Origin of the sequence: Nannocystis bainbridge (genome assembly GCF_028368995.1) — a bacterium.
GTDB classification, from domain to species: Bacteria; Myxococcota_A; Polyangia; order Nannocystales; family Nannocystaceae; genus Nannocystis; species Nannocystis bainbridge.
In genome coordinates this window covers 3,161,810-3,219,480 of the sequence record NZ_JAQNDL010000001.1, presented here as the reverse complement: position 1 = coordinate 3,219,480, position 57,671 = coordinate 3,161,810, and the positions used below count along the sequence as shown (strand labels likewise).

Sequence of the window (57,671 nt, the reverse complement as noted above, 5' to 3'; positions counted from 1 at the left end):
TCATGGGCGGCGGCTCGACGATCGCGGCCGCGGTCGCGGTCGGCTACGAGAGCGTCGGGGTCGAGCTCGATCCGGAGTTCTTCGCCGCTGCGGCCGCCGGGATCCCGCGCCTGGCCGCGCTCCCGGCCGCGAGGACGCGCCGCGGACGGGCCCGCGAGGGCGATCCGCAGGACGCTTGAAGAGAGGATGTCCTGAGGGACAGGTTCGGCAGGAAGGAGATGTGTCGAGAGACATCCATCGCCGAGCGACGTCGGCCGGTTCTCTCGAAGCATGTCCCGAAGGACACGCGCCGAGGCAGGCTCGGCGGCCTCACGGCACCGCGCTGGCGCCGCCGTCGAAGTTGATCGCCGTGCCGGTGATGAACGCCGCGCGGGCTGACGCCAGGAACGTGATGAGGTCGGCGGCTTCTTCGGCCTCGGCGACGCGGCCGAGGGGGACCTGGCCCTGGCGGGCCATGTCGGCGTAGAAGCGGTCACGGTCGAGGCTGGGGTTGCGCTTGCGGTCGTGCTGACCGCTCTTGACCAGGCCGATGAGCACCGCGTTGACGCGGATCTGGTCGGGCGCGAGCTCTTTGGACAGCGCCTTGGAGAGGGCCAGACCGGCGGCGCGGCTGACCGACGACGGCATCGAGCGGGCCGCAGGCTGACGGGCGCCGATGTTGAGCAGGTTGACGATGCTGCCGCCGCCGGCCTTGCGCATGTGCGGGATGACCAGGCGGACCAGGCGCAGCGCGGCGAACAGCTTGAGGTCGAGGTCGTCCTGCCAGGCGTCGTCGGTGATCGACTCGAACGGGCCCGCGGCCGCGGTGCCGGCGTTGTTGACGAGGACATCGATGCGGCCGAGGCGGGCGACCACCCCGTCGACGAGGCGCATGACGTCGGCCGGCTCGCGCACGTCGACCGGCATGGCGAGCACCTCGGAGCCGGTCTCGGCGGACAGCTCGTGCATCGCCGCGGTGAGCACCTCGGGCCGGCGGGCGCAGATGACCACGCGGGCCCCGGCCAGCGCGAGCGCGCGGGCGGTGGCGCGCCCGATGCCCTCGCTGCCGCCGGTGACGATCGCGACTTTGTGCTGGAGACCGAGGTCCATGGCGCGAGGACGTAGCACGATTCGCGCGCGCGCGGCAGCGTGGTCACAGCGGGGCCTCCGGGTGCAGCGGGGCCTCGGGGAGCAGCCCGAGGGCCAGCATGGACGTGCAGCCGCCGTCGGTGACGATGAGGTGGTCGACCACGGGGATGCCCATCAGCCAGCCGCACTCGACCAGGCGATGGGTGAGGCCGACGTCGCTCTCGCTGGGGTTCGGCTCGCCGCTGGGGTGGTTGTGGACGAGGATCACCGAGTGAGCACCGGCCTGGGTCAGCGGGCGGAACACCTCGCGCGGGTGGACGTGGACATGGGCGACGCTGCCGAGGCCGACCTCCTTGATCAGGCGGATCCGCCGCCGGCTGTCGAGGCCCAGGATCATGAACACCTCCTGCGAGCGGCCGCGCAGGTGGGCGTGGACGAACCGGCGCACGTCGTCGGAGCCGCGCACCGCCGCCTCGACCGGGAGCTGGAGCTGACCGATGCGCCGCGCCAGCTCGACCGCCGCGCACACCGCGGTCGCCGAGGCCTCGCCGATCCCCGGCGACTCGGCCAGCTCCTGCGGCAGCCCGCGCATCAACCCCGACAGCCCGCCGAGCCGCTGCAGCAGCCCCAGCGCCCGCTGCTCGGCCCGTCCGCCGCCGAGCAGCAGCGCGACCAGCTCGACGTTGCTCAGCACCGCCGGCCCGAACGTGTACATGCGCTCGCGGGGCCGCTCGATCGCCCGCGCGCGGGCCTCCGGTTCGTCTTCGCCGCAGTCTTGACCACTCCCTTGGGACATGTCCCGAAGGACTTCAAGCCGCGTGCCAGCGAAAAAGCCGGCGCCGACGCGGCGCCGCGGTCACGCGGTGTCCCGCCGGCTGGCCACCCGGCCCGCCCGCTGGCCGGATGAGGGAAAGCTGTCCCTCGGGCCAGGTCATCACGATGCCCGGCGAGCGCCGTCGCGGACCGGCATCGCCGACGAAAAATCTGTGGCGCGGACATGCTCGCGCGGACATAACCTCGGAGTCATGTCCCGAAGCACTGTAGATCGGTGGGGCAGAGCCTCAGTCGAGCTGTCGCTCGGGACATGCCCTCACGGACATGTCCCGAAGAGCATCTCAGCTCGGCTCGCGGGCCAGCTCGCGGCCGCGGGCCACGAGGTCGTCGGTGAGGCGGAACATCGCGTCGATCAGGCGCTCGACCCGGCTGACGCGCTCGCTCTCGCTGGCTTGTATGGCGACGCCTTCGAGCTCGCGGGCGAGGGCGAGCAATTCGCCGGCGCTGAACAGCGCGGCGGTGCCGGCGGTGCGGTGGGCAGCCTGGCGCATCACCTCGGGGTCCTTCACGGCCGACGCGCGCAGCACCTCGGCCACCTTGGGCGCCTCGTCGCGGGCCATGTCGATCATCTTCAGCAGGGTCTTGTGCGACCCGGCGACGCGCTTCATGACCGCGTCCCAGTCCTCGACCGCGCCGTTGGGGCGCTCGCCGATGGTGGCGAGCACGGCCTGCAGGTCGGAGATCTGGACCGGCTTGGTGAGGAAGCCGTCCATGCCGCGCTCGAGGCTGTGGAGGCGGTCGGCCTCGGTCGCGCGGGCCGTCATCGCCACGATCGGCACCGAGCGCACGCGCGGGTCGGGGTGCTTGCGGATCTCCGCGGCGGCCTCCCAGCCGTCCATCCCGGGCATCTGCACGTCCATCAAAACCAGGTCGAAGCGGGTCGACGAGGCGGCGGCCAGCGCCGCGTGGCCGTCGTGGACCACCGCGACCTCGTGGCCGGCGCCGCGCAGCATCTCGGCCGCGACCAGCTGGTTGATCGGGTGGTCCTCGGCCAGCAGCACGCGCATCCGCCGGGTCGCGCGCGACGGCTTGGCCGGCGGCGGGCGGGTCTCGGCCCGCTGGGGTTCGGTCGCGCAGGCCAGCTCGACCGCGAACGAGAACGTGCTGCCGGTGCCGACCTTGCTGTCGACCGCGATCGCGCCGCCCATCAGGCGCACCAGGCGGTCGGCGATCGTCAGGCCGAGGCCGGTGCCGCCGAAGCGGCGCGTGGTCGAGGCGTCGCCCTGCTCGAACGGGACGAAGATCGCCGTCAGCCGCTCGGGGGCGATGCCGATGCCGGTGTCGCGGACGGCGAAGCGCAGGCGGGCTCGCTCGGCCTCGACCTCGGCGCTGACCTCGACCTGGACCTCGCCGTGCGCGGTGAACTTGATCGCGTTGCCGATCAGGTTGACCAGCACCTGGCGCAGGCGGTCGGGGTCGCCGACCAGCCAGCGCGGGACCGCCGGCGCGAGCGCGGCGGCGAACCGCAGGCCCTGCTCCTGGGCGCGCGGGCGCAGGGCGTCGACGGTGCGCTGCATGGTCGCGTGGAGGTCGAACGGCACCGGCGCGAGCGCCAGCTTGCCGGCCTCGATCTTGGTCACGTCGAGCAGGTCGTTGATGACGGACAGCAGCGAGCGCGCCGAGTCCTGGATCACGCGCAGGCGCGCGGGGGCGGGCGGGGGCGGGTCGTCGAGCAGCGCCAGCTCGACCATGCCGAGGATGCCATTCATCGGCGTGCGGATCTCGTGGCTGACGTGGGCCAGGAACTCGCTCTTGGCCCGGCTCGCCGCCTCGGCCGCGCGCACCGCCTGGCGCAGCGTGTCCTCCTGCCGGCGCCGGGCGCTGATGTCGGTCTGCGTGCCCATCAGCCGCAGCGGCCGGCCGACCGCGTCGTGCGCGACCAGCCGCCCGCGCCCGAGCACCCACCGCGGCTTGCCCTTGGCGTTCAGCGCCCGGTACTCGCACTGGAAGAGAGGTGTCTCTCCGGACATGTGCTTGCGGACAGCCTCGTGGAAAGCCTCGCGGTCGTCGGGGTGGACCGCGTGGGCCAGCTCGGACTCCGAGTAGGTGCGGCTCACGTCGCCGCGGGTGAAGAACACGGTGCCGGCGGCCAGGTCCCAGTCCCACAGCTCGTCGCCGGCGGCCTCGAGGGCCATGCTCAGGCGCTGCTCGCTGTTGCGCAGCTGGACCTCGCTGCGCTTGCGCTTGGTGATGTCGCGGGCGGTGATGGCGACGCCGTCGCCGACGCGGACGGCCTGGTGGCGCAGCCACTCGACCCCGGGCATCAGGTCGGTGTCGAGGCGGATGTCTTCGTCGAGCGTCTCGCCGGTGGCGAACACCCGCTCGTACTTGGACAGGAACGTCGACATGCGCCGCCGGCCGCCGAACTCCGACAGCCGCAGGCCGATCAGCTTCTCGCGCGGGCGGGCCATCAAGCGCGTGGTGCCGGGGTTGACCTCGACGATCACGAGGTCGAAGTCGCCGTCTTCGTCGAGGACTCGCTCGGTGACGACGATCGAGTCGGTGCTGGCCAGCAGCGCCCCGCGCAGCCGGTTGGCCAGCCGCTCGTGCTCGGCCTGGGCCAGCCGCGTCGCCGTCACGTCGCGCAAGATCCCGACGTAGCCGATCACCTCGCCCGTCGCCTCGCGCAGCGGCGACGTCACCACCTCGACGAAGGCGCGGGTGCCGTCGACGCGCGGGATCGTCGACGCGTGCTCGTCCGAGCCGTACTCGCGGGCGCGCAGCGTGTACGTGTCGAGCTTGGTCGCCGGGCGCCCGAACTCCTGCGTCAGCTCGCGGATCCGCTCGGCCACCTCGTCGGGATCGCTCGGCAGGACGTCGAAGTGGCGGCCCAGCACGTCCTCGGCGGCGAGGCCGTAGAGCCGCTCGGCGCCGCGGTTGAAGCGGACGATCCGGCCGGCGATGTCGACCGCGAGCAGGCCGACCCCGGTCGCCGTGGCCAGGATACCGCCGATCTGCCCGTGCACGCGCGCCAGCTCGCACTGCGCCCCGACCCACGCGCTCTCGCCGTCGGGGGCCCGGTGCATGCGGAGGTAGAGCTCGAGCTCGCGGCCGTCCCGCGCGGTCATCACGGTGTGGCCGCGGATGTCGGGCTCGCCGGCGAACACCCGGGCCAGGAGGTCGCGCACTTTGTCGCGGTACTCCGGCGCCGCGGCCGCCACCAGGCTGGCCGTTGCGACCTGGTCTTCGGACCAGCCGAGCGCCTCGCGCAGCGTGCGGCTGCAGACGAGGACGCGCCCGTCAGGGTCGACCGCCGCGAACTTTTCGTCGCTGTCCTCGAGCAGGTCGCGGAGCGAGGGCGGCATCCTGGAGGAAGGATGACAACACGGCGGCGCGGTGGCGGCAACCATCTCATGAGGGGGCGCACGCGGGCTCGGGTGCCGCCGCGTCGACGCGCGCGCGCCCGTGGCTGCTTCGCCGCGGGATCTCGCAGATCGCGCGTGGTATGGTTGCAGGCCGTGACCTCGACCCGCCTGGTCCTCGCGCTCGCCCTCGCACCTGCCGTCGCGGCAGGCGGCGCGGTCCTCCTCTCCGGCTGCGGCGGCGAGCCATCGACCGCCGCCGAGCATAGCTCGCCCGCTGTTGCGCCTGCGCCGGCCCCCGCCGCGAAGGCGCGCACCGCCACCGCCCCGGCCAACGGCTTCGGCGACGCCATCGCCTGGCGCGGCCTCGACGAGGGCTTCCGCGAAGCCGCGAGCGAGGGTCGGCCGATCATGCTGGTCGTGCACGCGTCGTGGTGCTCGCAGTGCAAGGCGCTGCGGCCGGCCTTCTCCGACCCGGCGCTGGTCGCTTTGACCGACCGCTTCGTGATGATCAACGTCGACCAGGACCTCGAGCCGACGAGCCAGCAGTACGGCCCCGACGGCCGCTACGTCCCGCGCGTGCTGTTCTTCGACTCCGCCGGCGAGCTCGACCGCGAGCTGCTGAACGCCTCGCGTCGCCGTTACAAGTACTACTATTCGCCGCACGACGACCTCGTCGGCGCAATGCGTCAAGCCCTCGAACGCCATGCCAAGTCCTGAGCCCCGGAACGTGCGTCGCATCGTTCGCCGCTGCGCCGCCGGGTTCGCCGTGCTCGGCGCCCTGGCGCTGCGCCCCGCCTCGGCCGCCCGGCCCGACATCATGCCCGTGGACGACGTGCGCCCCGGCATGAAGGGCTACGCGGTCACTGTGTTCTCCGGCACCGGCACCGACCGCTTCGAGATCGAGGTCGTCGACGTCATCCGCGATTATTTGCCGCGCCAGGACGCGATCCTGTTCCGCTCGTCGGATCCGCGGATGGTCCACTCCGGCATCGTCGGCGGCATGAGCGGCAGCCCGATCTACATCGACGGCAAGCTGGTCGGCGCGCTCGCCTACGGCTACCGCTTCAACAAGGACCCGATCGGCGGCATCACGCCGATGAGCAACATGTTCGCCGTCGGCGACCTGCCCTTTCGGCCAGACGTGCTGCCGCACAACAAGATCCGCGGGACCGCCCGGCCCGGCGCCGCCGGCTGGGCCGACGCGATGCTCGGGCTCGACACCACCCCGCTGCCGCCGCGCCGCCGTCCCGACGACCTGACCCCGCAGGGCGGCCTGGCGCCGCTCGGCGCGCCGATGTCGGTGAGCGGCCTCGGCTCGGCGGCGACTCGCTTCCTCGCCGACACGCTCGGCCTCGTGCCCGCGCGCGGGGGCAGCGGGGGCACGGCCGTCGGCGACGCCAAGACGGCGCCGGCCAAGACGTGGCAGGGCGGCGACTCGGTGTCGGTAGTGTTGATCCGCGGCGACAACGCGGTCGCGCCCAACGGCACGGTGACGTGGGTCGGCGGCAAGCAGGGCGAGAAGCTGCTGGCGTTCGGCCACGAGATGCTCGGCGCCGGTCCGAGCAACCTGCCGATCGCCGACGCGCGGGTCCACGTGATCATCCCCAGCGTCGAGCGCTCGGTGAAGCTGTCGAGCGCGCTGCACGTGCGCGGCTCGATGATCCAGGACCGCCAGGCGGCGATCTCTCTGCGCACCGACGTCGGCGCGCCGATGATCCCGGTGACCACCGAGCTGCGCGCGCCGGAGCCCGATATGCCTCCGCGCGTCTATCACAGCGAGGTCGCGCTCGGCGTCGACCTCACGCCGGCGCTGGCGGCCAGCCTGCTGGTCGACGCGCTCGGCGAGGGCGCGGGCGACGGCACCGAGGTAGTGGCCGAGATCGTGCACCAGATCGATGTCACGACCAGCAAGGGCCCGCGCACCGTCACGGTCAAGCACGAGGAGTTCTTCCCCGCCGGGGTCGACGCGCGCGCGCTCGGCCGCGGCCGTGGGGCGCTCATCATGGCGGCGCTGCTCAACAACGACTTCGAGGTCGCCAAGCTGCGAGGCGTGCGCCAGACGGCGACGCTGCGCTACGACAGCCCGGTCGACATCCTCGAGTCGGTGCGGCTGGCCGACGCCGATGTCCACGCCGGCGACCTGGTGACGCTCGAGCTGCGCCTCCGCGACTACCGCGGGGCCGCCCGCGAGGAGAGCCTGTCGCTGCGCGTGCCCGACGACGCCGCCGACCAGGACATCCAGATCGAGGTCACCGGCGGCGACAACGCCCGCCCGCCGCGGCCCATGCCCGACTCGCTCGACGACCTGATCGACACGCTGCAGGACACCTATCCGCCGCGCAGCCTGGTCGCCACGATCTACCGCGAGGCCGAGGGCCTCTCGACCCGCCACGGGCTCCTGCCCGAGCTGCCGGCCAGCGTGCTCGAGAGCCTCGCGCACACCGGCAGCACCACGTCGGCGGTCCGCTTCAAGCAGATGGCGCGGCGGGTGATCCCGCGCCCGTCGCTGATCGAGGGCGAGCACACGCTCAAGGTCAGCGTCAAGCCGAAGCGGAAGTTCGCCGCGCCGTCCTCCGATTGAACCGTCCAAGCTCGATCATGACTGTCCCTTCGCGCATGTCCTTTCGTACATATGTTTCGCTCGCGGCGCTGCTCGCCCTCACGCCCGCGAGCGCGGGGGCCGGCGGGACGCGCAGCTTCCACCTCGGCGACTTCGACGACTTCGACGCCGGCGAGGCCGAGGGCGCGGCGATCGAGGGCTCGGGCAAGGTCACGGTCGGCCTGGTGCCGGCGCGCGGCGAGGTGAAGGGCGCGGCGAGCGTGTTCTCGTGCGTCGCCGACCCGAAGGACAAGGGCGCGGTGTACCTCGGCACGGCCGACCGCGCGGGGGTGCAGCGGATCAAGCTGACGACCCCGAGCAAGGCCGGCGGGGCCGCGCCGGCGGCGAGCAAGCTGGCCGAGCTGCCCGGCGCGGTGGTGTCGGCGATCACGACGCTGCCCGGCGGCGACGTGCTGGCGGCGACGCTGCCCGGCGGCACGATCCACCGCGTCGACGCCAAGGGCAAGGTCAGCGAGTTCGCCAAGCTGCAGGTCGAGCAGATCTGGGCCCTGGTGCCGCACGAGGGCCGCCTGCTGGTCGGGACCGGCCCCAAGGGCGAGCTGTTCTCGCTCGACATGAGCGGCAAGGACCCGAAGGTCGTGCTCGACTCCGACGAGAAGGACATCCTCGCGGTGCTGCCGGTCGGCAAGGACGTGATCGTCGGGACCTCGCCGGGCGCCAAGGTGCTGCAGGTCGGGCCCGCGAGCGACGGCATCCTCGTCCACGACTTCTCCGGCGACGAGGTCCGCGCGCTCGCGTTGGTCGACGGCGGGCTGGTCGCGGCCGTCAACGACTTCACCGACCGCGGGCTGTCGTCGGTGCAGGCGCTGACGAAGAACCTCAACCGCACCAGCCTGGTCGGGCAGCCGGCCGAGGGCACGCTCGACGCGACGTCGGGCGGCGGCGGGGCGCAGTCGTCGGCCGACCTGTTCTTCGTCGCCCTCGGCCCCAAGCGCGACCTGGCCCGCGCGGCCGAGGCGACCTGGGAGTCGTGGCTGCACAAGGACAAGCAGTACTTCACGTCGCTGCTGGCCGGCGGCAAGGGCTCCGAGGTGCTGGTCGCCGCGTCGCAGCAGGGCAAGGTCTACCGGGTCCGCGGCCGCCGCGACGTCGCCACCGTCGCCGACCTCGACGAGCGCCAGGCGACCGCGCTGTGCCGCCTCGGCGACGGCGCGGCGCTGGCCACCACCGGCGACGGCGCGGGCGCGTATCGGCTCGCGGTCGCACCTGCCCAAAAGGCCAGGTACCGGACAAAGGTGCTCGACGCCAAGCAGCCGTCGACGTTCGGCGCGGTCTACCTGCGCGGCGGCGGCCTGACGCTGCGCGCCCGCAGCGGCCCGGGCGAGGAGCCGGACAAGCGCTGGAGCGAGTGGAAGCCGGTCAGCCTCAAGAAGGACGGCGACGCCCTGGCCGGCGCGCTGGCGCTGCCGACCCGCCGCTTCGTCGAGCTCGAGGTGACCCTGGCCGACGGCGGCGAGCTGCGCGACGTGCAGCTGTTCTACGCCCCCGAGAACCTGGCGCCGCTGGTGGCCGGGGTCGACGTGGCCCGGCCCGAGTTCGAGCTGACCGACGACGACGAGCCCGACGGCAAGCTGACGATCAAGTGGAAGGCCGAGGCGCGCGACGACGACGACCTGGTCTACGAGGTCCGCGTGCGCCCCGAGGGCACGACCGACAAGGAGTGGATCTCGCTCAGCGGCGCCGCCCCGGTGACCAAGAAAGAGTACAAGTGGGACCTCGGCAGCGTGCCCGACGGGGTCTACGAGGCGCAGGTGATCGCCAGCGACGAGCCGAGCAACGGCATCTCCCGCGCCGCCCGCGACGAGGTGGTCTCGGCCCCGTTCCTGGTCGACCACAAGCGCCCCGCGATCGACGGCGTCAAGGTCAGCGGCCTGGCGATCACCGGCACGGCGAGCGACGACGGCGGGCAGATCCACGATGTCGCGTTCAGCGTCGACGGCGGCCCGTTCCGCGCCGCCAGCCCCAGCGACGGCCTGTTCGACACCGGCCGCGAGGGCTTCCAGCTGACCCTCCCGGAGCCGCTGGCCCCGGGCCGCCACCGCGTGGTCCTGCGCGCGCGCGACAGCTTCGGCAACATCGGCTCGCTCGCGGTCATCGCCGACAAGTGAGGCCGCGGAGGTCTCGCCTGTCCCGAGGGACATGCGGTGACCTCCGGCGGGTTGGGATCCCGAAAGCGCGAAGGGCCGCGGCGTGTGCCGCGGCCCTCCCGAGGGCTGTCCTGAAGGACAGGTCCTCAGGCCTTCTTCTTGTCGGTCTTCTTCGCCTCGGCCTTCTTGGGGGCCTTGGCCTCGACCGGCTTCTCGGTCTTCTCGGCCTGCTTGCCCTTGCGGGTGAGGCTCTGGTGGAGGTCGACGAGGCTGGGCACGCTGAACTTGGCGAGCGCGGCCTTGAAGTCCTTGTCCTTGGCCTGGCCCTTGAGCTCGGCGATCTTGTCGACGAGGGCCTGGACGCCGCCGAGCTTCTTGGCCTTCTCACCGATCTCGATGAGGCGGAGCAGCTTGCTGTTGGCGACGTACTTCAGGCGCTTCTTGAAGTCCTCGGCCGACTCGCCCGAGAAGGCGCTGGGCAGGAGCTCGGCCACGCGGGCGACGAGCTGGTCCTTGGATCCGAAGAGCTTCTTGACGTTTTGCAGGGGTGTGGTCTTGGGCATTACGATCCGCCTCGATATTCGCCGCCATCAGCAGCTACGAAGGTGGTGGTTCCGGGCCTGACGATGCAGGCCCGAAAAGGAGCGACCCTCTCGACCGGGAAGGTTGAGAGGGTCGCGACTCTTTAGAGGATCCACGGCCGCGGCGCAAGCGCGCGGCGACGCGGCTCAGTGCGCGGGCGCGGCGGCCGGGTCGGCCGGGGGCGGCACCGCGGCCGGGTCGGCCGGCGCGGCATCCGGGGGCGGGAGGGCCGGCTCACCCGGGGGGGGGCCGCCAGCGCCACCGCCGACGAGGCCACCGAGGCCGCCGGCCTTCTCCTGCAGGGTCTTGAGGTCGCTGGCGCTCAGCGAGATCTCGAAGGTGAGGAGGGCGTCCTTGGCGTCGATCTTGACGGTGTCGGCGACCGTGGCGGGCAGGCCGACCATCGCCAGGCCCATCTTCGCCATCGGCAGCGCCTCGTCGGCCTTCTTCTTGAGGCCCGAGGCCTGCTCGGCCGAGCCGAGGCCGGCGGCGAGCTTGACGCCGAGGCCGTCGCTCAGGTCGATCGAGCCCGAGAAGTCCTTCACGTCGACCTGCGCCTGGCCCTTGGCCATGCCGGCGAGCTGCTCGGGGGCGACGCCCGCGAACCAAATGTGGCGGCTCTGGTCGGCGCGGGTGAACAGATCCTTGTGCGGACCATCGACGGCGGCCTTGCCCTTGCCATCGACGAGATCCTTGACCGCGGCGGCCCACGGCTTGCTGGCGATCACGACCGTGCCGGCGTCGACGATGTAGCCGGTGCCGTCGTCCATCTTCAGCGTCTTCTTGCCGCCCTCGTCGGCGATCGTGAACGGGACCTTGCCGCCGTTCTTCTCCTTGGCCTTGTCGGCGATACAGGTCAGGTTCTTCTCGTCGCCGATACCGGTGCCGGTGACCACGACCGCGACGCCGTCCTTCGCGTCGGTGCCGATCAGGACAGAGGTGATCGCCTTCTCGGGATCGAGGTTGCAGGCCTTCGCGGCCTCAACAACGTCCTTGTAGCCGGCCTGCGACTCGGCAACAGCCTTGTTGTCGGCGTACAGCCTGCTCTTGAGCAAGCCGCCGACGTCGATGCCGGCCATGATGGTGGCTTGCTCGGGGATGAGCTTGCCGCCGGCGGCGCTCGCTCCGCCCTTGCAGGCGGGGATCGCGAGGAGCGCAGTGGCAGCGAGGGTCGTGAGGATCGTCCGCTTCATAACGGGGCACTAATACGCCACGAAATTTAATCGATCAACCAAAATAACCCGGGCTCAGGCCGGGTGAGGATGTGTCTTTCCGCCGGTCGGCGGACAGTGATCCAACCTGCCCAATTCTGCAGCGCGGCCGTAGGCTGCAGCGCAACCAGCGGCCTCCCGGGGGGCCTGGTCGGAGCTCGTACATGGCGTGGAAACGCTTCGTTTTCAAGGATCAAACGGTGTTCGTCCGCGTCCTCGCGTCCGGCAAACCCATCGTTCATCGCGGCCGGATCGAGATGCGGTACCGCCTGGGTGCCAGCAAGTCGTATCGCGCGACGCCCGACAACCTCATCGAGATCCCGGATGACACCGAGATCCTCTCCGATGACGCGTTCTCGGGGACTCCGACCCCCGCCGCCACGGTTCAGGTGGTCCGCGAGGAGCCGACGCGCGCGCCGACGGACGATACCATCATCATCCATACCGACGGCGCCTGCAGCGGCAACCCCGGCCCGGCCGGCATCGGCGTGCTCATCGAGCGCGGCGAGGAGGCGGTCGAGCACAGTGAGTTCATCGGCGAGGGCACCAACAACGTCGCCGAGCTGACGGCCATCCTGCGCGCGCTCGAAATGCTGCGCCCCGAGGACAAGGACGCGCACGTCCTCCTCTTTACCGACAGCGGCTGGAGCCTCGGCGTGCTGGTCGGCGGCTGGAAGGCCAAGGCCAATCTCGAGCTCATCGAGAAGATCAAAGAGAAGCTCGCCGAGTTCACTGGCGTCGAGCTGCTCAAGGTCCGCGGCCACGCCGGCCAGCCGGGCAACGAAGAGGCCGACGCGCTGGCGACCATGGCCGTCCGCCGCGAGGACTCTAGGACCCGAACGCGGCGGCGATCGAAGTCGCCCCTCCCCGCTGTTTGATCAGCTCGCGCAGCCGCGCGAGCCGCTGTTCGAGCGGGGTCCGCAGCTCGGGCTGCCGCTTGCGCAGCGCGGGATCGATCGGGTCGTTGTCGGGGTCGGCGAGATCGAGCGCGTGCAGCTCGAGGTGCAGCGCGGGGATCCGCAGCGCCTCGCGGTAGAGCGGCCCGCCGCGCAGCACGAAGGTCCCGACCATCGGCAGGCGCAGCAGCGGGCTGACGCTGATCGGCACCTCCCACATCCCGACGTCCGCCCGGTAGTAGGGATGCGCCGGGCCGACGAAGCTCCGCAGCCCGCGGGCCCGCGACTGCGACCGCCGCCCGCGCACACGGATCCACGCCATGGCCGCCAGCTTGGCCGCGTAGTACGGCAGCGACGGCAGCAGCGAGCTGTCGTAGCGGTAGCCGAGCGCGCCGGCCTGCTGCAGGAGCAGCTCGTCGTGGCTGTAGCCCGGCGCACGGAAGCCCCGCGGCTCGGCGCCGAGCTTGCGCAGCAGGTCGTCGCAGCGCCGCAGGTCCTGATAGACCTGTCCCGAAGGCCAGTCGACGAGGTCGTAGGCGTGGCTGTAGCTGTGGTTGCCGAGCTCGTGCCCCGACTGCGCGGCGAGGCCGAGCAGCGCGGCGCCGTGGCCGGGGCCCTGCATGTCGCGCTCGAGGTCGCGGCCGACCACGAAGAAGGTGGCGCGCGCGCCGGTCTCGCCGAACAGCCGGAGGAAGCGCGGCAGGCAGCGCCCGAGCACCACGTCGGCCTGCTCGGGCGTCGGCGGCGGCAGGCCGTGGATCGCGTGGTAGCAGGCGAGGTCGTCGAGGTCGACGCTGAGGATCGTACCGCGCAGCTCGGTCGTCATCACCGCTCCTTGGCGCCGCGTCCGAGGTGGATCGCGGCCATCAGTCGCGCCAGGTTCTTCAGCACCCGCGGCACCCGCCGCGCCAGGTGGATCGACGGCGCGCGCTTCTCTTCCAGCTCGACGGGGATCTCGGTGATCGGCACGCCCTCGCGCTGGGCCCGGATCACCAGCTCCGAGGCGAACACGTCGTGGCCGACGATGCAGCGGGCGACCACCGGCAACAGCGCGGCGCGGCGAAACGCCTTGAGCCCGTGCGTGTCGGTGCCGCGGTAACCGAGCGTGACCCGCAAGAGCCCATTGTAGGCCCGCGTGGCGGCGCGGCGACCGAGCGGCCGGCGATCATGCGCGCCCGCCATCGCCTTCGAACCCACCACGAGGTCGGCCGTGCCGGCGCGCAGCAGCGCCAGCGCGCGCCGGTGGAAATCGAGGTCGCACAGATCGATCTCTTCGCAGATCACGAAGCGACCCGCCGCTTGCTCGATCGCCATGCGCAGCGCGGCCCCGTAATTCGGCGCCGGGCACGAGAACCACTTCACCCGCGGATCGAGCGCGGCGAGCTCGGCGGCGAGCTCGCGCGTGCGGTCGCGGCTGCCGTTCTCCGCCAGCCACAGCTCGAAGTCTCGCCCCTCGGCGTCGAGGCCTCGCACCAGCTCGAGGACGCTGTCGCGGAGGATCGCCTCTTCGTTGTAGACGGGGATGACGATGCTGACCTCGGGTGCAGCCGTGGCGTTCATCGCGGCTCCTGTCCGGCGAGCCGCGCGGCCGCCCACTCGCTCGCCGCGCGCCCGGCCAGCAGACAGTCTTCCATGCTGTTGTAGATCCACCCGCCGTAGCGGCCGCAGCTGAGGATGGCCTGGCCTTCGAGCCAGCCGAGGACGGTGGCCCGCGCGGCGGCGTAGGCGGCGTCGAAGACGACGTAGGCGTGCTCGACGACGCGGACCTCGACGAAGCGGACGTCCTCCGCGGCCCGCAGCGCGCCGACCTCGACGAGGCCGGCGTAGACGGCGGCGAGGTCGATCGGACCTGTCCGCTCGTTCAGCTCGACGTAGAGCCCGCTGCAGCCCGGAGGGGCCATGCGCGGGGCGGCGTTCGAGTAGACGCCGACGCGGAAGAACGGCAGGCGCGGCTCGGGCACGTAGACCCAGTGATAGTCGCTCGGCGGCGGGGCGCCGACGGCGATGTCGAGGTAGCGCCAGCGGACGTAGCGGAGGGCGCCGGCGGCGTCGCGGACGTCGTCCGGCGCGGCGGGGATCCGGCGCACGAGCTCGGGCAACGGGATGCTCGAGACGAGGGCGTCGTAGCTGCGCCAGTCGGCCTCGGCGGCGAGCTTGAGACGTCGACCGACGACGTCGACCTCGTCGATGTCGCTGCCGAGCCGCAGCTCGACCTCGGGCCGCTCGGCGAGGCCCGCGCGCATTCGCTCCGGCACCGCGTCGATGCCCCCGGCCGTCGGGACGAGGAAGCTGGCGTTGTAGCCGAGGCCCTCCTGCGCCAGGCCGATGGCGCCGCCGATCACCTGCGCGGTGTCGGGGACCGGGATGTAGCGCGAGACCCACTCGGCGGTCAGCCGTTCGAGGTGCTCACCCCACAACTTGCGGTTGTACGGGACGAAGAAGTGCTTGGCGATCCCCGCGCCGAAGCGAGCCTCGGCGTAGCCGACGAAGCTCTGCGGCTCCGGCGCGCCCGTCGCCGCCTGCTCGCGCGCCGCCACGTAGCCGACCAGACACTCCTGCACGACCTCGAGCGGCAGGCCGTGAAGGTTGGCCTGGAACGGGTACGGCAGCTGCACGCCGTGGCTGTGGATGCAGGTGCGGCGCGCCACGCTGGCGAGCTCGCCGGGCCCGAACAGACCCTCGACGAGCGCCCGCACCGACGGGTCGCGCAGGTGCAGCCAGTGCCCGGTGACGTCGAACGTGAAGCCGTCGCGGCGGTGGCTGCGGGCGTGGCCGCCGACGCGAGCCTCGCGCTCGACCACCAGCACCGGCCCGCGCGCGTGCCAGGCCGCCGAGAGCCCGGTCAGGCCGGCTCCCAGCACCACGAGCGGCGTTCGCGGGGGCGATGACATGGGCCGCTCTTGTAGCAGGTCCGGGCGGGCGGCGCCTCGCACTCGGCGATGGACACGCGGATCTGCGGGCGGCACACTCAGCTCGCCCATGGAGCTCCAGAGTCTCGGCAAGTTCCGTCTGGTCCGGCCGCTCGCGGTGCGCAGCTCGGTGTTCCACCTGTTCCTCGCGCGCCACGAGGACGACCCGCAGACAGCGCCGCCGTCCTACGTCGTCAAGCTGCTGCCGTCCGGCTCGGGCCCGGAGCACGCGATATTGGCCGCTCAATTCGAGCACGAGATCCGGCTCTATCAGTCGTTCAATCACCCGGGCATCCCGAGCGCGCACGGCGAGGGCGCGCAGAACGGCGTGCGCTATCTCGTCCTCGACGCGATCGACGGCTGCGACCTGAGCGTGCTGCTCGGCCACGACGTCGGCCATCCGCGCGGCGTCAGCAAAGAGATCGCGGTCTACATCATGGGCCAGCTGGCCGACGCGCTGCACCACGTGCACACCGCCGAGGCCGAGGACAAGGGCAAGCTGGTCGAGCTGGGCGTGGTCCACCGCGACATCTGCCCGGCCAACGTGCTGCTGTCGCGCACCGGCCAGGTCATGCTGGCCGATTACAACTCGGCGACCAGCATCTGGCTGGCCCGCGAGAGCGACATGTCGCAGGCCGGCTCGAAGGCGTACATGGCCCCGGAGCGGGTGGTCGGGACGGCGGCCGCGACTGTCTCTTCGGACATCTTCGGCCTGGCCGTGATGCTGTGGGAGATGCTGAAGGGCCAGCGCTGCTTCAAGGCCGACGACGACCTCAAGACGATGGACGCGATCGTCAAGTTCGACGCCGGTCACCCGAGCCGCCGCCTGCCCGGGCTGTCGGCCAAGCTGGCCGAGATCGTGCGCAAGAACCTCGATCGCGACCCGGCCCGCCGCTACGCCGGGGCCTACCAGGTGCTGCAGCGCCTGGCCCAGTGCCCCGAGGCGTCCGCCGCGGAGCGGGCCCAGCAAGAGCTCGGGGCGCTGGTGGTCGAGGCCAGCGCCCGGGCGCAGGCCTGAGAGACATGTCCGCAGGGCCAGGCTCCGGCGACCCGGGCCGCCCCGGGCAAGGCTCGGAGGGCCTGTCCGAAGGGGCAGGGGCGGGAGGCCCGGGGTGGAGTGTCGGAGATGTTCGAGAGGACATGTCCGAAGCGACATGTTCCGAAGGGCGCGGCCCGGACGTCGAAGCGCCAGCCTCCGGCGACGCAGGCAATGAGCGCGGCGACAGCCTGCGGGCCAGCGTGCGAGCGGAGGCGCCGGTGCTGGTGCCGCTCGCCGTGGCGGTGTTCGCCGCGACCTCGTACTTCTCGGGCCCGCCCGCGTGGAACCAGAACTCGCGCCTGGCCCTGACGCGCGCGCTGGTCGAGCAGGGCACGACGATCATCGACGACTACCACGCGACCACCGGCGACAAGAGCCAGCGGGACGGCCACTTCTACAGCGACAAGGCGCCCGGCACGTCGCTGCTGGCGGCGCCCGCCTACGCGCTCTACTACGGGGCCGGGCGGCTGGTCGGCGCCGACGCGCCCGAGGTCCGTCTGGTCCCGCTCGACCCGCGCGACCCCAACCGCGACCCGGCGGCCCGCCGTCCCGGCGACCGGCTGTTCTACAACCAGGCCTACCGGACCGCGCTGTACGTCAGCCGCGTGGGCTCGGTCGGGGTGTTCGCGGTGCTCGGCGCGCTGGCGCTGTACCTGCTGGCGCTGCGCCGCCTCGGCGACCGCGCCGGGGCGCTGCTGCTGGCGGCGACCTACGCGCTGGCGACCCCGGCGCTGATCTACGGCTCGGCGCTCTACGGCCACCAGCTGTGCGCCGACCTGCTGCTGCTCGGGTTCGCCGGCATCCTCTTGGGACATGGTCGAACAGCCATGGCCTTCGGGACGGGCATGTGCCTCGGGCTGGCGGTGCTGTGCGAGTACCCGGCGGCGGTCCCGGTCGCGCTGCTGTGGCTGTTCGCCTGGCTGCGCCGCGGGACCCGCTTCGCCGTGGTGGCGGCGCTCGGCGGGGCGCCGGCGGCGATCGCCCTGGCGATCTACCACTCGGTGGCGTTCGGCGGCCCGCTCAAGACCGGCTACGATTTCGTCTACCTGGCCGAGTTCGCCGAGGGCATGCGCGTCAACTACGGCATCCACGCGCCGGACCCCGGGGTGCTGCTGGAGCTGCTGTTCGGGGCGTTCCGCGGGCTGTTCTACCTGGCGCCGGTGCTGCTGCTGGCGCCGTGGGGGCTGGCGTGCGAGCTGCGCGGCTGGCCACCTGGCCCATGGAGCAGGTCCTCGGGGACATGGCCGGTGAGGCAGGTCGCTGCGGTGTGCCTGGGGGTGATCGGCTTCTACCTGGCGCTCAACGCCGGCTATTACATGTGGGACGGCGGGGCGGCGATCGGCCCGCGCCACTGCGTGCCGATGCTGCCGTTCCTGGCGCTGGCGCTGGCGCCGGCGATCCGCGCGGTGCCGCGGGCAGTGCTGGGCCTGGCGCTGCTGTCGGGTGCATTGACGCTGCTGCTGGCAGCGTCGGCCCCGGAGGCGCCGCAGTTCGGCGACCCGCTGTGGGGCCACGCGTGGCCGCGGATCTGGGCGACGGACACCGGCTACACCGGGCCGGCGAACCTCGGGCGAATGCTCGGGCTGCCAGGCCCGCTCAGCCTGGTGCCGCTGTTGCTGGTGCTGGCGTGGTGCTACGCGCAGGCGCGGCCGCATCTGGGCGCCCGAGCCTGAAGCGCTCGGTGGGCCGGCGCGGTCCAGGATTAGCGGTGTCACGATCCCGCTGACCATCGAATGATGCGACGGGGGTCAGGAAGCAGGCATTGGGCGTGGACCCGCGCACCGCTTGCGATACCCTCTGCGCGAACTCTTTTCCGCAGGAGGCAAAGATGCCCAACTTGCTCGTCAACATCGATGTGCCTGATGTCTCTGCTGCCGAGGCGTTTTACGTGCGCGCGTTCGGCTTCACCGCGGGGCGGCGGTTCGGCGGCGGGGGCGTCGAGCTGCTCGGCGCGGGCGTGCCGCTGTATCTGCTGCAGAAACCGGTCGATTCGCCGGCCTGGCCGGATGCGCCGGTCGGGCGCGACTATCGGCGCCACTGGACGCCGGTGCACCTCGATGTCGTGGTCGACGCGCTCGAGCCGGCGCTCGCGCGGGCGCAGGTCGAGGGCGCCACGGTCGAGGGGCCGATCCGCGACGCGGTGTGGGGCCGGATGGCGCTGCTCGCCGACCCGTGGGGCCACGGGGTGTGCATCCTGCAGTTCAAGGGCCGCGGCTACGACGAGCTGATCTCGCCGGCGTGAGCGGCTCGCTCGCTCCCGCGTCCGTCTGCGACGAGCGTGAGATGTCCGAAGGGACATGGCCATCATTTCGGGCCACGCAAGAAGCAGCATGTCCCGAAGGACAGGCTTCCAAGAAGCTCGACGCGAGAAAAGCCTGTCCCGAAGGACAGGCTCATCGTGACACGCGACACAAGAGCAGCCTGTATTTTTAAAATACAGGCTGCGCTCGGCGTTCGGGCGGCTCAGGCCGCCGAGGAGCGCTCGCCCCAGGCCAGCGGGTCGCGGGCGAGGCGGGGCGCCCAGGGCGTGTCGGCGACGGCGCGCAGGGCCGCCAGCATCTCCGCCGCGCTCGGGTAGCGCTCGGCGGGGTCGCTGGCGACGGACTTGAGGATGACCGCCTCGAAGGCGTCGGGGATCTCGACGGCCGGGGCGGCGCGGCGGAGGGCGATCGGGCCGCTCGTGGGGCGGCGCGGGACGAACAGGCTGCCGCCGGAGTACGGCATCTTGTCGGTGAGCAGGCGGAACATCAGCACGCCGAGGGCGAAGATGTCGACGCGGTGGTCGTACGGTCCGCCGCGCAGCTGCTCCTGCGGCATGTAGCCGGGCGTGCCGATCACCGGGCCCGAGGTGCGGCGGCCGTCGCTGCCGCGCGTCACGGCGACGCGACCGCCGAAGCTCGACACGCCGAAGTCGAGCACCTTGATGAAGTCGGCGGTGCCGCCGTGGGTGATGCGGAAGCAGTTGCCGGGCTTGATGTCACAATGCACCACGCCGCGGGCGTGGGCCGTCACCAGCGCCTCGCACACCTGGGTGCCGATCGACAGCACGCGCCGCCAGTCGAGCGGGCCGTCCTGGGCCAGCGTGACCGCGAGGTCCTCGCCTTCGAGGCACTCCATCACCATGAACACGAGCTCGCTGTCGTCATGCGCGAGCTCGATGATGTCGATGATGTGTTCGCTGCGCAGCGCCGCCGCGGCGTGCGCCTCGTGGGTGAAACGCGCGACGGTGTCGGCGTCGGAGAGGCCGGGGTCGAGGACCTTGACGGCGACGCGCCGCCGCAGCTCGACGTGCTCGGCCTCGTAGATGGTGGCGCCGCTGCCGCCGTGACCGAGACGACGGAGCAGCTCGTATCGGCCGCCTAAGACGCGGCCGGTGAGGTCGACGGACGGGCGGCGGCTACATGGGGCGCGCGGCGCGTCGGGTTCGCGACTTCGCTTGGGTTCATGCATTCGGGGGGTGAATGGAGAGTAACCACGCCGCACTCGAGGCGGCAATGTCTTCGGGACAGATCGATCGACGCGTGCATGCGCATGCGACGATCCCCAGGCGAGTTCGCAAAGATGCACAGCGACTGTGCCCAAGGGTGCGGTCAGGCGCGCGAACGTGAGCGCCAGCCCGCGGGCCGCTGTGCGGCGCGCCGACGCACATGTTCTTCAGGACATGTCCGAAAGTTATGGCGTGGCAGGCGCCCCGAGTCGGCCGCGCGGCGCCGACGGCGAGCGCGGCGAGCCGGGTCGCGCGCGCCAGTGCACATGTCCCCGGGGACATGTCGAGCGCGGTCACGGCTGCCAGCGGGCTCGGCTGCGCGCGCCAGTGCACATGTCCTTCGGGACATGTGATTGTCGCAGCTCGCGGTCGATCGGGCCATGCACGACGCCGTGATCGTGCGCGTCGCCTCACGCGAACTTCGGGACATGTCCGACGCTCGCGGCGAACACGCGAGCGCCCTCGCACCGCGCGGCGCGAGGGCGGGTTTGCAGCGAACGGGCTCAGCCGCCGAGCAGCTTCGGCATGTCCTGGCCGGCCAGCGGGAAGCGGGCCGTGACCTCGGCGGTGTCGATGCCGGCCAGCTTGCGCAGCGCGAGGTGGATGCTCTCGGGCGTGAGCTTCGAGCCCTTGCCGACGGCGAGGCTGGTCGGGTCGACGAGGGCGCCGAATTGCTCGGCGTCGGTGGCCCCGACCACGCGATTGCCGGCGATGCCGCGGCCCATCATCATCAGGCTGGTGACCGGCCAGTGGTCCTTGCCGGCGTACTCGTTGTCGCCGTTGTAGCCGGGGCCGCGGGCGAAGTCGGAGCCGATGACCACTGTCAGTTTGTCGGCGATGCCGGCCGCCTCGGCCTCTTTCATGAAGAAATCGACGCCGGCGAGCAGCTTGGCCAGCTGGCGCACCTGGTCGCGGTCGTGGTTGCCGTGGGTGTCGAAGCCGCCGATGTTGAGGTTGGCGGCCACGGCCATGCGCGCCTTGAAGGCCGCGACCGCGAACTGGCTCTGCTGCATGAAGCCCTGCAGGTCGCCGAGCTGATAGCCGGGCAGCGTCGCCGGCTCGGCCGGCAGCGCCAGGCCCTTCAGCAGCTTCTCGCCGCCGCGCGCCAGGAACAGCTCGTTCATCGCCGCCTTGCTGCGCGGCAGGCGAGCGGCGGCCATCTGCGCCTCGAGCCGCGCCGTCTGGGCCTTGCGGATCCGCTCCATCGTCTTGTCGGAGTGGAACTTGTCGGTCTCGGCGTTGTTCGGGTCGGTGAGGTTGGGGTTGGCGATCTTCTTGACCGCGTCGACGCTGCTGATGCGCGTCAGCGGCACGAGGCCCTCGGTGGCGTCGAAGCCCCCGGCGCTGACGTACGCGAAGGTGCTCTCGGGCGCCCGCGCGGCCGCCACGAGCGCGCCGAAGGCCGGGAAGCCCTCGGGCAGGCGGCCGCTCCAGGTCGCGCGCGCGCCGGCGTCGTGGTTGTTGGTCGCCATGTCGACGCCGTTGAGCACGAGCAGCTGGCTGCCGTACTTGGTGAAGAAGTCGGCGTTCGACATCAGGTACGCGACCTCGGCCTCCTCGAGGCCGAGCGCGACCGGGTCGAGGCCGATCGGCGCGTAGTGGATGTTGCCCTGCGAGGCGCTGGCGGCGTAGAGCCGGTTGAGCGGGCCCTGCTCCTTGGGGTCGCACAGGTAGACGGGGTCCCACCCGCCCGAGGCGCTGATGAGCACGAAGTACGGGCCCTCGTACGGCTCGGCGTCGGCGAGGGCGCGGCGCACCCCCACCGGCGCGGCGACGGCGAGCCCGGACATGGCGGCGATCTTCAAGAACTTGCGGCGATCCATGGTGGTAGCTCCTTCGTCGTCGGCGTCACTCGTAGAGGAACTGGTAGTCCGACAGCATGTACGTCATCACCGCCATCCACGCGCGGATGGTGTAGTTCTTGTCGGTCTCGATCTTCTCGGCGTCGGGCAGGTCGACGTTGGTGTTGGGGTCGACGCGGGCCTGGCACCACCAGCTCAGCCACTCGTTCTCGGTCCCGCCGGCGACGGCCGCGGTGCCGTCCTTCCATGTCCCGAGGAACAGGTCGTAGGCGCGCTGGATCTCCGGGTCGTCGGCCGCGAGCGTCTCGCCGAGCACGCGCTGATGGAGGTGGACGAGGTTGGCCTTGATGGCGGCGACGTTGTCGGGCACCTCGGCGCCGGTCTCGCTCAGCGGCACGGTGTCGAGCGTGACCTTCGGGAACAGCCGCCGCTTGTCGGTCGCGCGCGAGAAGTCGTAGGCCGTGACGGCGCAGGCGACCTCGTTGGCCATGCGCCCGGCGACCGCGCCCATGATGCCGTTCATGCGCGTGAGTCGCTGGGTGATGCTGTCGGAGTCGATGCCGCCGTAGAGGATCCGGTAGTCGGTGGTCAGCCAGTCATTGAGGTCCCAGCCGCGGATCCACCGGATGCCGGTGGTCGCCTGGAGCTTGTTCGCCAGCAGCTCGGGGGTCGACAGCCGGCCGTGGCCGACGACCGCGAGCTCCTCGCTGTCGGCCGCGGAAAGCTCGGTCGCGTCGAGGCTGAGGCCGCGGAAGTACGGGCTCATGACCACGCCGACGATCACGGTCTTGAGGTTGTATTCGTCGGCCACGAACTCGTCGCCGATCTGGCGGAACAGGGCGTCCTGGGCCTCCCAGGCGTCGAGCTTGGCGCTGTACAGCGGGTCCTCGGCGTCGGCCGGGAACAGCAGCGGCTCGGTCCCGGTCAGCGCGCGGAACACGGTGTGCACGGTGGCGATGACGAACCGCGGATCCTTGACGAGGCGCGCGGCCAACCACTCGAGCGACTTGGAGAACTCCGACTTCGGGATGTCCTCGCCGTCGAAGCCGGGCGCGAACATCTCCGGGAACCACTCGCGGGTGGTCAGGACCTCCATGTCGTAGTCGTCGTAGTTCTGGAACGCGCCGGCCACCGGGTCGAGCAGCTGGTGGCAGAAGTTGCACTGCTTGTCATCGCGCGTCGGGTTCGAGTACGCCTCCGACAGCGACGGGTCGATCGGCCGCTCGCCGATGCGCAGCACGTCGGTGGCGAGGAACAGCTTGTAGGTCATCCGCGCGCGGTGGCGGTTGCGGTTGGTCGGCGTGGTCGGGAAGCGGTTGAGGAACATCGGCGAGCTGAGCACGCCGGCGTGCGGCAGGGTCTTCTTGCCGCCGCGCACGCTGAACAGCTTGGCCTCCTTGAACTCGCGCGGGTCGGCCGGGTCGGCGAAGCCGAGGTCGAGGTCGTAGAGCTGGGCCGAGAACGGGTTGAGCACCGTGTAGTCGGCGGTGAGGATCTCGGTGAAGGGGCGGTCGTTGCGGACGACGTAGTTGATCAGGTCGATCGGCTCGCGCGCGGCGGCGCGGTTGACCTGGTAGCGCAGCGCGTCCTGGCCCTCGAGGCCCTCCCACCACGCGCCGGCGTTCGGGAAGTCCTCGCTGTTGAGGATGTTGACCGCGAAGCCGGTGTAGACGAGGTAGCGGTCGGTCAGCAGCAGGTCGTTGAAGATGTCGCCGAGGCGGTCGTAGAAGCCGTCCTCCTCGAGCACGCCGCGCACGGCCTCGGCCAGCGCGTCGTCGCCGGCGGCGGCCTCCTTGAGCTCCTCGGCGGTCGGCAGGCGGCCCGCGAGGTGCAGCGTGGCCTTGCGCAGGGTCTGCTCGGGGCTCATCAGTTCGACGGCGTCGAGGTCGGCGCCGTCGTTGCCGGGGCACTCGCGCGGGGCCTTGAGCTGGGCGAGCAGGCTCTCGAGGATCCGGTACTCCTCGCTGTCGGGCTTGATGACCTCGCCGCCGCCGTGCTTGGTCTTGGCGGTCGGCTTGGCCAGCAGCGCCGAGAGGTCGTCGTAGCTGACCGAGGCGTTCTCGGTGACGGCCGCGAGGTTGGCGTCGAGGAAGCCGGGGTAGGAGGCGGGCAGCAGGCGGAACTCGGCGCCCTGCTCCTCGGCGATGCCGGCCGGGCCGTGGCACGAGATGCAGGTCTTGCCGAGCACCTTGGGCCAGGCCTCGTTGGCGAAGAACTCGCGGGTCGAGACGCAGCTGTCGTCGTCGCCGCCGAAGCCGCCGTCCTTGCAAGCGCCGAGGGCCGCGGCAGCGAGGCCGGCGATGCCCAGGGCCATGAACGTCGGCGCAGATCGCCGTTTAACAGTCGAGGTCATGCAAAGCCTCCCGGGTGGGACGGCCCGCACGTTATCGCGGCGCCGGCGATCGCAGCAAGAGTCGCGAGCGGGGGCGAGGGGCCTCGCGGCGCGCGGGCCGGTCCTCACGTCGCTCGGCGGCTCGCAGTTCCGCGCACGCGCGAGCTGGCCGGGAGGACATGTGCGAGGTCGCGACGACCTCTCCACTCGATGCGCGATCAGGGCTTGAGGCGCGCACTCTCGTCCGCGCGCGGCGGGTGCCGCAGCGGGTGCCACGAGTTGCTGTCGCGCAGGCCGCGGTAGCTGACGGGGACGGTGACGGTGAAGGTGGAGCCGGCGCCGGGGCTCGAGGTCACGTCGATCTCGCCGCCCATGAGGCGACAGAAGCGACGGGTGATGGCGAGGCCGAGGCCCGTGCCGGTGGTCTTGCGCGCGCCCGGCTCGACGACCTGCGTGAACGGCTCGAACAGGGTAGCGAGCGCGCCCTGGGCGATGCCGCGGCCGGTGTCGCGGACGGTGAAGACGAGGCAGATGATGCCGGCGGCGCTGCGCTGACGCAGGCCGAGGACGATGGCGCCGCTCTCGGTGAACTTGGCGGCGTTGCCGAGCAAGTTGAGCAGGACCTGGCGCAGCTTGTGACGGTCGCTGTACATCGGCGCCGAGTCCTGCTCGAGCTCCAGCGTCAGCGTGTTGCGGTTGGCGGCGATCAGCGGGCGGATGGCGTCGGCGACCTCGCGCATCAGCCGGGCGGCGTCGAACTCCTCGAGCACCATGTCCATCTTGCCGGCCTCGATCTTCGAGAGGTCGAGGATCTCGTTGATGATCGTCAGCAGGTGCTGGGCGGCCTGGACGATGTTGTCGGCGTCGCGAGCGTAGCCGTCGTGGCCGTGGTCGCGGGCTTGCTCGTGCAGCATCTCGCCGTAGCCGATGATCGCCGACAGCGGCGTGCGCAGCTCGTGGCTCATGTGGGCGAGGAAGGTGCTCTTGGCCCGGCTGGCGGCCTGCGAGCGGTCGCTGACGGCGCTCAGCTCGCGGTTGAGGGCCTGCAGGCGCCGCTCCTGTTCGCTGCGCTCGCTGACCTCGGCCTGCAGGCGGTGGGTCTGCTGCTCCTGGGCGCGCAGGAGGGCGCGGACCTGGCCGGCCATGACATCGAAGCGGCGCGCGAGGGCGTCGATCTCGTCGCCGGTGCGGGAGGTCGGGCGCGGATCGTCGCCGGTGAAGCGGGCCATGGCGCTGGCGAGCCGCGCGATCGGGGCGGCGAGCCGCCGGCTGAGGGCGAAGGCGCCGAGGCTGGCGACGGCGGCGACGAGGAGGGTGATCCACTGGACGCGGCGCGCGTGCTCGGCGGTGACGGCGGTGAAGCTGGCCGAGGGGCGCACGAGGGCGAGGGTCCAGTCGGCGTCGGCGATGCGCGCGACGGCGGCGAGGCGGCCGTCGTCGAGGCGCGCGGCGACGGTGGGCTGGGCCAGGGTGCGCGGCAGCGGCGAGGTCCGGGCGGCTGGGGCGGCAGGCGGCACGGCGGCGTAGCCGGGCACCAGCGCGGCGAGCTCGGGCGGGCCGAACAGCGGGCGATCTTCGCGGTCGCGCAGGACCACGGCGACGCCGCCGGTGGCCGCGATGTCGGTGCTCCACTGGCGGACGAGGCCGGGCCGCAGGGCGAAGGCGAGGGTGCAGGCGGCGTCGTCACCGACCGGCGCGCTCAGGACCAGGACGTCGCGCGCGTGGCGATCGACGGCGAAGGCGACCGACTCGGGCGGCGGGGCGGCGAGCGGGAATTCGCCGACGACCAGCACGCGCTGGCCGACGGCGCCCCACAAGCCGGCGGCGTCGATCGCCGAGTCACGATCTTCGGTCCAGCGCCGCAGCCGCCGCGCCAGCGCCTCGCGGGCCGCCGCCGGGCCGCTGCAGGCCGCCAGGGCCCCGTCGCCGCCGGCGAGGGCCCGCAGCGAGGCGAGCGGGCCGGCGAGGAAGCCGTCCCACGCGCTCGCCGATTGAGATGCACTTTCGGACATGTCCGAAAGCGCAGCCTCGAGGTCGTCCGCGGCCAGGCGCAGGCGGGCGTCGATGCGGACCACGAACAGCGGGGCGAGGGCGACCGTGAGGGTGACGAGGGTGAGCTTGATCTTGAGCGAGTAGCGGGCGAAGTCGCGGACGGCCAGCACGCCGGCGACGATCAGGGCGGCGATGCAGGTGAGGTCGTAGAGCAGGGCGCTCGGGACGTCGATGGTGCGCGTCGGCAGCGGCGCCAGCTCGAGCGCGCCGAGAGTGAGGGCGGCGAACACGGCGACGACGGTCCACAGGTCGACCCGCGCCGGCGCGACCACCTGCGGGGCGGTGGCGAGGATCAAGAACGCGGTCGCGCAGGCGAGCACCAGCAGCGGCAGGGCGACAAACAGGCCGACGCCGGCGATGGTGACGAGGATGACGACGTAGCCGAGCTCGAGCGCGCGCCCGGGGTCGACGCGGGCGCGGCGGAGGCCCAAACCGCAGACGGCGACGAACACCGACGCGAGCCCGAGGCCGACCAGGTGATGCCAAGAGTGGCGGGTCAGCAGCGCGACGGCGTCGACGAGCGTCAACAGGCCGCCGGAGACGGTCAGCCAGGCGAGGACGCCGCGGGCGAGTCGGACCCGTCGCTCGTGTTCTGGATCGGTGCCCATCCGGCGCGTCGGCCACAGACTACACCTGGCGCGCGCCGCCGGGTGCGAAGCGCCGCGTGCGGGTCACGTGCGCTCTGCACGGGAGGACGCGCGGTCCTCCCGTGCAGGGCGAAGTGAGATGTCCCTGGAGACAGGTGACCGCTCAGCGGCCTGCGTAGGCGCGCAGGGCCTCGTAGGCCAGGCGCTCACCGCGGAGCTCGGCGTCGGCGACCCCATCCATGTTGGACTCGGCCCAGGCGCGACGGGCTGCGGGATCGGCTCCATCCAGCTCCCGGGCGACCATGCCAGAGATCGCCCGCATGCCCGTGGTGAGCAGCTTGCTCTTGCCGCCGTCGAGCTCGTCGAGGCGGGCCCGCAGGCGGGCGGGGTCGCGCGCCTGCAAGGCGTCGAGGGCGTCGAGGAAGGCGAGCACCTCGGCGGGGGCCTTGCGGTCGCGGGCGGTGGCGAGGACGTCCTTCCACCAGGCGACGTCACCGAGGCGCAGGTGCGGCACGAGGTTGATGTAGACGCCGTAGGTGGCCTCGATCCAGCCGTCCCAGTCGTCGATGCCGGCGGTGATCCGGCGCTGCTCGTCGATCCACTGGTTCATGGTGGTGAGGCTGATGTCCTCGGCGAAGCGCTGGGTCGGGTCGGCGTAGAAGCGCAGCAGCGCGACCGCGGTCTCGGCCTCCTCGAACACGTGCGGGTGGCGACGGTCGCCGATGCCCCCGGCCGGATAGGGCCGGCGCTCGATGCCGCCGAGGACCTCGAGCAGCGGCGCGGGGGTCCAGCGGATGCGGTGGAGGAAGCCGGCCGACTCCTTGAGGAAGCGGGCTTTCTCGGCGCCGGTGTCGAGCAGCGGCATGGCGTCGGAGTTGGCCGGGCGACCGGCGAGGAACGGGCGCAGCATGCGGCGGTTGGCGACCACGAGGTTGTCGACCTGGCCGATGTCGTGCACGCCGAGCAGCTGCAGCTCGGGCTTCATCTCGGCCCACGTGAACGGCTGCTCGCTGAGCCGCCCGAGCTCGCCGTCGGCGACCGAGAGGATGACCCAGTCGCTCGCGCCGACGCGGAGGATCTGGTAGTCGCTGAACTCCTGGTCGAGGGCGGCGAGCACGGTCAGCAGCAGCTCGTCGCTGAGCTCGTAGCCCTGCAGCCACTGGGCCAGGATCCCGCCCGGCTTCAGGTAGCGCTTGGCCTCGCGGTAGAACTCGACGGTGAACAGGCTCGAGACGCCGCTGACCCACGGGTTGGTCGGCTCGGACACGATGATGTCGAACTGCCGCGCGGCCCCGGCGAAGTAGGCCTTGGCATCGTCGAACCAGAAGTGATTGCGCGGGTCGTCGTAGGCGCGCGCGTTGGCCGGGTAGAAGTTGCGCGAGCCCGTCACCATCTCGCGCTCGATCTCGATGGTGTCGAGCCGCTGCAGCGTCGGCGACCCGAGCAGCACGTGCGCCGTCACCCCGGAGCCGAAGCCGATCAGCGCGACGTCGGTGGACTGGGGCCGGGCCATCAGCGGCAGCAGGCCGACCAGCACCTGGTTGGGCTCGTCGCCGGCGAAGTCGGGCCCGAGCTCGGGGTCGCGGTCGGCGGGGTAGCGGTTCAGCACCACCGAGGCGTCGGGCTTGCCGTTGGTGTAGATGACGCGATACTCGCGGGCGTCGGTGAGGCGGATGACCGACACCGAGGCGGTGCGGCCGTCGACGTAGGACAGCAGCTCGAAGCCCTCGGGCAGGCGCGTGCGGCCGTTGCGGAACACGGTGGCCGACAGGACCATCGGGTCGATCTTGACGACGAACAGGCCGAACGCGAGGGTGAGCAGCGAGCTGCCGGCGGCGATCCGGCCGAAGCTGCGGATCTTGGCCGGGTGCTTGGCCCGGCGGGCGTCGCCGAACACGAGCACGAGGCCGAGGGCGACGTCGACGGCGGCGCCGAGCACGATGACGCGCTGGAGGCCGATGAGCGGCATGAGCACGAGCCCGGCGAGCACGGCCCCGGCGATCGCGCCGAAGGTGTTGAAGCCGTAGACGCGGCCGATGACGCCCTCGGACTGGCCGCGGCGCAGCAGCACGTGGGTGATGAGCGGCAGGGTCATGCCGGCGCAGAAGGTCGCCGGGAACATGATGAGCAGGCACAGCGCGTAGCGGAGGACGTTGAACTGCTGCCACAGCGCCTCGGTGCGGTTGCCCTGCGAGTCGACCAGCAGCCAGCCGATCGCCTCGACCGCCCACTGGTAGGCCGGCAAGGTCGCGATCGCGGCCACGCCCATGATCAGCTGGACGATGCCGAGCACCAGCTCCGGCCGCTTGAACCGGTCCATCCGCTTGCGCACCCACAGGCCGCCGATCGCCAGGCCGAACACGAACGCCGAAAGCATGACCTCGAACGAGTGGGTGGCGCTGCCGATGATCATCGACAGCAGGCGGATCCACCCGATCTCGTACATGAACGAGGAGAGCCCGGTCCCGAAGGCCACGAGCAGCAGCAGCTTGACCAGGTTGTCGGTGCCGGCCGAGGCGGCGGTGTCCTCGACGATCGGCGCGTGCTCGCGGCGGTGAGCCAGGGCGATCACGGCGATGACGATGTTGAGGCCGGCGGCGCAGGCGAGGGTGCCCGGCAGGCCGAAGTTGGCGACCAGGACGAAGCCCGACAGCAAGGCGCCGAGCGCCGCGCCGATGCTGTTGGTGAAGTAGAGGAAGCTGAGGATCTCGCCGGAGCGCTCGGGGTCGCGGCGGAGGATGCCGGCGCTCATCAGCGGGAAGGTCATGCCCAGCAGCACGCACGGCGGGAGGATCAGCAGGCCGGCGACGCTCCACTTGACCGCCTCGACCGCGAAGCCGCCGCCGAGCCCGGGGAACACGTGGTCGTAACACACGCGCATCGCCAGCTCGCTGAGCCACGGGAACGCCAGCGCGTACAGGCCGATGCCGCCCTCGATCAGGCCGTACGCGCGCACCGGTCGGCGCACGCCCGCGAGCCGGCGCGAGGCCAGCAGCGAGCCGAGCGCCATGCCGCCCATGAACAGGCTGAGCACGAGGACCTGGGCGGTGGCGGCGCTGCCGACGAACTGCTTGATGTAGCGCGACCAGATCGACTCGTAGATGAGGCCGCTGATGCCTGACAGGAAGAAGAGGAGGAAGAGCGGGGCGTAGCGGGCCATGGGCCGGGCGAGAGTACCCCAGCGGCCGGGCGTCGGGGTCGCCCGCGCGCCCGCGAGTCCGCCGCGCCGGCCGCCGCTGCGAGAGGGCCGGAAGCTCGCGGGTCGAAGCGTCACTGTCGCGGAGGAGGGTCGCCGCGGGCCGGCCATCGCGTCGAGACCCCAGGCGAAAGTCTACGGGGCGCAGGCGAGGGCGAACGATATGTCTATTCGGACATGTCTATCAGGACATGTCCGAAGGTGCATCACGGCCCTTGCACGACCCACGTGAGGCCGTCGGTGGCGACCTCGCGCTTCCAGATCGGCACGTCCTGCTTGAGCTGCTCGATGGCCGCGCGGCAGGCCGCGAACGCCTCGGCGCGGTGCGGCGCCGAGGCGGCCACGATCACGGCGCTGTCGCCGATCTGCAGCACCCCGAGGCGGTGGTGGATCGCCACCCGCACGCCCGGCGTCTCGGCCTCGATCGCGGCGCCGATCTGCCGCATCACCCGCAGCGCCATCGGCTCGTAGGCCTCGTACTCGAGGCGGGCGATGTCGTGGCCGCGGCTGCGATCGCGGACGTTGCCGACGAAGATGTCGATGCCGCCGGCGCCGGCGTGGGCGACCGCGGCGACGACGTCGGCCAGGGCCAGCGGGCGGTCCTTGATCAATTGATAGGCGGCGGGTCCGTCGTGGCCGCCGCTGACGGGCGGGATGACGGCGACCTCGCTGCCCTCGGCGAGCGGGTGGTCGGCGGCCACGAACTCGTGGTCGACGGCGACGCGGCAGACCGCGAGGCCGGGCGCGAGGTCGGGCTGGTCGCGGGCGAGGGCGGCGAGCAGGTCGCGGACGCGCGCCCCGGCGGGCAGCTCGAGGTCGACGCTGTCGCGGCGGAGGCGCTCGCGGAGGCCCGCGAAGAGCAGGACGCGCAGGTGCATGCGTCCGCAGTGTACGCCGCGTGGCGGGGGGCCTTTCCAGATCGCGCAGGACAGATCAAATTTCGCACCGCGACCGGCGAGGCGGGCCCAAACCCCCACGAATTCGACGCCGGTGCGTAGGCGGATATCCTACATCGCGCTCGTTGATCCCATCGAGATCACCGCGAACTCGTAACCTCGATACCGATGCCTATGATGCCGCTCGCACCGAGAGACTCGACCGCATCCGACCTGCGTGGTCGCCAGGCGCCCGCAGGGCGCTCCGCCGCGATGAAGTCCGACCGCTCCGCCACCGCCCCCGCGCTCCGCCTCGTCGACGTCGAACCGCCGGCCGAGGCCGTGCTGCCCGCGCCGAGCTCGCGCGGCGACCGTGACGCCGAGGGCCACGAGGAAGAAGACTTCGAGGTCGATGTCGGCGGCGAGTTCGGCGACGACCTCGAGGAGGCCTTGACCGCCGCGGCCGAGCGAGCGGCGGCCGGCGAGCTCGACCCGGCCACCGAGGACGCGCTGCGCCAGTGGCTGCAGCGGCGGCTGTCGGCCTACCTGAAGGCGGGTCATCGCGCGCGCATCATCTTCACCGACAACGTGCACACCATGCTGTCGGTCAAGCGCGGCCAGGGCGTCTACACCTTGCGCATGCACCGGATGTTCGCGGCCGCTCCGCCCGCGGTGCTGCGAGCGGTCGCCCGCTACGCGCAGTCGCAGGACCGCGAGGCGGGGGTGCTGCTGCGCCGCTACATCGACGGCAACGAGCACCTCATCCGCGACGCCGAGCGGCCGCGGGCGCAGCAGCTCGACACCCAGGGCGCGCACTTCAACCTGCAAGATTTGTTCGACGACCTCAACGCGCGCTACTTCGGCGGCACCATCGAGGCCAAGATCACCTGGGGTCCGCGGGCCCGCCGCAAGCCCGGGCGCGAGTCGATCAAGCTCGGCTCCTACTCGATCGAGGAGCAGCTGATCCGCGTGCATCCGGTGCTCGATGCCGCCGACGTCCCGCGCTTCTTCGTCGAGTGGATCATCTACCATGAGATGCTTCACGAGGTGCACGACATGCCGATCGTCGACGGCCGCCGGGTCTATCACACGCCCGAGTTCCGCCGCGCAGAGGCGCTCTTCGACCGCTACGCCGAGGCGGTGCTGTGGGAGCGGACGCAGGTGCACAAGCTGCTCGACCGCTAGCGAGCGCCGCGCGTAGGGGCCTGCGCGCGCCCGCGAACCGGCGTGCGCGCCGGCGTACGCGCGTAGAACGTGACGACCCGGGGCGCTGCGAGTATCTTGCGGGCCCATGTCGAACCCCCGTTCCAACCGCGGCAAGGACGCCCTCGAGTTCCACGCGAAGGGCCGCCCCGGCAAGATCCAGGTCGTCCCGACCAAGCCGCTCACGACTCAGCGCGACCTCTCGCTCGCGTACTCGCCGGGGGTCGCCGAGCCGTGCATGGAGATCTTCAAGGACCCGGCCGAGGTCTACAAGTACACGGCGCGGGGCAACCTGGTGGCCGTGATCACGGACGGCACCGCGGTGCTCGGGCTCGGCGACATCGGCCCGCTGGCGAGCAAGCCGGTGATGGAGGGCAAGGGCGTGCTCTTCAAGAAGTTCGCCGACATCGACGTGTTCGACCTCGAGGTCAAGGCGACCAGCCCCGACCAGTTCATCGAGTGCGTCGCGGCGCTCGAGCCGACGTTCGGCGGCATCAACCTCGAGGACATCAAGGCGCCGGAGTGCTTCTACATCGAGGAGAAGCTCAAGCAGCGCATGAACATCCCGGTGTTCCACGACGACCAGCACGGCACCGCGATCATCAGCGGCGCGGCGCTGCTCAACGCGGTCGTGATCCAGAAGAAGTCGCTCGCCGAGCTCAAGGTGGTCGTCAGCGGGGCGGGGGCCTCGGCGATCGCCTGCGCCAAGTTCTACGTCAGCCTCGGGGTCAAGCTCGAGAACATCATCATGTGCGACTCGAAGGGCGTGCTGTCGCACAAGCGCAAGATCGAGGCCAGCGACCCGAAGCTCGAGTTCGTGCGCGAGACCGAGGCGGTGACCCTGGCTGACGCGCTGGTCGGCTCCGACCTGCTGCTCGGGCTGTCGCGCGCCGGCCTGGTGACGCCGGAGATGCTGCTGACGATGGCGCCGCGGCCGATCATCTTCGCCCTGGCCAACCCGGACCCGGAGATCGACTACCCGACGGCCAAGGCGACCCGGCCCGACGCGATCGTGGCGACCGGCCGCAGCGACTACAACAACCAGGTCAACAACGTCCTCGGCTTCCCGTTCATCTTCCGCGGCGCGCTCGACGTGCGGGCGACGCAGATCAACGAGACGATGAAGGTCGCCGCCGCCCACGCGCTGGCCGAGCTGGCGCGCAAGGACGTGCCGCAGGTGGTCAGCGCCGCCTACGGCGAGGAGTTCCACTTCGGGCCCGAGTACATCATCCCCAAGCCGTTCGACCCGCGCGTGCTCCACTGGGTGGCGCCGGCGGTGGCCAAGGCGGCGATGGACACCGGGGTGGCGCAGATCCAGCTCGAGCTCGACGCCTACATCGAGCGCCTGCAGGGCCTGCTCGGCGGGTCGACGGCGGTGATGCGCAAGTTCGTGCGGATGGCCGCCGGCGCGCCGAAGAAGATCGTGTTCCCCGAGGGCGACGACCCGCGGATCCTCAAGGCCTGCTCGATCATCACCGAGGAGAAGATCGCCCGCCCGATCCTGCTGGGCGACCCGCAGCGGATCCAGCAGATCATCCGCGAGCAGGACATCGACCTGCTCCCGGGTTCGTACGAGATCGTCGACCCGCGCGAGGACGCCGACGCGTCGGCCTACGCCGAGATGCTGCACCGCCGGCGCGAGCGCAAGGGCGTGACCGCCGAGCTGTCGCGCCTGCTGATGCGCGAGCGCAACCACTTCGGGATGATGATGGTGGCCGAGCGCCGGGTCGACGGCATCGTCACGGGCCTCAATTTCTCGTACTCCGACACCATCCGCCCGGCCCTGCAGATCATCGGCATCCGCCCCGGGGCGCGGAAGATCTGCGGCATGTACCTCATGCTCCACAAGGGCGGCATGCTGTTCTTCGGCGACACCACCGTGAACCTCGACTACGACGCGACCACGCTGGCCGACGTCGCCGAGATGGTGGCCGACGCCGCGGGCACGTTCGGCGTCACGCCGCGGGTGGCGATGCTGAGCTTTAGCAACTTCGGCTCGGTCCGCGACCCGCGCTCGACGATGGTGGCCGACGCGACGGCGCTGCTCCGCCGCCGCCGCCCCGACCTCGAGGTCGAGGGCGAGATGCAGGCCAACGTCGCCGTCGACTACACGCTGATGCAGAGCATCTTCCCGTCGACGCAGCTGACCGGCCCGGCCAACGTGCTCATCTTCCCCAACCTCGAGGCCGGCAACGTCGCCTACAAGCTGATGCGCGAGCTCGGCGGGGTGCCGTCGGTCGGCCCGGTGCTGCTCGGCATGGCCCGCCCGGTGACGGTGCTCGAGCGCGACTGCTCGGTCGACAACATCGTCCACATGACGGCGCTGACGGTCGTCGCGGCGCAAAAGGACGAGGCCGGCGCGACGCCGACGCCGGCGCTGGTGTAGCGGCGGGTACAGGCCGCCCGGACGGCGGGCGGCCGCGACGACAAATCACTGCCGCCCGGCTCGATGCTGAAGACCCGCGAGCCTCGGTCGCCGACGTGCCCGACGAGCTCGAAGGTCGGACAGCACGAGGCCCGACCTTCACGAGCCGCGCAAAAAGCATCGGCCGCCCGGGTGGGCGGCCGTGCACGAGAGCCTCGGCAGCGGCCGGCTCAGACGAGCTCGGGCAGGCTGGGCGTGCCGGCGGCGGGCTTCTCGCCGTCGTGGTCGGCGTGCCAGCGCTTCATCTTGCGCTTGATGACCTCTTTCTTGATCGTGCCGACGAGGTCGATCATCAGCTTGCCGGTGAGGTGGTCGTGCTCGTGCTGGAGGGCGCGACCGAGGAGGCCGTCGCCGTCGACCTCGACCGTCTTGCCGTCGAGGTCGCGGGCGCGGACCTTGGCCCAGCGCGGGCGCTTCACGTCGACGTACACGCCGGGGAAGCTGAGGCAGCCCTCCTCGGCGACCGCGAGGCCCTTGCCGGTCTCGACCAGCTCGGGGTTGATGAAGACGAGCGGGGGGCTGTTGTCGTCGCCGCCGGCGGGGACCTTGCCGTCGAGCACGAACACCCGCTCGAGCCGCCCGACCTGGATCGCGGCGATGCCGGCGGCGTTCAGCGAATACATCGTATCGATCAGGTCGCGGACGAGCTGACGGATGTCGTCGGTGATCTCGCCGACGTCGAACGTCGCTTCGCGCAGCCGCTGGTCGGGATACTTGACGATGTCGAGGACTGCCATAACCTGTGCGTTGGCTCCGCCGACATTGTAAGCCGGCGCGCCGGCCGAGCAAAGTCCTCGTGTTACAGGTGGGCGCCGCGCCATGCAGCAGTCTTCGCTCGTGTTTGCCTGTCAGAACCTGCGCGACCCGGACGCGCTTTCAGGCAGCTCCACGCGGCGTGGCGGCGAAGCGGCGCTGGGGCGGCCGAACCGGCGTAGCGACGAGCTCGGCCGCGAGACGACGCCCGGCGTGATGGCGTGCACGTCCCGCGGGCCATGTGAGTCAGGGTTCACCGCGCGGGTGGTCGACGAGCCGCCGGGCGCGACCTACGACGGGCGCATGGACGAGGCGACGGCCGACGCGCACGGGCGCGAACACGGGCGGCGGCAGCGCGTGCCGCATTACGATCTGTTCGTGCGGCACGAGGATCTCGGCGCGACATCGACGGCGGAGGAGAACAAGCCATGAGCGTCACCGTGGAGCAAGTGCTGGCCGCGCTGTCGGGCGTCAAGGACCCGGCGACGGGCCGCGAGATCGTCGCCGACCAGGTCTCGGACGTCCGCATCGATGCGGCGGGCGAGGCGACGTTCAAGATCGATCTGATCTCGCCGGGCTTCCCGCTGCGCGAGGCCCTCGAGGCGTCGGTGGTCGCGGCGCTGGCCGCTCGCAACCTCCGCGGCACGATCGAGTGGGGCCTCAAGGTGCCGCAGAAGCCGGCGCGCCAGGACCTGAACCGCCTGCCCACGGTCAAGAACGTCCTCGCGGTCGCGGCCGGCAAGGGCGGCGTCGGCAAGAGCACCGTCAGCGTCAACACGGCGATGGCGCTGCACCGCCTCGGCGCCAAGGTGGCGCTGCTCGATGCCGACATCTACGGGCCGAGCGTGCCGAAGATGCTCGGGACGCCGGAGCGCGAGACCTCGACGACCCTGTCCGGCGACCGCATCAGCCCCGCGCTCTACCGCGGGATCCCCGTGATGAGCGTCGCCTTCTTCGTCGAGCCCGGCAACGCCGTGGTCTGGCGCGGGCCGATGATCCACAAGCTGCTCAAGCAGTTCCTCGAGGACGTCGAGTGGGGCGAGATCGACTACCTGATCGTCGACCTTCCCCCGGGGACAGGTGACGCCCAGCTCTCGCTCGCCCAGCTGATCCCGATCACTGGCTCGATCATGGTCACCACGCCGCAGGAGGTCGCGCTCATCGACGTCCGCCGCGCGGTCAACATGTTCAATAAACTCGAGGTGCCGGTCGTCGGCGTGGTCGAGAACATGAGCTACTACGTGTGTCCGTCGTGCGGCCACCACGACGCGATCTTCGCCAGCGGCGGCGGCGTGGCGCTGGCCCGCGAGCTCGGCGTCGACCTGCTCGGCCAGGTCCCGATCGACAACAAGATCTCCTACGGCGGCGAGTCCGGGGTGCCGGTGGTCGAGGGCGCGCCCGCGAGCGAGCAGGCCAAGGCCCTGACCGACGTGGCCGCCCGCGCGGCGCTGGCCCTCAGCAAGCTCAGCGCGACCGGGCCCAAGCGCAGCAGCCTGCTGCGCACGGTGACCTGAGCGAACGGGCTCATGCTTTGCGGGGCGTCCCGCGGAGCATGCAGCGGGCGCGGCGGACATGGCGATGCGGCCGGACGCAGCGGACAGAGCCTCCGAACATGTGCAGAGCATGAGCGGCGGAGCTTCCGGGCATGTCCTGCGAGATGTCCTACAGAACATGCTTCGGCGGGCATGTCGCGGCGGACATGCTCCATCGAGCATGTCGCGGCGGACATGTCCGCTAGTTGAGCAGGATCGAGGCCTCGGGGCCGTCGCCGAGGCGGCGCAGGAGGAACGCGGTGCGGTCGACGAGGAAGCCGAGGCGGTCCTCGGGGGTGTCGGCGGCCAGGCTCTGCTGCTGGAGGTCGACGAGCTCGCGGCGGGCGGCGGCGGACGCGACGTCGTGGCCGCCGAGCAGCTCGAGGCTGGGGAGGAAGGCGGTCAGCGCGTAGAGGAGGATCCGCGGGTCGGGCAGCGCGAGCAGCGAGCCGAGCGCGTCGCCGTCGTCGCCCGACAGCCGGGCCAGCCGCTCGATCTGCGAGCGCAGCAGCAGCAGCGACGGCTTGTCGAACACGGGCGGCTCGGGCAGCGCCTCGACCTCGGCCTCGCGGAAGAGGTTGGCCCCCGACAGCTCGCGCACGAGCTGCACGCGGCCGAGGCCTTCGAGGCGGATCAACCGCCGACCGTCGGGCAGGCGCAGGTGGAATACCAGCTTGCCGAGCCCGAACACCGGCTCGATCGCCGGCTTGCGCTCGGCTGTCCGTTCGCCGCGCGGCCGCAGCAGCGGCACGCCGATGTGCTGGCCTTCACTCAGCGCGTGGTCGACGAGCTGCAAGTAGCGCGGCTCGAACACGTTGAGCGGCAGCACCATACCCGGCAGCAGGACGACGTTCGGCAGCGGGAAGATCGGCAGCGCTGCCAAAACTTCGGGCAGCGGTGTGGACCTGGCCGTGAGCATGGGGCGACGCTGCTTTATACCCCCCCTGCTGCCGGCCGCCACCAGTCCGGGGGCCAGTAGGCCGGGCGGGGCACAAACGCGCATGAATTGCTCTAGCGGGCGCGGCGGTTCGTCTCACCCGTCTCGGACGCTCCCGGCGACCAGTTGACGAGCCCGATTCGCGTCGTGGCCCACGGATCCGCCGCGCTCCAGGTCGCAGGAAAATCGACCCGGCTGAGCGCGCCTTGGGCCTGCTCGAAGCGGGGATAACCGGCCGGCCCGAGGCCCGCGGCGCAGGCCAGGACGACGCGGTTCACGGTGTTGTGGGCGACGACGGCGATCGCCGGGGCGGGGCTGCGGCGGGACGCGTCCGGGCCGCGCAGGTGGCGAGCCACGAGGGCGAGGATGCAGGGCAGGACCCGTTCGGCGAGGTCGCGCACGCTTTCGGCGCCCGGGAGGCGGTGGTCGAAGAGGTCGTCGTAACCGATGCTGGCGAGCTCGGGCACTTGGGCGCGCCCGTCGCGGAAGGCCACGCCTTCGAGCACGCCGAGATTCATCTCGCGGAGCGCCGGGAGAATGACCGGCGCAGGACGCTCAGGTCCGAGGGCGGTGATCCGCGCGGCGCCGATCGTGGCCCGCTCGAGGTCGGAGCTGTAGATCGCCGCGAGCGGCACGTCGGCCAGCGCCCGCGCAGCGGCCTCGGCCTGAAGCAGCCCCCGCGCCGACAGCCCGACGTCGGCGTGGCCGATGAACACGTCGGGCCGGATGGGTTCGCCGTGACGGACGAGGTAGAGGCGGAGCCCGGTCACGCGAACAGCTGGGCCTGCAGGTCGGTCCGGCTCGACAGCTCACCGCGCACCGAGCTGGTCATGACCTCGGCGCCGTGCTTGTTGTCGGGGATGCTGAGGCAGGTGTGTCGGCCTCGCATGACGCAGCCGGCCCCGCGCGCGCCGAGGTGCTCGACCAGGGCGTCGACGACGTCGTTGCAGGCTCGCTCCTGCAAGGTGAGGCGGCGAGTGAAGCAGGCGACGAGATCGCCGAGCCGGCCGAAGCCCGCGAGCTTGGCGGCGGGCAGGTACGCGACGGTGGCGGTGCCGGTGTAGGGGAGGAGGTGGTGCGGACAGAGGCCGTGGAAGGGGATCCCCCGCACCACGACGAGCGCCGATTCACCCTCGCCCTCGACGGGGTCGCCGAGGATCTTGGCCGGGTCCATGGCGAAGCCGGACAGGAACTCCTGCGACCACACGCGCGCGACCCGGCTCGGCGTGCTCGTGAAGTCCTTGTGGCGACGGTCGAGGCCGCAAGCGTCGAGCAGCGCCGCGATCGCCCGCTCGATGGCGATCCGACGCTCGAGCTCGACAGGCTGGTCTTCGGCGTGCTCGGGCACGTCGCCCCGATATACCCGGTTCGCGCGGCCGAGGCACTAGCCGTCGACGCGCCAGGTCAGGCGGAACCCTCGCGGCAGCTCGGCCGGCTCCGGCAGCCGCTTGCAGTCGAGACAACCGGCGCGGTCCGGGGCGGCCTCGGTGCACTCGCTGCACACGGCGAGCGCCTTGCGAGTGCCTTCGAGGTCGCTGCGCAAGCGGGTGAGGAGATCCAGCTTGCGTTCGAGCTCGCCGAGGCGGCCGCGCAGGGTCTGGTCGAGCTGCCGGCAGGCGTCGCGGTCGCTGGCGGCCGCGCCGCGGATCGCCAGCAGCTCGGCGATCTCCTCCAGCGACCAGCCGGCCTCCCGCAGCGCGACGATGAAGTTGAGCCGGTCGAGCTCGGTAGGCGAAAACGCGCGATGGCCCCCGCGCGTCCGCGTGGCCCGCAGCAGCCCCTCACGCTCGTAAAACCGCACGGTCCGCGGCGTGCAGCCGCTTCCGGCCAACATATCCTTCAAGCTGAGCGTCCGTTCCGTCCCCGACATGCAGAAACCGTACGCGTGACCTATCGTAACAGTCAATATTGCGAGAGGGTTACGCGGTGGCGCCCGCGCGTGAGATCGGTAGGCTCTCCCACGTCATGGAGCACTCCGAGCAGGTGGCGCCAATCGCGCTGGTGACGGGCGGGGCCGTGCGGGTCGGACGGGCGATCACGAGCACGCTCGCCCGCGCCGGCTACCGTGTCTGGTTGCACTATCACAGCAGCAAAACGGCGGCGGATGCGCTCGGCGAGGCGCTAGGGTCCGGCTGCGTGGGCACGATCCAGGCCGACCTGGCGGCCGAGTCGGCGCGGAAGGGGCTCGCGGCGCGGGTCCTCGACCCGGCGGGGCCCGCCGGCGGTCGCCTCGATTTGCTGGTCAACAGCGCGGCGAGCTTCGAGCGCGGTGAGTTCGCGGCCCGCGACGACGACGATCTCCGGCGCGTGCTCGAGGTGAACCTGGTGGCGCCGGTGTCGCTGACGCGGGCGGTGGCGCCGGCGCTGACGGCGGCGCGCGGGGCGGTGGTCAACATCCTCGACGTGGCGGCGATGCAGCCCTGGCCTGGCTATCTCGACCATTGCACGGCCAAGGCCGGGCTGCTGATGGCCACCAAGGCGCTGGCGGTCGAGCTGGCGCCGGCGGTGCGGGTCAACGGGGTGGCGCCGGGCACGGTGGTCTGGCCGGAGGCAGATCCGCGGTTCGCCGAGGGGTCGGAGATCCGCGCGCGGATCGTGCGCGCGATTCCGCTCGGGCGGATCGGCACGCCCGACGACGTCGCCGAGACGGTCCTGTTTCTGGCCCGCAGCGCCTTCGTCAGCGGCCAGATCATCGCCGTCGACGGCGGGCGCACGGCCGCCGGGGGTGTCGCCGGCGGGTGAACCTCGGCCAGGCCGGCCGCTTGACCGCCGCCGCGGGATCTCCTATCCATTGCGGCCTTCAACCATGGCCCGCCAAACCGACGAAGAGTTCTCCGACTACAACCAGCGCCGCGAGCCGCTCCCGAACCCCGCCACCACCGTGAACGATCATCGCCCGGTGACGGGCCGCCCGCTGGAGGTCAAGGTCGACGAGCGTGGCGTCGAGCGGGCTATCCGCAAGCTCCGCCGCCTGATGGCCAGCGAGGGCGTGCTCCGCGAGATCAAGCGGCGCCGCCACTACGAGAAGCCGAGCGTCAAGATGAAGCGCAAGCTGCGTGAGGCCGAGCGCCGTCGCAAGCGTCGCCAGCGCAAGCGCCCGATGATGCGCGGCGAGGGTTAGCAGTCCTTTCGGACAGGTCCCATGCGACTGCGTCTGGTCGCCGCCCGGCGCGATGACGGTGTCCCGAGGGACATGTCCGAAGAGCCATGCACGGCCCCCGGGCTGTTCGCGCTGCGCTGCGTGTTCGGCGTCGGCGATCCGCTAGGGGGCGCGCTGTTCTGCCCGGTCTACAGCGTGGCGCTGCCGGTCGCGCAGCCCGATGCGCTCGATGACGACGACGTGCACGAGTTTGCGGCAGCCGACCTGCTCGCTGATCTGCAGCGGCGGGCGACGCGGCGCGGCTGGTCGATGCGCGTCGAGGTCGAGGTCGAACAGACGGCCGCCGACGCGGCGAGCTGCGACGTGTATGCGCAGGGCCCGGAGGAGGCGACCGCGCTGCAGCTGCTCGCGCAAGCGGACGCGCCCGGCGGCGGCAGGCGTCTGACCTTCGGGACAGGTCTCGCCCACACGCCCGAAGCGGTGGTGCGCCTGGCCGGTCCTTATGTGGTGCAGCACGCCGCGAGCCCGCCGACGGCGGTCGCACCGGCGCGCGCGTGCAGCTTCGAGCTCGGCTTCACCGAGTACGAGTTCGAGGCCTGAGCCGTGGCGCGCCGCAGACGACCGCCGCGGTGGCTCGGCTTCGTGCTGGTGCTCGCGCTGGTGACGACGTGGTCGCTCGCGGGCGAACCGCTGCGACGCTGGTGGGGCCTGCCCGGGGAGGGCGCCGCGCCGGGCAAGTCGGCGAACCAGCTGCGCGTGGCGACGTGGAACCTGCGCAACTTCCCCGACGAGGGCCAGGACCTCGAGCGCCTGGCCGCCCGTCTGTCGGCGCTCGCGGCCGATGTGATCGCGGTGCAGGAGATCCACGACGCCGATCGCCTGCGGCAAGCGATGCCCGGCTGGGAGCTGGCGCTGTCGAACGCCGGCGGGCGCAACGATCAACGGCTCGGCTTCCTCTACGACCCATCGGTGTTCGAGCTGATCGGCGCGCCGCGAGAGCACGAAGGACTGACGATGGGCGGTCCGGTGCGACCTGGCCTTTCGGGCTACTTGCGCGGGCGCGGCGGCGGGCCCGACTTCCACGTGCTGGTGGTGCACCTCAAGGCGAGCGACGAGGGCTATGCGCTGCGTCGCTCGCAGTGGGAGGTGCTGGCCGGGATCGTCGAGGAGATCGCGCAGGATGACGACGATGTCATCGTCCTCGGCGATTTCAACGCCACCGGACCCACACGGGGCCGGCCTGAAGAGGAACTGCAGGCCCTGGATGCGCGTCTCGGCGCGGCCGGGCTGCAGCGAGTGGTCAATGGCTCAGGCTGCTCCGCGTACTGGGATGGAGGTCGGCGCGATGTCTGGCATGAACCATCTCTGCTCGACCTGGTGTGGGTCCGCGGAGTCCTCGCCGGCGAGGTCGCGAAGGTACAGGCGGAGTCACTCCTTCACTGCGCGCGCCATGCCTGCCGCCCGTTCCGCTCGACGCCGACCCACCCGGAGCGCGACTACGCCGACGTGAGCGACCACTGCCCGGTCATCGTCGATTTCTTGCGCGCCCCCGACGACGACCCCTGATCCATGAAGTTGGGGGCAACTTCGGTTTCGCGCGCGGACATTGCTGGCGCACGACGAAGAGCATGGTAAACCCCGCCGGCCTGGCTTGAAGATTTGCGCGGTCGCGCTGTCCAAGGGGCACCATCGGCTTCCATGTTTGGTCCTGTCTTCGCGAGCGAACCTTGCAAAGCTAACCTCCCTCCCCCGGGCGGTTGGGTCGCAGTTCGTAACGAGCCCAGCGCAGTGCACATGTTGCTGCGCCCGGGCTCGTTCCCTTTTAAAGGGGCTTTGCAGGGTCCTTCGCTCATGGGACCATCTCGACGGTTCGGCGCGCGTGCGTCCGCATACGCGCCGGCACGGCGAGAATTCCGTGGAACCACCGACGAGTTCATCGCAGAGCTTGGTAAGGAGCAGTCAAGATCATGATCACGAATCGAATGGGATCCTTTGGGTTGATCGCCGGCGGCCTCATCGCGGGTTTGTCGCTCACCGCAACGCAGGGCTGCGACGACGTCGGCAACATTGCCGAGCAGTGCGGGCTCACGTGTGACGCCGACGCCTTCGTCAACGGTAAGTTCAACGTCTCCGGCATCGCCGAGATCGACGCGTTCTTCAGCGCGACGCTCGACGTGTCGGGTGCCATCAACGCCACCGCCTCCGACATCCAGGCGGAGCTCACGGCGCTCTACGGGCTCGTCGGCGCCGAGGTCGGCGGCGACTTCAAGGCCGCGCTCCAGGCCAAGCTGTCGGCGTACATCGACGTCGAGGCCGGCCTGAAGATCAAGGCCGAGCCGCCGCGCTGCGAGGCGCAGCTCGACATCGCGGTCAAGGCCGCGGCCGAGTGCGACGTCATGGCGAAGCCGGGCTCGATCGAGGCCAAGTGCGAGGGCAGCTGCGCGATCGACGTCAACGCCCAGGCCGACTGCCACGCGGCTGGCGGCCTGACCTGCGAGGGTCAGGCGCCGAACCTGAACTGCGAAGGCACCTGCAAGGGCGCCTGCGAGTTCACTGCCGCCGCGGCCTGCGACGGCACCTGCAGCGGCCGCTGCGACGGCGAGGACTTCGAGGGTCGCTGCGCCGGCATGTGCGAGGGCACCTGCGATCTCGGCGCGGGCGGTTCCTGCGAGGGCAAGTGCACCGGCTCCTGCGAGTACACCCCGCCGAGCGGCTCCTGCGACGCGTCGGCCGAGGCCCGTTGCTCGGCGTCCGCCGAGGCGAACGTCGAGTGCAAGGGCAGCTGCACCGGCAAGGCGACCCCGCCCGAGGTGTCGGCCGAGTGCGAGGCGACCGTCAACGCCAAGGCGGAGGCGAGCGTCCAGTGCTACCCGCCGTCGCTGAGCGTGGACTACGTGTTCAACGCCGAGGCCGGCGGCAGCGCCGACCTGCGCGCCGAGTTCAAGGGCTTCATCAACAACTTCAAGATCCGCTACGCGGCGCTGCTCGCCGCCGTGGCTCGCGCCGAGGGCCTGATCGAAGTCAGTGCCACGCTCGGCGACGCCGGCGTCACCGCGGTCAACTCGGCCGCCGGGACGCTCAAGGCCTCGGGCGACCTCAAGGCGTCGATCGGCGCCGCTTGTGCCATCGGCCTGCTGCCGGAGGCCGCCAAGCTCATCACCGACTCGGCGGGCCGCCTCAGCACGCAGCTCCAGGCTGCCGGCTCGGTCAGCGCCGCGGTCGCGACGAACTAATCCTGCTGCACGTCAGCACGCGGGGGCTGTCCGGCTATGCCGGGTGGCCCTCGGCCATTTGTGGGCTCGGTGCGCTCCGCGGCGCTCGCCGCTATCGTAAGGGGATGCATCGACTGGTTCTGGTCCTCGGGTCGCTCGCGCTCGCGTGTCAGCTGGACGACGGGTTCGAGACCACGTTCGCCGCCGACTTCGACACGACCTCGTCGATGACGACGACGACGACGTGGGGCACGACGTGGGACACGACGACGACGTGGGGTACGACGGCGCCGACGACCGGCGTGGAGACGAGCTCGAGCACGAGCACCAGCACGACGAGCACGACGAGCACGACCAGTGACACCTCGACGAGCTCGAGCAGCGGGACGACCGGCGGGCAGGACGTGCCACCCGGGAGCACGATCCCGGTCGGTGACGGTGATTACTTCCTGCTGGGCGCCAACTATCCGTGGCTGAACTACGGCGGCGATTTCGGCAGCAACAATTGGGGCACCTACGGGGTGCACACCAAGCAGGCCGAGGTCGGGGCGCACTTCGACGCGCTGCAGAGTCATGGGCTGCGGGTGGCGCGATGGTTCGTGTTCACCGACGGTCGCGCGGGGATCTCGTTCTCGGGCGACGGCAATCCGACCGGTCTCGGAGAACATGTCCTCGAGGACATGCATGAGGCCGTGGCGATCGCACGGGCGCGGGGCATCTACCTCGTGCCGGTGCTGCTCGATTTCCACTGGATGTTCTGGGCCCAGCACAACAACGGGGTGCAGACGGGCGGGCGCAGCGACACGCTCGAAGATCCGGCCAAGCGGGCGGCGCTGGTCGAGGCGGCGATCGTGCCGCTCTTGCAGGAGTTCGCCGACGAGCCGGCGATCCTCGCGTGGGAGATCATGAACGAGCCAGAGTGGTCGATCGCCGACCTGCCCGCCGCCTCGCCCGACGGCGGCGCCGACGCCGTCCCGCTGGCAGACTTCTACGCGTTCGCGGCCACCGTCAGCGAAGCCGTGCACACCCACACTTCAGCCTACGTGACGCTGGGGTCGGCGTCGTTGAAGTGGTATCGCGTGTGGACGCCCGAGTTCGCCAGCTCGCACGGGCTGCCGCCGCTGGGGCTCGACTTCTACCAGACGCACTACTACCCGTGGATGGACGGGCAGCAGTGGAACGGCGATCCGGAGCTCGGGACGGTGCAGTTCTCGCCGACGGTGCAGGCATACGCCGACCTCGGGCTCGACCGGCCGATGGTGGTGGGCGAGTTCATCGTCTCGGACCAGGCGGCCGCGCGGCTCGATGTCCTGCGCGCCAACGGCTACGCGGGCGCGTGGCCGTGGAGCGTGACGAGCGTTTACTCCCTCGACCTCGTGGGCCTGAAGATGTGGGCCGACACCCACGCGGCGCTGGTCGGGTTGCCGCCGCTCTGATCCGGCGTAGGGGGCCCGCGTTCGTGCGGGCGTCGGGATCGCGGGGAACCTCGCCGGGACGAGGTTGTCTGAGGCCGCAGTATGCCACGCCTCGACCGTGCCCGTGCTCGCGCGACCGCGCTCTCGTTGAAATCTGAAGACATGTTTTTTGGGACATGTCGCAATGGACTGGTAGCAAAGAGCGGCGCGGCGGCGGTGCTGGCCTCGCTGACGCTGGCGTGTACGGCCAACCCGGGCAAGGTCGAGGCGACGGCGACGACGATGACGTTGCCCGCCCGGGGCGTGAAACTCACCGATGACGGGGCGACGCGGCGGGCCCCGGTGTCGCTGACGGCGTCGGACGGGACCGGGCTCAAGCTGGTGAGCTTCAAGGCGCGCGGGGTGGTCGAGGAGCCGCTGGCGTTCACCGAGCTGCACCTGGTGTTCGAGAACCCGAACGACCGCCAGATCGAGGGCCGGTTCGAGATCGACATGCCGCCCGGCGCGGCGATCTCTCGCTTTGCGATGAAGATCCACGACCGCTGGCAGGAGGGCGAGGTCGTCGAGCGGCAGGCCGCGCGGGTCGCCTACGAAGACTTCCTTCACAAGCGGCAGGACCCGGCGCTGCTCGAGAACAAGGCCGGCAACGCGTTCAGCGCCCGTGTGTTCCCGATCGGTCCGCGCGAGCGCAAGGAGCTGATCGTCTCGTACTCGCAGGAGCTGCCGAGCTCGGCCGAGCCGTACCGCTTGATGCTGCGCGGCCTGCCCGAGCTCGACGAGCTCGACGCCAGCGTGATCCTGCGCGAGCCCGGCGAGTCGGCGGCGCCGACGAACCTGGGCGGTGCGGCGGTCAAGACCAGCGTCATCGAGATCAAGAAGCAGAAGTACCTGCCGGAGCGCGACCTCGAGGTCCGCTCGGACCGCGCGGCGATGGTGACCGGCCTGCGTCACGACAACCTGGTGGTCGCGCGCGTGGCCCCGGTCGGCGACATGCCGGCGGTGCCGATCGGCGCGCTCACGGTGCTGTTCGACACCAGCGCCTCGCGGGCGCTCGGCTTCGACCGCCAGCTGCGCCGGCTCGCGGATGTCCTGAAGAGCATGCGCGAACAGACAGGCGGTGATTTCCCGCTGCGCGTGGTCTGCTTCGATCAGTCGACCGAGACGGTCTACGACGGGCAGGCCAGCGGGTTCGGGCAGGCGCAGCTCGAGCGGATCGCGTCGCGGCGGGCGCTCGGGGCCTCGGACCTCGCCGGCGCGCTGGCTTCGCTGGCGACCGACGCGGGCGGCTCGCAGCGGCTCCTGGTGTTCTCCGACGGCATCACGACCGCGGGCTCGGCCGAGCACGCGGCCCTGCGCGATGTCAGCAAGGCGCTGGCGGCCGCCGGGTTCGAGCGCGCCGACGCGATCGTCGACGGCGGGATCCAGGACACCGCGTCCCTCAAGGCGCTGACCACCGCCGACCTGCCGAGCGACGGCGTGGTGATGGACGCTCGTCTGCCGCTCGAGACCATCGCCCACAAGCTCGGCAGCGCGACGTTGCCGGCGATGAAAGTCACCGTGCCCGGGGCCGCGTGGGTGTGGCCGGACACGATCGAGGGCGCGCAGCCGGGCGACGAGATGCTGGTCTACGCCGACCTGCCGGCCGAGGCGGCGATGCGGGTGGTGATCGAGGGCAAGGACCGGATCGAGGCCGAGGTGGCGACGACGGCGGTCGAGCGGCCGCTGCTCGAGCGCGCGTGGGTGCGGGCCCAGGTCGAGCGGCTGCAGGCGCAGCGCTCGAGCCTGGCGGAGACCGACACCGCGGCGCGGGCTGGGCTGCAGAAGACGATCGTCGATCTCTCGACCAAATACCGCGTGCTCAGCGACTTCACCGCGCTGCTGGTGCTCGAGTCGGAGTGGGACTATCAGCGCTTCAACATCGACCGCAACGCGCTGGCCGACATCCTCACCGTCGGCGCGACCGGGGTCGAGCTCTACAACCGCAAGTCGGCGCCGGTGCCGGTGCCGGCGCAGAAGCCCGATCCGGGCACGCTGGTGCGGCGCGAGGAGTTCAAGGCCCCGGCCGCCGAGCCGCAGCGCGACGCCATCCCGATGATGGCGCGCAACTTCGACCCGGAGATGGCGCAGCGCAACGCAGGGATCCTCGGGGTCATGTCCCAAGAGGCAGGTCATTTCCTGGCCAGCCCGTACGGCGGGGCGTTCGCGGTCGGCAACGACGACGCCGACGTGTGGGGCGGGCTGACGGGCACCGAGGTCGGCGAGGCGTACGGCGTCGGCGGGCTCGGGCTCGTCGGCACCGGTCGCGGCGGCGGCGGCACGGGCGAGGGCACGATCGGCCTCGGCAACACCGGGCTGATCGGGCGCGGCGGTGGCGGTGGCACCGGCTCGGGTTACGGACGCGGCGCGGGGGCGGGCTTCGGCGGTCGCGGCACGCGGGTGCCGACGGTGCGGCAGGCCAAGGCCGAGGTGCAGGGGGCGCTCGACAAGGACATCATTCGCCGGATCGTCCGCGCCCACATCAACGAGATCCGCTACTGCTACAACCAGGCGCTGGCGCGCGATCCGGGGGCGCAGGGTCGCGTGGCGATCCAGTTCGTCATCGGCGGCACGGGCAAGGTGCCGACCGCGGTGGTGTCCGAGAGCACGATGCGAGATGCACAGGTGGGATCGTGCATGGCCCAGGCGGTGCGGCGCTGGACGTTCCCCAAGCCGGCGGGCGGCGGCTCGGTAAACGTGACGTATCCATTCGTGCTCGAACCCGGGGGCGGCGTGCCGGCCGACTACACGCCGCCGCCGCCGCCGTCGCCCGCGGAGCTGGCGATCCAGCGGGCCGCGCAGCAGGAAGTGGAGGCCCGCCTGCGCCAGCAGGACGCGCAGCGGCAGGCCGATCTCGCCGAGGCCGAGCGCACCGGCGACAGCCCGTACACCGGCAAGTTCTTCGACGTGGCCGAGAAGCTGCGCCAGAAGGACGCGCGCGGGGCCGTCGCGCTCGCGCTCGAGTGGCACGAGCAGGACCCGGGCGACGTGCTGGCGTTGATCGCTCTCGGCGAGGCGGCCGAGTCGGCGGGCGACGCGATCACGGCGGCGCGCGCCTACGGCTCGATCATCGACCTGTTCCCGTCGCGCGCCGACCTGCGGCGCTACGTCGGCGCGCGGCTCGAGCGGCTGGGCCAGTCCGGCTCGGCGCTGGCGGTCGATACCTTCGCCAAGGCGGTCGAGTCGCGGCCCGACCACCCGTCGAGCCACCGGCTCCACGCCTACGCGCTGCTCAAGGCGGGCAAGCACAAGGAGGCGTTCGAGGCGATCAAGGCCGGGGCCACGCGCACGTACCCGTGGGGCCGCTTCGCCGGGGTCGACAAGATCTTGCGCGAGGACCTGGGGCTCATCGCCGTGGCGTGGATCCACGCCGATCCTTCGGTGGAGTTCACCGTGCGGGCCACGCTCGACGGCCTGAACATCGCGCTGCCGAAGGGGCCGTCGACGCGGTTCGTGATCAACTGGGAGACGGACGCCAACGACGTCGACTTCCACGTCCACGACGGGCGCAAGGACCACGCGTTTTACTCACAGAAGCGGCTGCCGAGCGGCGGCGAGCTGTACGCCGACGTGACGACCGGCTACGGGCCGGAGTGCTTCACGATCGAGGGCGAGCCGAAGGCGTTCCCGTACAAGCTCGAGGCCCACTACTTCAGCCGCGGCCCCATGGGCTACGGCATGGGCAAGCTGCAGATCGTGCAGCACGACGGCAAGGGCCAGCTGAAGTTCGAGGAGCGGCCGTTCGTGATCATGAAGGACCGCGCCTACGTCGACCTGGGCACGTTCGACAAGCCGCTGTGACGCTCTTGCGGCAGAAATGAAGATGGCGCCGAGGGCATGTCCTCGGCGCCATGTCTCTTGTGCCATGTCCGATCGGACATGGCGGAGCGGTCAGCTCACTCCTTGCCGGCCGAGAACATCGAGTCGATCAGGGCCTTGTAGCGCTTGGAGACCTCCTTGCGCTTGACCTTGAACGAGGCCGTCAGCATGCCATTGTCGACCGTGAACTCCTCGGGGGCGATCTTGAAGTACTTGATCGACTCGAACGAGGCGAGGCTCTGGTTGACCTCGTCGAGGTAGCCCTGGACTTCCTTCTGCACGGCGCCGCTGTTGATGTCGGCGGGGTTACCGGTGCGCTGCGACCAGGCGGCGAGCTTCTCCTTGTCGACGGTGACGAGGACGACGCAGTACTTGCGACCGTCGCCGATGACGACCGCCTCGCTGAGGATCGGCTTGGTCTTGAGCAGGGCCTCGATCTTCTGCGGGGCGACGTACTTGCCGCCGCTGGTCTTGATGAGGTCCTTCTTGCGGTCGGTGATCCGCAGGTGCATGTCCTCGTCGAACTCGCCGATGTCGCCGGTGTGGAACCAGCCTTCGCTGTCCCACGCCTCGGCGGTGGCGTCGGGCCGGTTGAGGTAGCCGCCGACGACGTTGGGGCCCTTGGCGAGGATCTCGCCGTCCTCGGCGAGGCGCAGGGAAACGCCCTTGATGGCCGGACCGACGGTGCCGATCTTCCAGTTGTTGGGGCGGTTGGTGGTGAGGCCGGGGCAGGTCTCGGTCAGGCCGTAGGCCTCGCACACGTTGAGGCCGAGCGCGATGAAGAACTCGCCGACCTCCTTCGGCAGCGGCGCCGAGCCGGACAGCAGCACGTGCATGCGGTCCATGCCGAGCTTGGCCTTGAGCTTCGAGAACACCAGGCGGTCGGCCAGGCCGTACTTGATGCCGAGCGCGAGCGGCAGCGACTTGTTCTTCTGGCGGTAGGGGATCGTCGCCTTGCCGACGCCGAGCGCCCAGTGGAAGATCTTCTGCCGCAGCGCCGGGCTCGAGGCGACCGTGGTCATGATCTTGCCGTAGACGCGCTCGTACACCCGCGGGGCCGCGGGCAGGAAGCCGGGGCGCGCGAGGCCGAGGTCCTCGGCGACGGTGGCGATCGACGACAGGACGATCTTGCAGCGGAAGAAGGCGCCGCCGAACTCGACGAGGCGGCCGAACGAGTGCGCCAGCGGCAAGAACAGGAAGGCGCCGCCGACCCGCGCCTTGTCGCTGAACATGCCGACCTCCTCGACGTTCTCGAGCATGCTCAGCATGTTCCCGTGGGTCTGGATGACGCCCTTCGGGGGGCCGGTGGTGCCGGAGGTGTACGTGTACGTGGCGACGTCGGAGCGCTGGATCGCCTGCATCCGCTTGTCGCGCTCGCCCTTCGTCTCGGCCAGCGCGGCGCGGCCGCGGGCCTCGACGTCGGCCAGGCTCTCCCAGTCGTCCCCGGGGGCGATGCCGGTCGGGTCGAGGACGATGAAGCGCTTGAGCTTGATCGCGTCGGCCGGGTACTCGATCTCGAAGAAGGTGAAGCCGCGCTGAGCCGCGCGCACCTTGTCGAGCATCTCCTTGTTCTCGACCACCAGCAGCTCGGCCTTGGTGTCGGCGTGGATGTAGCCGATCTCGGGCGGCAGCAGGCTGACGTAGATCGGGACGGTGCGGTAGCCGAGCGACAGCAGGGCCCAGTCGGCGAGGATCCACTCGAGTCGGGTGTTGGCCATGATCGTGACGCAGGTGCCGATCGCGGGCGCGTGGCCGCCCTTCAGCACGCCGGCGGCGATCGCCTCGACGCGATCGGCGGCCTCGCCGAAGGGCACGTCGACGTAGGCGTTGCCCTGGCGGACGCGATAGCCCGGGCTCTGGCCCTCGGAGCGGGCGCGGTCGAAAAACATCTGAGCGAGGTGTGTGTCAGCCATGATCGAGGCGCTCCAACAGGCACCTCTTGTAGCGAAGGCTCGCACGCCTGTCCAGGCGCCTCCCCAGCGGAGTTTCCCGGGCTGCGGCGCGTGGACGCGCGGACGCCTCGCTCGCGCACCCGCCCGCCCGTGCCGCGCAAACGACGTTCATGGGACCGTCATTCCTGTCTGAAAGGACATGTCCCGGGAGGCGGGCGAGCAGCGGGCTTCGGTGTGCTCGAGTCCGCCTCGCAAATTGCGCCGCGAGCCGCCGCTCGCTGCATGCATGACTCGGCGAGCGCCACGCGACGAGGTTCGCCGCGGAGTACAGGTCATCGGGGTCCACGCGCGACTCGGGGCCGCACTCACGAGATCCGCGGACGCGGCGGCCTGCGCCAGCTCGTGGGGGCGCTGCCGCTGCAGCGGAGTCCGGGTACGTGACGCCGACTCAGCGGGCGACGCCGACGACGCGCCAGTCGCCGAAGCGGCGCTCGAGGATCAGGATGAAGGGTTCGCCGCGGACCTTGCTGACCGCGTAGTTGCGGCCGAGGCCCTCCTGCACGCCGGCGGGGACGCTGCCGAAGCGCTTGCGCAGGCCGGAGGCGGTGAAGACCTCGGCCGCTCCCGGCGCGCCGCTGCCGGCCTCGTCGAGCATGGCCTGAAGGACACCTTGCAGCTCCTCGCGGGTGCGAGCGACCACCTGGTCGCCGATGACGAACGGCAGGCTGGCGCGCGCGGCCAGCTTGGCGGCGTCGCGGGCGGCGAACACCTTGAGCCAGGCGTTGGCGGCGTGCTTGGCCTCGGCGTCGGGCTGGTCGCCGCTGCTGCCCTGCTCGGGCGGGGTGCCGTGGTTGTGACCGTCGCCCTCGCCGTGCTCATGGTTGTGGCCGCCGGGGGCCGACGGGCCCTCGGGACCGGACGGCCCGGGCGCGGCCGGGCCCGCTTGACGCGCGAGCCGCCGCGACGCATTCGCCTCCGACTCGGAGCTGGCCGGACGGACAGCCCGGTTCGGATCGGGTCGCTCGCCCTGACCGGAGTTGTCGAGGATGAACGGCTCGGCGCCGAAGGTGCCGCAGGCCCGCTCGTCGCGGTGGAACGCCCAGTGGATGTAGACCTTGCCGTTGCCGCTCAAGATCTCGCGCGGCGGCTGCGGGTAGGGCCCGGCGTTGCGCACGACCTCGCGCGCGGCCCCGTCGAACTGCATGTTGCCGGAGTAACGGACCGTCCGCAGCTTGTCGAGCGAGCCGTCGCTGTTGAGCACGATCTCGACGCGGGTCCACAGGTCGGGCTTGTTGAGCGCGTTGCCGCGGCCCATCGTGTCGAGCTGCTCGAGGAAGCCGAACGCCCACTTGTCGTGGATCGTCCGGTGCATCGTGGCGATGAACTGGGCGAACGGGTGCTTGCGCGAGCGCAGCGCGGTCTGGTTGCCGGGCCGGACCTCGGGGACCATGTTCTCGAGCGGCGACTGATACAGCTCGCGCGCCTCCTCCCAGATGCCCTTCTTCTTCGACTGGCGCTGGGACACGAGGTCCTTCTTCTCGGCGATGTCGCGCCCGAACAGCGCGTTCATCTCGTTGGCCGACAACCTGAACCGAAGGACAGGTGATTTGGTGTCCGACGAGCCGGCCTGCTGCTTGTTGCGCTGCATGACCGCGGCGGCGGACTTCTTGTCGGGCGCGAGCTCGCCGGAGTTGGCGGCGTCGGCGACGGCCTCGTGCTTGAGCATCTCGGGCGAGTGCTCGCGCGGGGCCAGGTCGCGCATCGCCAGGTTGCTCTTGGCCCGCGGGTCGTTCTGCTCCGGGATCTTGGTCTCCGGGCTCTGCTGGACCTTGGGGGCCTCCTGCGCGAGCTGGCTCTTCTGCTCGCGCGTCTCGGCGATCTTCTCTTCGTTGGCCATGCCCTTGGTGGGCTCTTCGCTCGGCTCCTGCTGCGAGGCCTTGGCCTGCTCGGCGTCCCGCTGCAGGTTGGTCATCTCGGCCCGGGTCTCTTCGGTGACGTCGCGGTTGACGTTGGAGAGGTAGTGGGCGTCGTCGGGGGACTCCTTCTCGTCCTTCTCCTCGAGCTGCTCGACCATCTTGAGCTGCAGCAGCTCGAAGTCGATCTTCTCCTTCGGCTGCTCCTCCTCGGGCTTCGGCTGCTCCTCTTCCTTCTTCTTCTCCTCGGGCTTCGGCTCCTCGACCGGCAGCGGCTCGGGCGGCTTCTCCTCTTCCTTCTTTTTCTTCTCGCGCTCTTTCTTGCGCGGCTCCGGCAGGTCGGGGTCGTCGAGCTCGGCCAGCGGATCGACCGGGTCCTTGTCGTCGACCAATGCGACGATCACCTCGGTCTCGCACTTGCCGTCGACGATGGTGTGCAGGAGGCCGTCGTAGAGTCGGCCCTCGTCGCCCGACAGCGCCTTCTCCAGCAGGTCGACGCCGCGCTCGTAGCCGTTGACGCACGCGGGCTTGCGCGCGACCGGGTGCGAGGCGACGCGGTCGTCGGCGCGGATCAGCACCAGCAGGCTCGTGCTCACCGCGGCCACGTTGAGGCCCGCAGAGAACAGGAAGCAGCCGAGGAGCGCGAGAGGTCCGACGCCCCGACGACGCCGACTGCGGTCCCCAGGCGCGAGAGCGCCAGGTGTGGGCGGCCGCGACACGGGCAACACTGTAGCGGAAATATTTCGTAAGGGCTCGCCGCCGCGGCTGCTTGGCCTCACGGCGGCGGCAGCGGCGAAACTGCCGGCGCGCTAGTGGAGGCTGCGGTAGACGCCGATGACCTTGCCAACCAACTCGAAGGCGCGATGATCGCCGCGGTGGACGAAGATCGGTTGCATCGCCGCGTTGCCGGGCTGCAGACGGATCCGGTCGCCTTCGAGGTAGTAACGCTTGCACGTCACCTCGCCCTCGATCATCGCCACGACGATCTCGCCCCGCTCGGCGTTGGCCTGGCGACGGACGAACACGTAATCGCCGTCGAAGATTCCGTCCTCGATCATGCTCTCGCCGTGGACGACGAGGCCGAACACCTCGCGCGGCTGATTGCCGTGGAGGAAGAACTGGTCGACGCTGATCCGGTTGGTGACGTTCTCGTCAGCCAGGATCGGCTGACCGGCGGCGACGCGCCCGAGGATCGGGATCTCGGTGGCGCGGGCCCGCGCGGCGCTCTCCGGCGCATCCACCGGGCGCAGCGCGCGGCTCTTGAGCTCCTCGCGGAGCAGGTACCCCTTGCGCTCGAGCGCCTTGAGGTGGTCGTTGACCCCGTTGGTCGAGCGAATCCCCATGTGCTCGCCGATTTCGCGCAGCGTGGGCGGGTACCCGTTCGCCTCCAGGCAGGAGGAGATGAAGTCGAGCGCTTGCTGCTGGCGGTGGGTGAGCTGGGGTTTCACGGGGAGAGCCTCCTGCGGCGACTGCGGAGATCACGCCTTCGACACTGAACGGGTGTATACAAACAATTTGCTCAGGTCAAGCTATGCGGAACTGCGAAGGGGCGCCCGCAGGGCCGCCCGACAGGGCCGCTGGAGCCTGAAATTTGCCCGCCGGCCCGGCCCCCGCGACCCTGCCGACATGGGTCCGGATCTCGAGAGGCGGCAGGGGCGAAGGGACCGCCGCGACAGTTCGCGGCCGGCGATCGCGCCCGGCGTGGAGCGGCGAACCGCCGAGGGCTGTCGCCGGAGCCTGCCGGAGCCGCGGTGGCGCCAGTGGCCGTCGATGCTGGCCGCGGCAGCGCTCGGTGTGGTCGCGGCCGTGGCGCTGCAAGGGCTGCAGGCCGACGCGTCGGAGGTCGAGCCGGCGCGCGCGAACGAGGTGTCCGCCGAACTGCCGCCGATCGTCGTCACCAAGGCGCCACCGATCTCGCTGAGCGAGGCGCAGGCGTTGCGCGATGAGGCCGCGGCGCTGACCCCCGCGGGCGTGGCCTTCGACGAGTCGGCCCACGCGACATGGTTGCCGCGGATCGGGCACCTGGAGGCAGCCGTGGCCGATCCGGGGCTTTCGCCGGAGGTCCGCGAGGAGCTGATGGCGACGCTCGCGGCGCTCTCGGACGTCGGCCTCGGCGGAAGGCGGCCTTAGACCTCCGATCCTCCCGGGAGGTTTCGAGCTTTTGCTGCTTTCTGTGATAGCGTGCCCGACTGGAGGCCCGCTCATGAGATCGCTTCAACTCTGGTTCGTATCCGCCGCCGTGGTCGCTTTGGGCGCGTGTGGCGACAAGTCCGGGATGATGACCGCGACGAGCGCGTCTGGCCCGACCAGCAATCCCGACGACCAGGACGACGGCGAGGATCCGGAGACGACGGAGCCCGGAGCGACCTCGACCACGGACGGGACCGACAGCGGCACCAGCGCCAGCGGTGGGCCGACGAATCCGACCAGCACCTCCGAGGCCGGGACCGGCACCAGCGCGGGCTTCATCGTCCCGCCCGACGGCGGGATCAGCGGCCAGTGCGACCCGCGGGCGCAGGACTGTCCCGAAGGACAGAAGTGCACGGCGGTCGCGCCGGCCGAGGGCGAGCCGTGGGGCGTCAACACCTGCGTCGAGATCGGCGGCGAGGGCGTGGTCGGCGACCCGTGCGACGTCGTGGACGGCAAGTACACCGGCGTCGACAATTGCGCGCTCGGCAACATCTGCCTGCTGACCGACGAGGAGGGCAAGGGCGGGGTGTGCGTCGAGTTCTGCGACGCCAACGACAATTGCCCCGACACGCCGACGGCCAACTGCGTGGTCTACAACGACGGCTCGCTGCCGATCTGCCTCGGCTCGTGCGACCCGCTCGTGCAGGACTGTCCCGAAGGACAGGGCTGTTACAACTCGGCCGGCGACCTGTTCGTGTGCTTCAAGGAGTCGGCGATGGCCGGCGAGGGCGGGCCGGGCGACGAGTGCCAGTACATCAATCAATGTCAGAAGGGCGGCTTCTGCGCGGCCACGGCCGCGGTCGCCAATTGCCCGCCGATGTCGACCGGCTGCTGCACTCCGTTCTGCCCGGTCAGCGGCGGCAACGGGCCGTGCCAGACGGGCGAGGAGTGCACGCCGTTCTTCGAGATGGGCATGGCACCGCCCAACTATGAGGATGTCGGGGTCTGCGTGATCCCCGCCTGAGGCCCGCGCTCCGGGCGAGGCGCCTGGAGCGCCTGGAGTGATGATGCAGGGACCCGCGTCAGGTCGACCGGGTCCTAGCTGCTACGCTGCCGGCCATGCGACTCCTCGTCAATGCCATCATCACCGGCTTTGGGCTCAAGCTCGGGGCCGACATCTACAAGGCGGTCAAGAAGAAGCTCGGGCTGCCCGACGACGACGGCGACAACAAGGTCGTGCCGGTCGACCCGTCGACGCAGAGCTGAGGCTCACTCCTTGGGGGCCCGGGAGCTCGGCGGCGCCGGTGGTGGTGTCGTCGCGGCGCCGGCCCCTGGGGAGGGCGGCGAGGGCTGCGACGGCTGAGGCGGCTGCGACGCCTGCGGGGCCGACGGCTCCTTGGCCCGCTGGGTCGCCTTTTCGGCCTTGATCGCCGACTTCAGCTGGCCCTCGGGATCGATCGAGAACCGGATCTCGGCCTTCACGTCGATCACCAGGCCGGCGATGACTCGCTGCAACAACTCGACGGTGTCCATGCCGTCGAGGAACTGGCGGACCTCGGCGCTGACCATCCGTACGACCTCGTTTTTGGTCGCCTGGGTCACCCCGGTCACGAGGTCTTTGCCCTTGCCGATCGCGCCGTCGGGGTCGAGCAGGCCGGCGAGGCCTTCGCCGAGCTTGCGCCGGAAGTTGCTCGAGGTGAACCCGAGGCGGTCGTCGCGGGGGGGCACATCGTCGTCCTCGGGGTCGCGCATGGCGTCACAGTAGCGCTCCCGCGCGCGCCTGGCCATCCGTGCCGAGTGCGCCTGCGTGTGCCGAAACGGCCTTCGCGGGCCGCGCCAGCGTTCTTGCGCGTTTTGCGCGGCTGTGGGACTTTCCAACGGCCACAGGAATGTGTTATCTGCCATCCGGCGTTCTGGCCCCAGAAGACGGGGGCCTGGCGCCTTCAGGCTCCAGGATCGCGCCCGCGACCCGGATTACAGGCCTGAAATCCCGCTGCTCCTGCTTGATTTACGGCTCCCTCGCCCCGATCTCCTTGAACTGAACCTTGGTCTGAGTCCTCGCCGAGATTGTCCTACATCTCCCACTTTTTCCGACCTCGCCCGATTCCGTGATAAGTCCTGAGCACACGATTGCAAGGACTGGAGCAACAAGGTTCATGACCGCTTACCTCGGAAACATCTGTGCCGCCCTCGTCACGATCGGTCTGCTCGTCGGTACCCTCCGCTTCTCACGGCACGTAAGCGGCTAGCCGGGCTGCCGCGCGAATGGCCAGGCCTCCGCAGCGCTCCGATCCGTTCGGCGCCTTTTTGGCCTCGCAAGCGCTGTGGCGCGAGGCCGCGCAGGGCGGCGAGCACGCCGAGCTGTCGCTGCAGGACATCAACGAGATCCAGCTGCTGCTGCGCGGGCAGTCGGTCATCGACT

46 protein-coding genes (2 of these 46 running past the window's edge) are annotated in these 57,671 nt (G+C 71.0%); 23 read left to right on the top strand and 23 right to left on the bottom strand.

Annotated features, from left to right (window positions below):
- Nucleotides 1–179 carry the 3' end of a DNA-methyltransferase gene (locus POL25_RS12605; protein WP_272086223.1) on the top strand. Its footprint begins 775 nt before the window's first position, so 179 of the gene's 954 nt are visible here — the last part of the coding sequence; the start codon falls outside the window, past its left edge; its stop codon occupies nt 177–179.
- 130 nt (nt 180–309) lie between these two features.
- Here POL25_RS12605 and POL25_RS12600 read toward each other — a convergent pair whose 3' ends face one another.
- From POL25_RS12600 to POL25_RS12590, 3 genes are all read right to left on the bottom strand, one after another.
- Nucleotides 310–1,089, bottom strand: coding sequence for an SDR family oxidoreductase (locus POL25_RS12600; RefSeq protein WP_272086222.1), 780 nt, complete (start codon nt 1,087–1,089; stop codon nt 310–312).
- Nucleotides 1,090–1,132: 43 nt separating this feature from the next.
- Nucleotides 1,133–1,864 carry a RadC family protein gene (radC, locus tag POL25_RS12595; RefSeq protein WP_272086221.1) on the bottom strand — a complete coding sequence of 244 codons (732 nt, stop codon included), beginning with the start codon at nt 1,862–1,864 and terminating at the stop codon, nt 1,133–1,135.
- A 319-nt stretch (nt 1,865–2,183) separates the two neighbouring features.
- Nucleotides 2,184–5,207, bottom strand: a complete 3,024-nt coding sequence (locus tag POL25_RS12590; RefSeq protein WP_272086220.1) for a PAS domain-containing protein — start codon at nt 5,205–5,207, stop codon at nt 2,184–2,186.
- Nucleotides 5,208–5,360: 153 nt separating this feature from the next.
- Between POL25_RS12590 and POL25_RS12585 the strand changes: the two genes are divergently transcribed.
- The 3 genes from POL25_RS12585 to POL25_RS12575 are packed head-to-tail and all read left to right on the top strand — an operon-like array spanning nt 5,361 to nt 9,935.
- A complete protein-coding gene (locus tag POL25_RS12585; protein ID WP_272086219.1) occupies nt 5,361–5,924 on the top strand; it encodes a thioredoxin family protein in 564 nt (187 codons plus the stop codon).
- Between the two features lie 10 nt (nt 5,925–5,934).
- Entirely contained in the window at nt 5,935–7,788 is a 1,854-nt protein-coding gene (locus POL25_RS12580) for a SpoIVB peptidase S55 domain-containing protein (RefSeq protein ID WP_272086218.1), read from the top strand.
- Nucleotides 7,789–7,823: 35 nt separating this feature from the next.
- Nucleotides 7,824–9,935 (top strand): hypothetical protein, encoded by a 2,112-nt coding sequence (locus POL25_RS12575; protein ID WP_272086217.1) that lies wholly within the window; start codon nt 7,824–7,826, stop codon nt 9,933–9,935.
- Between the two features lie 125 nt (nt 9,936–10,060).
- On the opposite strand, the gene POL25_RS12570 is transcribed toward POL25_RS12575, so the two are convergent.
- Nucleotides 10,061–10,477, bottom strand: a complete 417-nt coding sequence (locus POL25_RS12570; RefSeq protein WP_272086216.1) for a hypothetical protein — start codon at nt 10,475–10,477, stop codon at nt 10,061–10,063.
- A gap of 165 nt (nt 10,478–10,642) precedes the next feature.
- Nucleotides 10,643–11,689, bottom strand: coding sequence for a hypothetical protein (locus POL25_RS12565; RefSeq protein WP_272086215.1), 1,047 nt, complete (start codon nt 11,687–11,689; stop codon nt 10,643–10,645).
- Nucleotides 11,690–11,871: 182 nt separating this feature from the next.
- Between POL25_RS12565 and POL25_RS12560 the strand changes: the two genes are divergently transcribed.
- Nucleotides 11,872–12,585, top strand: coding sequence for a ribonuclease HI (locus POL25_RS12560; protein ID WP_272086214.1), 714 nt, complete (start codon nt 11,872–11,874; stop codon nt 12,583–12,585).
- Here the strand turns inward: POL25_RS12560 and POL25_RS12555 are convergent.
- From POL25_RS12555 to POL25_RS12545, 3 genes are read right to left on the bottom strand one after another with little or no spacing between them, the layout of a single operon-like run.
- Entirely contained in the window at nt 12,536–13,429 is an 894-nt protein-coding gene (locus tag POL25_RS12555; protein ID WP_272086213.1) for a polysaccharide deacetylase family protein, read from the bottom strand. The two genes, POL25_RS12560 and POL25_RS12555, sit on opposite strands and share 50 nt — an antisense overlap.
- On the bottom strand, nt 13,429–14,163 hold the full coding sequence (locus tag POL25_RS12550; RefSeq protein ID WP_272086212.1) for a glycosyltransferase family 2 protein: 735 nt from the start codon (nt 14,161–14,163) through the stop codon (nt 13,429–13,431). The genes POL25_RS12555 and POL25_RS12550 overlap by 1 nt, the downstream gene beginning before the upstream one ends.
- Nucleotides 14,160–15,494, bottom strand: coding sequence for a protoporphyrinogen/coproporphyrinogen oxidase (locus POL25_RS12545; RefSeq protein WP_272086211.1), 1,335 nt, complete (start codon nt 15,492–15,494; stop codon nt 14,160–14,162). The genes POL25_RS12550 and POL25_RS12545 overlap by 4 nt, the downstream gene beginning before the upstream one ends.
- An 88-nt stretch (nt 15,495–15,582) precedes the next feature.
- Between POL25_RS12545 and POL25_RS12540 the strand changes: the two genes are divergently transcribed.
- The 3 genes from POL25_RS12540 (at nt 15,583) to POL25_RS12530 (ending at nt 18,793) form a co-directional block, all read left to right on the top strand.
- Entirely contained in the window at nt 15,583–16,530 is a 948-nt protein-coding gene (locus POL25_RS12540; RefSeq protein ID WP_272086210.1) for a serine/threonine protein kinase, read from the top strand.
- Between the two features lie 122 nt (nt 16,531–16,652).
- Complete coding sequence (locus tag POL25_RS12535; protein WP_272086209.1) at nt 16,653–18,224, top strand: hypothetical protein; 1,572 nt, start codon at nt 16,653–16,655, stop codon at nt 18,222–18,224.
- A gap of 155 nt (nt 18,225–18,379) precedes the next feature.
- A complete protein-coding gene (locus POL25_RS12530; RefSeq protein WP_272086208.1) occupies nt 18,380–18,793 on the top strand; it encodes a VOC family protein in 414 nt (137 codons plus the stop codon).
- Between the two features lie 221 nt (nt 18,794–19,014).
- Here POL25_RS12530 and POL25_RS12525 read toward each other — a convergent pair whose 3' ends face one another.
- From POL25_RS12525 to moaD, 6 genes are all read right to left on the bottom strand, one after another.
- Entirely contained in the window at nt 19,015–20,001 is a 987-nt protein-coding gene (locus POL25_RS12525) for a serine/threonine-protein kinase (RefSeq protein WP_272086207.1), read from the bottom strand.
- Between the two features lie 540 nt (nt 20,002–20,541).
- Nucleotides 20,542–21,861 (bottom strand): DUF1501 domain-containing protein, encoded by a 1,320-nt coding sequence (locus POL25_RS12520; RefSeq protein WP_272086206.1) that lies wholly within the window; start codon nt 21,859–21,861, stop codon nt 20,542–20,544.
- A 25-nt stretch (nt 21,862–21,886) separates the two neighbouring features.
- On the bottom strand, nt 21,887–24,154 hold the full coding sequence (locus POL25_RS12515) for a DUF1588 domain-containing protein (protein ID WP_272086205.1): 2,268 nt from the start codon (nt 24,152–24,154) through the stop codon (nt 21,887–21,889).
- Nucleotides 24,155–24,390: 236 nt separating this feature from the next.
- Nucleotides 24,391–26,832 (bottom strand): sensor histidine kinase, encoded by a 2,442-nt coding sequence (locus tag POL25_RS12510; RefSeq protein WP_272086204.1) that lies wholly within the window; start codon nt 26,830–26,832, stop codon nt 24,391–24,393.
- Between the two features lie 142 nt (nt 26,833–26,974).
- A complete protein-coding gene (locus tag POL25_RS12505) occupies nt 26,975–29,971 on the bottom strand; it encodes a spermine/spermidine synthase domain-containing protein (RefSeq protein ID WP_272086203.1) in 2,997 nt (998 codons plus the stop codon).
- A 242-nt stretch (nt 29,972–30,213) separates the two neighbouring features.
- Nucleotides 30,214–30,885, bottom strand: a complete 672-nt coding sequence (gene moaD, locus POL25_RS12500) for a molybdopterin converting factor subunit 1 (RefSeq protein ID WP_272086202.1) — start codon at nt 30,883–30,885, stop codon at nt 30,214–30,216.
- A gap of 270 nt (nt 30,886–31,155) precedes the next feature.
- On the opposite strand from moaD, the gene POL25_RS12495 reads away from it, so the two are divergent.
- Complete coding sequence (locus POL25_RS12495) at nt 31,156–32,067, top strand: SprT-like domain-containing protein (RefSeq protein WP_272086201.1); 912 nt, start codon at nt 31,156–31,158, stop codon at nt 32,065–32,067.
- 106 nt (nt 32,068–32,173) lie between these two features.
- On the top strand, nt 32,174–34,471 hold the full coding sequence (locus tag POL25_RS12490) for an NADP-dependent malic enzyme (RefSeq protein WP_272086200.1): 2,298 nt from the start codon (nt 32,174–32,176) through the stop codon (nt 34,469–34,471).
- 209 nt (nt 34,472–34,680) lie between these two features.
- Here the strand turns inward: POL25_RS12490 and def are convergent, their stop codons facing one another.
- On the bottom strand, nt 34,681–35,247 hold the full coding sequence (def, locus tag POL25_RS12485) for a peptide deformylase (protein ID WP_272086199.1): 567 nt from the start codon (nt 35,245–35,247) through the stop codon (nt 34,681–34,683).
- Nucleotides 35,248–35,329: 82 nt separating this feature from the next.
- Between def and POL25_RS12480 the strand changes: the two genes are divergently transcribed.
- Both POL25_RS12480 and POL25_RS12475 read left to right on the top strand, forming a co-directional pair.
- Nucleotides 35,330–35,695, top strand: a complete 366-nt coding sequence (locus POL25_RS12480; protein WP_272086198.1) for a hypothetical protein — start codon at nt 35,330–35,332, stop codon at nt 35,693–35,695.
- Entirely contained in the window at nt 35,692–36,777 is a 1,086-nt protein-coding gene (locus POL25_RS12475) for an Mrp/NBP35 family ATP-binding protein (protein ID WP_272086197.1), read from the top strand. Before POL25_RS12480 ends, POL25_RS12475 begins: the two co-directional genes overlap by 4 nt.
- A 220-nt stretch (nt 36,778–36,997) precedes the next feature.
- Here the strand turns inward: POL25_RS12475 and POL25_RS12470 are convergent, their stop codons facing one another.
- The 4 genes from POL25_RS12470 to POL25_RS12455 form a co-directional block, all read right to left on the bottom strand.
- Nucleotides 36,998–37,714, bottom strand: coding sequence for an LON peptidase substrate-binding domain-containing protein (locus tag POL25_RS12470; RefSeq protein WP_272086196.1), 717 nt, complete (start codon nt 37,712–37,714; stop codon nt 36,998–37,000).
- 92 nt (nt 37,715–37,806) lie between these two features.
- A complete protein-coding gene (locus tag POL25_RS12465) occupies nt 37,807–38,502 on the bottom strand; it encodes a histidine phosphatase family protein (RefSeq protein ID WP_272086195.1) in 696 nt (231 codons plus the stop codon).
- Nucleotides 38,499–39,080: a GTP cyclohydrolase I gene (gene folE / locus POL25_RS12460; protein ID WP_272086194.1), complete on the bottom strand. Its 582-nt coding sequence runs from the start codon at nt 39,078–39,080 to the stop codon at nt 38,499–38,501. The genes POL25_RS12465 and folE overlap by 4 nt, the downstream gene beginning before the upstream one ends.
- Nucleotides 39,081–39,116: 36 nt before the next feature.
- Entirely contained in the window at nt 39,117–39,566 is a 450-nt protein-coding gene (locus tag POL25_RS12455; protein ID WP_272086193.1) for a MerR family transcriptional regulator, read from the bottom strand.
- Nucleotides 39,567–39,697: 131 nt separating this feature from the next.
- Here POL25_RS12455 and POL25_RS12450 point away from each other — a divergent pair, with 131 nt between their 5' ends.
- The 7 genes from POL25_RS12450 to POL25_RS12420 all read left to right on the top strand — a co-directional run bounded on the left by POL25_RS12450 (nt 39,698) and on the right by POL25_RS12420 (nt 49,296).
- Nucleotides 39,698–40,474, top strand: coding sequence for an SDR family oxidoreductase (locus tag POL25_RS12450; protein ID WP_272086192.1), 777 nt, complete (start codon nt 39,698–39,700; stop codon nt 40,472–40,474).
- Nucleotides 40,475–40,646: 172 nt separating this feature from the next.
- Nucleotides 40,647–40,853, top strand: a complete 207-nt coding sequence (gene rpsU, locus POL25_RS12445; protein WP_346660392.1) for a 30S ribosomal protein S21 — start codon at nt 40,647–40,649, stop codon at nt 40,851–40,853.
- A 72-nt stretch (nt 40,854–40,925) separates the two neighbouring features.
- Nucleotides 40,926–41,432 (top strand): hypothetical protein, encoded by a 507-nt coding sequence (locus POL25_RS12440; RefSeq protein WP_272086191.1) that lies wholly within the window; start codon nt 40,926–40,928, stop codon nt 41,430–41,432.
- A gap of 3 nt (nt 41,433–41,435) precedes the next feature.
- Nucleotides 41,436–42,398 carry an endonuclease/exonuclease/phosphatase family protein gene (locus tag POL25_RS12435; RefSeq protein WP_272086190.1) on the top strand — a complete coding sequence of 321 codons (963 nt, stop codon included), beginning with the start codon at nt 41,436–41,438 and terminating at the stop codon, nt 42,396–42,398.
- A 401-nt stretch (nt 42,399–42,799) separates the two neighbouring features.
- Nucleotides 42,800–44,065 (top strand): hypothetical protein, encoded by a 1,266-nt coding sequence (locus POL25_RS12430; protein ID WP_272086189.1) that lies wholly within the window; start codon nt 42,800–42,802, stop codon nt 44,063–44,065.
- A gap of 104 nt (nt 44,066–44,169) precedes the next feature.
- Nucleotides 44,170–45,480: a cellulase family glycosylhydrolase gene (locus tag POL25_RS12425; protein WP_272086188.1), complete on the top strand. Its 1,311-nt coding sequence runs from the start codon at nt 44,170–44,172 to the stop codon at nt 45,478–45,480.
- Between the two features lie 141 nt (nt 45,481–45,621).
- Nucleotides 45,622–49,296 (top strand): AgmX/PglI C-terminal domain-containing protein, encoded by a 3,675-nt coding sequence (locus POL25_RS12420; RefSeq protein WP_272086187.1) that lies wholly within the window; start codon nt 45,622–45,624, stop codon nt 49,294–49,296.
- 95 nt (nt 49,297–49,391) lie between these two features.
- On the opposite strand, the gene POL25_RS12415 is transcribed toward POL25_RS12420, so the two are convergent.
- From POL25_RS12415 to lexA, 3 genes are all read right to left on the bottom strand, one after another.
- A complete protein-coding gene (locus POL25_RS12415; RefSeq protein ID WP_272086186.1) occupies nt 49,392–51,227 on the bottom strand; it encodes an AMP-dependent synthetase/ligase in 1,836 nt (611 codons plus the stop codon).
- Between the two features lie 427 nt (nt 51,228–51,654).
- Nucleotides 51,655–53,715: a TonB family protein gene (locus POL25_RS44255; protein WP_272086185.1), complete on the bottom strand. Its 2,061-nt coding sequence runs from the start codon at nt 53,713–53,715 to the stop codon at nt 51,655–51,657.
- Nucleotides 53,716–53,928: 213 nt separating this feature from the next.
- Nucleotides 53,929–54,567 (bottom strand): transcriptional repressor LexA, encoded by a 639-nt coding sequence (gene lexA, locus POL25_RS12405; RefSeq protein ID WP_272086184.1) that lies wholly within the window; start codon nt 54,565–54,567, stop codon nt 53,929–53,931.
- Between the two features lie 67 nt (nt 54,568–54,634).
- On the opposite strand from lexA, the gene POL25_RS12400 reads away from it, so the two are divergent.
- The 3 genes from POL25_RS12400 to POL25_RS12390 all read left to right on the top strand — a co-directional run bounded on the left by POL25_RS12400 (nt 54,635) and on the right by POL25_RS12390 (nt 56,515).
- Nucleotides 54,635–55,249 carry a hypothetical protein gene (locus POL25_RS12400; protein WP_272086183.1) on the top strand — a complete coding sequence of 205 codons (615 nt, stop codon included), beginning with the start codon at nt 54,635–54,637 and terminating at the stop codon, nt 55,247–55,249.
- Between the two features lie 73 nt (nt 55,250–55,322).
- Nucleotides 55,323–56,273 carry a ribulose phosphate epimerase gene (locus POL25_RS12395; protein ID WP_272086182.1) on the top strand — a complete coding sequence of 317 codons (951 nt, stop codon included), beginning with the start codon at nt 55,323–55,325 and terminating at the stop codon, nt 56,271–56,273.
- Between the two features lie 95 nt (nt 56,274–56,368).
- A complete protein-coding gene (locus tag POL25_RS12390) occupies nt 56,369–56,515 on the top strand; it encodes a hypothetical protein (protein ID WP_272086181.1) in 147 nt (48 codons plus the stop codon).
- A 3-nt stretch (nt 56,516–56,518) separates the two neighbouring features.
- Here POL25_RS12390 and POL25_RS12385 read toward each other — a convergent pair whose 3' ends face one another.
- Nucleotides 56,519–57,001 carry a hypothetical protein gene (locus POL25_RS12385; protein ID WP_272086180.1) on the bottom strand — a complete coding sequence of 161 codons (483 nt, stop codon included), beginning with the start codon at nt 56,999–57,001 and terminating at the stop codon, nt 56,519–56,521.
- A gap of 513 nt (nt 57,002–57,514) precedes the next feature.
- Here POL25_RS12385 and POL25_RS12380 point away from each other — a divergent pair.
- Nucleotides 57,515–57,671, top strand: the 5' end (the start) of a protein-coding gene (locus POL25_RS12380) for a TIGR04552 family protein (RefSeq protein WP_272086179.1). The gene runs 926 nt beyond the window's last position; the window shows 157 of its 1,083 coding nt (coding positions 1–157); its start codon is at nt 57,515–57,517; its stop codon lies beyond the right edge, outside the window.

Excerpts from the sequence above, each read along its gene's own strand:
- POL25_RS12600 (WP_272086222.1), bottom strand. The coding sequence starts at position 1,089 with ATGGACCTCGGTCTCCAGCACAAAGTCGCGATCGTCACCGGCGGCAGC.
- radC (WP_272086221.1), bottom strand. The coding sequence starts at position 1,864 with ATGTCCCAAGGGAGTGGTCAAGACTGCGGCGAAGACGAACCGGAGGCC.
- POL25_RS12590 (WP_272086220.1), bottom strand. The coding sequence starts at position 5,207 with ATGCCGCCCTCGCTCCGCGACCTGCTCGAGGACAGCGACGAAAAGTTC.
- POL25_RS12575 (WP_272086217.1), top strand. The coding sequence starts at position 7,824 with ATGTCCTTTCGTACATATGTTTCGCTCGCGGCGCTGCTCGCCCTCACG.
- POL25_RS12570 (WP_272086216.1), bottom strand. The coding sequence starts at position 10,477 with ATGCCCAAGACCACACCCCTGCAAAACGTCAAGAAGCTCTTCGGATCC.
- POL25_RS12565 (WP_272086215.1), bottom strand. The coding sequence starts at position 11,689 with ATGAAGCGGACGATCCTCACGACCCTCGCTGCCACTGCGCTCCTCGCG.
- POL25_RS12560 (WP_272086214.1), top strand. The coding sequence starts at position 11,872 with ATGGCGTGGAAACGCTTCGTTTTCAAGGATCAAACGGTGTTCGTCCGC.
- POL25_RS12555 (WP_272086213.1), bottom strand. The coding sequence starts at position 13,429 with ATGACGACCGAGCTGCGCGGTACGATCCTCAGCGTCGACCTCGACGAC.
- POL25_RS12550 (WP_272086212.1), bottom strand. The coding sequence starts at position 14,163 with ATGAACGCCACGGCTGCACCCGAGGTCAGCATCGTCATCCCCGTCTAC.
- POL25_RS12545 (WP_272086211.1), bottom strand. The coding sequence starts at position 15,494 with ATGTCATCGCCCCCGCGAACGCCGCTCGTGGTGCTGGGAGCCGGCCTG.
- POL25_RS12540 (WP_272086210.1), top strand. The coding sequence starts at position 15,583 with ATGGAGCTCCAGAGTCTCGGCAAGTTCCGTCTGGTCCGGCCGCTCGCG.
- POL25_RS12535 (WP_272086209.1), top strand. The coding sequence starts at position 16,653 with ATGTCCGAAGCGACATGTTCCGAAGGGCGCGGCCCGGACGTCGAAGCG.
- POL25_RS12530 (WP_272086208.1), top strand. The coding sequence starts at position 18,380 with ATGCCCAACTTGCTCGTCAACATCGATGTGCCTGATGTCTCTGCTGCC.
- POL25_RS12525 (WP_272086207.1), bottom strand. The coding sequence starts at position 20,001 with ATGCATGAACCCAAGCGAAGTCGCGAACCCGACGCGCCGCGCGCCCCA.
- POL25_RS12520 (WP_272086206.1), bottom strand. The coding sequence starts at position 21,861 with ATGGATCGCCGCAAGTTCTTGAAGATCGCCGCCATGTCCGGGCTCGCC.
- POL25_RS12515 (WP_272086205.1), bottom strand. The coding sequence starts at position 24,154 with ATGGCCCTGGGCATCGCCGGCCTCGCTGCCGCGGCCCTCGGCGCTTGC.
- POL25_RS12510 (WP_272086204.1), bottom strand. The coding sequence starts at position 26,832 with ATGGGCACCGATCCAGAACACGAGCGACGGGTCCGACTCGCCCGCGGC.
- POL25_RS12505 (WP_272086203.1), bottom strand. The coding sequence starts at position 29,971 with ATGGCCCGCTACGCCCCGCTCTTCCTCCTCTTCTTCCTGTCAGGCATC.
- moaD (WP_272086202.1), bottom strand. The coding sequence starts at position 30,885 with ATGCACCTGCGCGTCCTGCTCTTCGCGGGCCTCCGCGAGCGCCTCCGC.
- POL25_RS12495 (WP_272086201.1), top strand. The coding sequence starts at position 31,156 with ATGAAGTCCGACCGCTCCGCCACCGCCCCCGCGCTCCGCCTCGTCGAC.
- POL25_RS12490 (WP_272086200.1), top strand. The coding sequence starts at position 32,174 with ATGTCGAACCCCCGTTCCAACCGCGGCAAGGACGCCCTCGAGTTCCAC.
- def (WP_272086199.1), bottom strand. The coding sequence starts at position 35,247 with ATGGCAGTCCTCGACATCGTCAAGTATCCCGACCAGCGGCTGCGCGAA.
- POL25_RS12480 (WP_272086198.1), top strand. The coding sequence starts at position 35,330 with ATGCAGCAGTCTTCGCTCGTGTTTGCCTGTCAGAACCTGCGCGACCCG.
- POL25_RS12475 (WP_272086197.1), top strand. The coding sequence starts at position 35,692 with ATGAGCGTCACCGTGGAGCAAGTGCTGGCCGCGCTGTCGGGCGTCAAG.
- POL25_RS12470 (WP_272086196.1), bottom strand. The coding sequence starts at position 37,714 with ATGCTCACGGCCAGGTCCACACCGCTGCCCGAAGTTTTGGCAGCGCTG.
- POL25_RS12455 (WP_272086193.1), bottom strand. The coding sequence starts at position 39,566 with ATGTTGGCCGGAAGCGGCTGCACGCCGCGGACCGTGCGGTTTTACGAG.
- POL25_RS12450 (WP_272086192.1), top strand. The coding sequence starts at position 39,698 with ATGGAGCACTCCGAGCAGGTGGCGCCAATCGCGCTGGTGACGGGCGGG.
- POL25_RS12440 (WP_272086191.1), top strand. The coding sequence starts at position 40,926 with ATGTCCGAAGAGCCATGCACGGCCCCCGGGCTGTTCGCGCTGCGCTGC.
- POL25_RS12430 (WP_272086189.1), top strand. The coding sequence starts at position 42,800 with ATGATCACGAATCGAATGGGATCCTTTGGGTTGATCGCCGGCGGCCTC.
- POL25_RS12425 (WP_272086188.1), top strand. The coding sequence starts at position 44,170 with ATGCATCGACTGGTTCTGGTCCTCGGGTCGCTCGCGCTCGCGTGTCAG.
- POL25_RS12420 (WP_272086187.1), top strand. The coding sequence starts at position 45,622 with ATGTTTTTTGGGACATGTCGCAATGGACTGGTAGCAAAGAGCGGCGCG.
- POL25_RS12415 (WP_272086186.1), bottom strand. The coding sequence starts at position 51,227 with ATGGCTGACACACACCTCGCTCAGATGTTTTTCGACCGCGCCCGCTCC.
- POL25_RS12395 (WP_272086182.1), top strand. The coding sequence starts at position 55,323 with ATGAGATCGCTTCAACTCTGGTTCGTATCCGCCGCCGTGGTCGCTTTG.
- POL25_RS12390 (WP_272086181.1), top strand. The coding sequence starts at position 56,369 with ATGCGACTCCTCGTCAATGCCATCATCACCGGCTTTGGGCTCAAGCTC.
- POL25_RS12385 (WP_272086180.1), bottom strand. The coding sequence starts at position 57,001 with ATGCGCGACCCCGAGGACGACGATGTGCCCCCCCGCGACGACCGCCTC.